We start from the raw sequence: 56295 nt of genomic DNA on the forward strand, positions 1-56295 counted from the left end.
CGCACGCCCAAGGCCTCGTGGACGAGCTCGGCGGCCTGGAGGACGCCCTGACGCTGGCCAGGAAGCGGGCCGGGCTGAGCGAGGACGCGCCGGTGCGGATGTACCCGCGGCTCAACCCGCTGGAGCGGCTGCGCGGCCCGGAGTCCAGCGAGGACAAGTCGGCCGCCCTCGCCAGGATCCGGCTCGACGCCTGGGGGCCCCTGGCCCGCCTGTCGGCCGAGCTGGGCCTGCCCGCCGCGGGCCCGCTGATCCTGCCGGAGTGGTACACGATCCGCTGACCGGCCGCTGACCGGCCGCCGACCGGCCGCCGACCGGCCCCCGACCGGCCACGCCGGACTGCGGGCCGTTCGGCCTGCGCGCCGGAGAGGGACCGGACCGCCTCCAGCGCGATGTCCTCGGCGGCGGTGCCCACGACGGCGTCACCGTTCGGCGGGTGGCAGTGGAAGTAGTAGAGCACGCTGGAGCGCAACGCGTCCGGCTGGTCGATCTCGACGCGGACCGCGTTGCCCGGTCTCCCAGTCCCACTCGAAGGTCTCCAGGACGGTGGTGTACACCTCGCCGTGGTCGGCCGGCGCCGCACCGCGCCCCAGCCACGGGTGTTGATCAAGGAGACGTAACGGGGCGGTAGCGGCCCCGCAGGCGGACCAGCGGCTGGAGGGCGGCCTCGACGTAGGCCACGTCCAGCACGGCCGCGATGAAAAGAGTGTGGTCGCCGGCCGGGACCACCGTCGTGGTCTCGGCCTCCAGCGCGGCCACCCCGCCCGCGATCACCAGCGCCTCCGTGTGCGTCCCCCGGTGGTGCGGGAGCCCGGCGAGCAGGAGGCGGGCGCTGGGCCGGCCCGGGGTGGCGAAGCGGCTGGCGACGGCCGCCTGCCCCGCCGACAGCAGGGAGGCGGCCCAGCGGTCCCGCCGGAGCAGGACCTCCGCGAGGTAGCCGCCGGAGGCCAGGCTGACCAGCACGAGCGGCGGCTCCAGGGAGACGGACATCAGCGTGGACACGGTGGTGCCGAGGTCGTCACGCCCGTCCCGCACGGTCACCACCGCGACCCCGCCGGCGAGCTGCGCCATCGCCTCCGTGAACTCGCCCAAGGCTCAGGCCAGGCCGTTGGAGGTCAGCCAGTCCTTGGCCACCGTGGCGGGCTCGTCCTTGTTGACGGAGATCTTCTGCATCATCTGCAGCAGCGAGTCCGTCGACAGCTTGGCCGAGACCGTGTTGAGGGTGGTCCTGATCGTGTCGGTCGCGCCCGCCTTGAACAGCAGCGGGGTGACGTTCTGGGCCGGGAAGACGTTCTTGGTGTCCTGGAGCGGCACGAGGTTGTTGGCGGTCATCTTGGGGTCGGTGGTGAAGACGTTGCCGACCTGGATGGAGCCGTCCTTGAGCGCGTCGGCCGTGGTGGGGCCGGTCGGCTTCCACTCCTTGAACTCGATGCCGTAGACCTCCTTGAAGCGGGCCTCCCAGCGCTTCTTGAACTCCGGCGGCCCGCCCACGGTGAAGGTCTTGGAGACCTTGGCGAGGTCCTCCATCGTGTTCAGCGACTGCTTGGACTGGGTGTCCTTGGTGATGGAGAGGCTGTCCTTGTCCTCGGCCGGGGAGGAGTCGAGCACTTCCAGCTCGGCGGGCAGCTTCTCCTTCAGCGCCGCGTTGACCTCGTCGGTCGTGGCGGCGGTGGCCTTGAGGTCGATGAAGGCGAGCAGGTTGCCGTTGTACTCGGGCACGATGGTCAGCCCGCCGCTCTTGACCTGGTCGTAGACCGCCTCGCGGCTGCCGATGCGCGGCTTCTCCTCCACCTGGACGCCCTTGGCCTCCAGCGCCTGCGCGTAGATCGAGGCGAGCAGCGCGCTCTCGTCGAAGTCGAACGAGCCGATGACGGCCTTGCCCGCGGCGGCGCCTCCGCCCGAGGCCGAGCCGCTGGGCGCCGCGCTCGTGGTGTCGAGGGGGTTGCCCCCGCCGCCGGACCCGCCGCCGCCACAGGCGGACAGGGCGAGCACCGCCGAGATCAGCGTCCCCGCGATGCCGTACGTGCGTCTCATCTTGCTTTTCCCTTCTAAAACGGGAGGTAATACAGGAGACTATCGGACTTTCAGCCGCTGGCTCACCCCGGGCGAGACCGCCACCCTCTGGGCGAGCGTGAACAGGATCTGCACGACGAGCGCGAACAGCACAATCAGTACAGAACCCCCGACCACGCTGGCGTAATCCTTGGTCGCGAAACCGTCGATGATGTAGCGCCCGAGCCCGCCCAGCCCGGTGTAGGCCGCCACCGTCGTCGTCGCCACCACCTGGATCGCCGACAGCCGGCACCCGAGCAGGATCAGCGGCAGCGCGACCGGCACCAGCACCCGCCCGAGCACCTGGCCGCCGCGCAGCCCCATCCCGTACGCCGCGTCCCGCAGCTCGGGATCGACCCCCTTGATCCCCTCGAACGTGTTCACCAGGATCGGCGGCACCGACAACAACACCAGCGGGATGATCACCGGCCAGATCGAGGCCGTGCCCAGCAGCAGCACGAACATCACCAGCAGGCCCAGCGTCGGCAGCGCCCTGGCCAGGTTCGCCGAGACGACCACCAGCACCTCGCCCCGCCCGGTGTGCCCGATGAGCAGCCCGAGCGGCACCGCGATCAGCACGGCCAGCACCAGCGCCAGCGCGGAGAACTCCAGGTGCTCCAGCAGCCGCGCCGGGATGCTCCCCGGGCCCGACCAGTTCCCGGCCGTCCCGAAGAACTCCCCCAGCCAGGAGAAGAAGCTCGTCAGCCAGCTCACGTCGCCTGCCCCTTCCGCGCCCGGACCCACGGGGTCAGCAGCCGCTGCGCCAGCACGATCAGCGCGTCGGCGATCAGCGCCAGCACCACGATCAGCACGATGCCGACGATCACCGGCGGCATGAACGGGTTCTGGTAGGCCCGCGTGAACAGCCCGCCGAGCCCGCCCTGCCCGATCAGCGCGCCCACGCTGACCAGGCTGATGCTGGACACGGCGACCACCCGCAGCCCGGCCAGCACCACCGGGACCGCGATCGGCAGCTCCACCAGCAGCAGCCGGCGCAGCGGCGTGAACCCCATCGCCACCGCCGACTGCCGCACGTGGTCGGGCACCGAGCGCAGCCCGTCCACCACGGCCGGGATGAGCACGGCCATGCCGTAGAAGGTGAGCGGGATGATCACCGTGGTCTGCGACAGCCCGGTCACCGAGATCAGCAGCATGAAGACCGGCAGCGACGGCAGCGCGTAGACCACGTTCATCAGGCCCGCCGTGGGCTGGTAGAGCCAGCGCCAGCGCGCGCAGGCGAGGCCCAGCGGCAGCGCCAGCACCAGCGAGAGCACGATCGGCACCAGGGACATCGTGAGGTGGTCGGTCAGCAGGTTCCTGATGCTGTCGGCCCGGCCGGTGTCCCAGTTGCGGCCGATCCACTCCCAGATCGAGGGAGGGCCGTCAGACATCGGCCGCCTCCGCGAGCGCCTGGTCCAGGCTCTCCCTGGTGGCCACGCCGACGACCTTGCCGCCCTCGTCCACGGCCACCGCACAGCCGGAGGGCGACAGCAGCGCCGCGTCCAGGGCCGCGCGCAGCGAGTCGCGGCCGAAGACGAAGGCGCCGAAGCGCTCCAGCTCGCCGGGGCGCGCCCCGGACGCCCAGCCGACCGGCCGGCCCGCGCCGTCCACGACCAGGACCCAGGGCTCGGAGGTGCCGCGCTCGGCCCCCTCCTCGACGGTCAGGTCCGTACGCAGCCGCAGCCCGTCCGTGGGGACGAACTGCAGCCGCCGGATGCCCCGGTCGTGCCCCAGGAACTCGCGCACGAAGTCGTCGGCCGGCTCCGACAGCAGCGTCCTCGGGTCGGCGAGCTGCGCCAGCTTCCCGCCCACGCGCAGCACCGCCACCCGGTCGCCGAGCTTGATGGCCTCGTCGATGTCGTGGGTGACGAAGACGATGGTCTTCTGCAGCTCCGCCTGCAGCCGCAGCAGCTCCTCCTGGAGGCTCGTCCGCACGATCGGGTCGACCGCGCTGAACGGCTCGTCCATGAGCAGCACGGGCGGGTCGGCGGCGAGCGCCCGCGCCACTCCGACGCGCTGCTGCTGCCCGCCGGAGAGCTGGAACGGGTAGCGCCCGGCCAGCGCCGGGTCCAGCCCGACGCGCTCCAGCAGCTCCATGGCCCGCGCGCGGGCCTTCTTCTTGTCCCAGCCGAGCAGGTACGGGACGGTCGCGATGTTGTCCACGATCTTGCGGTGCGGGAACAGGCCGGCCTGCTGGATGACGTAGCCGATGCCGCGCCGCAGCGTCGGCGGGTCGATGCCCTGGACCGGCTTCCCGTCGAGGAGGATCCGGCCCTCGCTGGCCTCGATCATGCGGTTGATCATCCGCAGGGACGTCGTCTTGCCGCACCCGGAGGGGCCGACCAGGACGGTGATCTCCCCCGTGGGCGCCTCCAGGCTGAGGGAGTCAACCGCCACCGTGCCGTCCGGATAGCGTTTGGTGACAGCGTCGAATGTGATCACGCGTGACCTCTCGCTCGTGGCAGGGCCGCGGCCCCCGTGCCACGACCGCCGCATGATCTCTGGTGGACCAACAGACTACGGCGGTCGTCACGGGCATGTCGTGCCGGGCTGAGGTTAAACGCTTCACTGACCAGGCTTATTTACTTAAATGTGGATCTGGTAGTGCGCCGAACCGGTCTGTGTTGGCATGATTGCCTCCACAATCTCCTGACGCGCACCCCCATCACCCTCAGCGTCCGCACCCAGCAAGAGGATCCGGCCCCGTGTCCCAGCCGCTCACCGATCAGCGCCCACGCGCCGAACTGATCGCAGAGCTCTACGACCGCCATGCCGCCGGGCTGTTCGCGTACTGCGCCGACCAGCTCGGCGACCTCGGCTCCGCCTCCGACGTCCTGCTGACGGTGCTCAACGCCGTCCCGGCCACGGAGCCGCCCCGCGCCGCTCTCTACGCGCTCGCCCGCCGCGAGCTCCACCGGCGTGACGTCGTCTACGCCCCGCCCGCCGTGGACCCCCTCATCGACCCGGCCACCGCGCTCGTCGAGCGCACCCTGCGCGAGCTGCGCCCCCACCAGCGCGAGGTGCTGGTGCTGTGCGCGGTGTGCGGGCTCAGCAAGGCCGAGCTGGCGTGGGTGCTCGGCGTCGCCCCCGACACCGCCGAGGAGCTGGCCGTCAGCGCAGGGCACGGCTTCCGCCACGCCCTCGGCGCCGCACTGGCCTCGACCGGCGGCCGCGTGCCCAAGCCGGTCGCCGACGTCTACGGCGCGCTCACCGTGGCGCCGCTGCCGGACGTCCTCGGCCGCCTGCCCTGGCCGCAGCCGCCCGGCGCGCTGCGCATCCACTTCGCCGGCTCCCGGCCGGCCGCGCCCGCCCCGCTGTTCGTCAAGCCGCGCTGGCCCAGCCCGCCGGTGTGGCCGCAGCCGCTGGCCGAGGCCGACCCGGCGAGCAGCACGGTGATCTTTCCCGCCGAGCTGCTGACGCCGCCGACGCCGTCCCGGGTGGCCGAGCACGACGCCACGACGGCCCCGATGCCCAAGGTACGCGGGCCGCTGGGCCCCCCGCAGAACCGCCCGCTGGGCCCCCCGCCGGGCCTCGGCCGGCCGCTCAGGGACCCGCTCGCGGCGTTCGACGCCCGCAGGGGGTCCGCCGCGCCGGCCGGCGCCGAGCGGCCGTTCTTCATGGCCGCGCCGCCGGAGGACGGGCCGCAGCCGTTCGCGACCGGCGACGTGCTGCTGCCCCGGGACTCGGCGGAGCCGTACGCGACGGGCGACGTGCTGCTGCCCGGCGACCCCGCGCCCTTCCCGCCCGCGCCGGAGCCGTCCCGCGGCGGGCTGCGCCGGCCCCGGCCGGAGCGCCGCTCGCAGCCCTCGCCCGCCGAGGACGTGCTGGTGCACAAGGGCCCGGCCCGCCCGCTCCCGCAGCAGGACGGCCTGCCCCGGGAGACCGCCCCGCTGTTCCAGCCGCGCGCCAAGCCGCGCGCCAAGCCCCCCGCCGAGCCCCCCGCCGGGGCCGGCGGCAAGCAGGGCAAGCAGGGCAAGCCCGCCGGCGAGCCGGTCTACCGGATGCCGCTCTGGGAGGAGCCGGGCGGCGACGCCCGGCCGGCGGAGTCGCCGCTGGCCCCGCGCCCGGTCCGCGCCCGGCCCGCGCCGAAGCGCCGCCCCGAGCTGAAGCCCCGCCCGGACAAGACCCGCCGCCGCAAGGAACGCCACTACGACTGGGTGTGGGAGCTCATCGGCTTCCTGGTCTGCGTGGCGATCGCGATGATCGTGTTCTTCTCCCTGCCCAACATCTTCAACGGTTAGAGGCCCGGCAACGCGGCGAGGCGGTCCTCGTCGGCGAGGATGTCGATGGCGACCACCTTGCCGCCCGCCACGGTGAAGGCCATGACCGACAGCGGCCGCCCCTCGGGCGCGGTGAGCACCCCGGCCACGCCGTTGACCAGCACCGGCCGCACGTACGCGGCGAACCGCCGGAACGTGAACGCGCGCCCGGCGACCTCCAGCGCCCCGCGCACCTCCAGCCAGGTCCGCGGCCGGCCGCCGTTGTCGGCCCGCAGCACGACGTCCGGGTCCAGGACGGCGACCAGCGCCTCGAAGTCGCCCGCCCGCGAGGCGGCCATGAAGGCGTCCACGACCTCGCGCTGCCGGCCGAGGTCGGGGTCCGGCGTGACGGCGGCCCCCTGCACCCGGCGGCGGGCCCGGCTGGCGAGCTGCCGGGTCGCGGCCGGGGTGCGGTCCACGATCGGGGCGATCTCGTCGAAGGGCACCGCGAACATGTCGTGCAGCACGAACGCCAGCCGCTCGGCCGGGTCCAGCGTCTGGAGCACGACCAGCAGCGCGAGCCCGACCGAGTCGGACAGCACCGCCTCGCTCTCCGGGTCCACCCGCTCGGGCGAGGTCACCACGGGGTCGGGCATGGCCGGCTCCAGCGGCTCCTCGCCCCGGGTGCGGCGGGAGCGCAGCATGTTGAGGCAGACCCGGCCGACGACCGTGGTGAGCCAGCCGCCCAGGTTGACCACGTCGGCCGTGTCGGAGCGCTCCAGCCGCAGCCACGCCTCCTGCACCGCGTCGTCCGCCTCGGCGAGCGAGCCCAGCATCCGGTACGCCACCGCGCGCAGATGATCCCGATGCGCCTCGAAGACGGCGGTCAGATCTTTTTCTTCGTTCATCGGTCACATTCTCCTTCGCTGCCGGTTCATAGCGGTGATCGGCCCCATCAACCGGAAACGTGGAGAACATCATGGAAGCACGCATGGGCAACCCCGCCTTCGTCGTCCCCGGCGCGATGCAGGCGTTGCAGGCGCTCGGCAGGAGCGTCCACGACGCGGGCCTGCCGGCCGGGCTGCTCGACCTCGTCTACACGCGGGCCAGCCAGATCAACGGCTGCGGCGTGTGCCTGGAGATGCACGCGCGCGACATGAAGAAGAACGGCGAGAGCGACGAGCGCGTCTGGACGCTGGCCGGCTGGCGGGACGCGCCCTACTTCACCGACGAGGAGCGGGCGGCGCTGGCGCTCACCGAGGCCGTGACCCGGCAGGCCGACCACCCGGACGCCGTCACCGACGAGATCTGGAGCGACGCCGCCGACCACTTCGACGAGAAGCAGCTCGGCGCGCTCGTCCTGGCGATCGCCTCGATCAACGTCTGGAACCGCCTGAACGCCACCACCCGCCAGGTCGCGGGCGCCTGGAAGCCCTGACCCCTAACCGGCCGACAGGATCAGCCCGCTGGTCGGCACGCCGGTGCCCGCCGTGACCAGGACGTTCGCGACACCGCCGAGCTGGTTGGCGGCGGTGCCGCGGATCTGGCGGACCGCCTCGGCGATGCCGTTCATGCCGTGGATGTACGCCTCCCCGAGCTGCCCGCCGTGCGGGTTGACCGGGAGGCGGCCGTCCAGCTCGATCCCGCCGTCCGCGACCAGGCCGGGGGCCTCGCCGCGGCCGCAGAAGCCCAGCTCCTCAAGCTGGGCCAGGACGAACGGGGTGAAGTGGTCGTACAGGATGGCGGTCCTGATGTCGGCCGGCGACAGGCCGGACATCTCCCAGAGCCGCCGCCCGACGACCCCCATCTCCGGCAGGCCGCTCATGTCGTCGCGGTAGTAGCTGGTCATCATCAGCTGGCCGGCCGCCGAGCCCTGCGCGGCGGCCGTGATGACGGCGGGCGACCTGCGGAGGTCGCGGGCGCGCTCGGCCGAGGTCACCACCAGGGCCACCGCGCCGTCGCTCTCCTGGCAGCAGTCGAGCAGGTGCAGCGGCTCGACGATCCAGCGCGAGGACTGGTGCTCCTCCAGCGTGATCGGCCGGCCGTGGAACCAGGCGGCCGGGTTGGTCGCGGCGTGCCGGCGCATCGCCACCGCGACCCGGCCGAAGTCCTCGGAGGTGGCGCCGAAGGTGTGCATGTAACGGCGGGCGAACATGGCGACCCAGGCCGCCGGGGTCATCAGCCCGAACGGCACGTGCCAGCTCATCTCCAGCCCCTGCGAGGTCGGCTGGCCGCCGAGCCCGGCGTTCGGCTGGCCGAAGCGGCGGCCCGAGCGTTCGTTGAAGGCCCGGTAGCAGACGACCGTGCGGGCCGTGCCGGTGGCCACGGCCATGGCCGCGTGCGCGACCGTGCCGCAGGCCGCGCCGCCGCCGTACTCGACGCGGGAGAAGAACGTCAGGTCGCCGATGCCGGTCTCGCGGGCGACCGCGATCTCCTGGTTGGCGTCCTGGGTGAAGGTGACCAGGCCGTCCACGTCGGCCGGTGACAGGCCGGCGTCGTCCAGCGCCGCCAGCACGGCCTCGGCGGCGAGGCGCAGCTCCGAACGTCCGGACTCCTTGCTGAACTCGGTGGCGCCGATGCCCACCACGGCCGCGCGTCCGCTCAACACGGGTTCTCCCCCTCGGGCAGGCTCAGGACGACGGTGCCGACCGCGTGGTCACCCAGGCTGACCGCGCCGCGCACCTCGACGGTCAGCTCGCCGCCGGACCGCGACACGACGCTGCCGCGCAAGCTCAGCCGGTCCCCCGCGTACGCGGGCACGCCCAGCTTGACGTTGATCCGCCGGACCACGGCCGCCGGGCCCGCCCAGTCGGTGACGTACCGCTCGACCAGGCCCATCGTGGTCAGGATGTTGAGGAAGATGTCCGCCGAGCCCTGGGCGCGGGCCAGCGCCGGGTCGTGGTGGACGGGCGTGAAGTCCATGGTGGCGAGCGCCGTGGAGACGACCATGGTGGGCGTCAGCTCGATCGACAGCTCGGGCAGCGCCTCGCTCATGACTCCTCCGGCGTCCACATCGGCAGGACGAGGTCGTCGTCCATCGGCCGGTACGTCACCCGCAGCGGCATGCCGACCCGCACCTCCTCGATCGGGCAGTCCACGACGTTGCCCACCACCCGCACGCCCTCCGGCAGCTCCACCACGGCCACCACGAACGGCGTCTGGCGCCCGGGCACCGGCGGCCGGTGGTGCACGACGTAGCTGTAGAGGGTGCCGAGGCCGCTCGCGAGCACGTACGAGCGGTTGGCCGAGCGGCACTGCGGGCACAGCGGGCCGGGCGGGTGGCGGAGCAGGCCGCAGTCGGCGCAGCTCTGGACGCGCAGCTCGCCCTGCCGGGCGCCTTCCCAGAAGAACGCGGTGTCCTGGTTGACCGCTGGGCGGAGCGGATACGGCTGCCGGGGCTCCTGCTTGGCACGCGGGCGAAATTTCAGGACACGGAACAGCATCTCGGTCACCGGTTCGTCGTCCTCGGCGTACCAGGTGATGTACCAGGTGGCGAAGAAGCCGACGCCGAGGGCGGTCCTCTTGGGACCGGCCAGGCCGCCGAGGCGGGTGGCGGGGGTCAGGCGCTCGCCCACCCGGGCGTAGCGGTGGTAGGTCTGCTCGCAGTTGGTCGCCACGACGCCGGTGTAGCCGGCGGCGTTGAGCGCGTTCATCAGGTCGTCCACCGGGGAGCGGTCCTTGGCCGTGGCGCGGAGGCCGGGCATGGTCCAGACCTGGGCCATCGCCGGCGGGGCCAGGCCCCGCTCCAGGTAGACGGGGTTCTCGTCGCCCATGGCGGCCAGCCAGTGGCGGATCATGGGGACGTTCACCGGATCGGCGGCGGGCGTGCCGCGCAGCTCGCCCAGCGCCGCCTGCTTGGCCGCCAGCTCGTGCAGCTCCTCGTCCGTGAGCGCGCTCATCGGGGCGGCCTCGGCAGGTTCAGGCCGAGCATGGCGATCAGCTCCCGCTGCACCTCGTTGACGCCGCCGCCGAAGGTCAGCACCACCGCGCCCTTGGCGCCGAGGTCGGTGCGCTCGATCAGCTCCGCCGTCTCCGGGTCGGCGGGGTCGCCGTACCTGGCCAGCACCTCGCCGACGATCCGGCCGGCCTCCTGCATGCGCTCCGAGCCGTAGATCTTGGTGGCCGAGGCGTCGGGCGCGCCCAGCCAGCCGAGGTCCATGTTGGCCGCGACCTGCCAGTTCAGCAGCTCGTTCGTGCGCAGGGCCACCCGGACGCGGGCGAGGGCGCGGCGCACGTCCGGCTCGCCGGTCAGGCCGGCCCGGCGGGCCCAGGCGAGGAAGCGGTCGTGGATCTGGCCGAGGTTGCCGGCCGGGCCGAGGGTGACGCGCTCGTGGTTGAGCTGGTTGACGATCAGGTCCCAGCCCTTGTCCACCTCGCCGACCACCCGGTCCACCGGCACGCGGACGTCGGAGTAGTAGGTGGAGTTGGTGTGGTGGCGGCCGTCCATGGTGACGATCGGCGTCCAGGAGAAACCCGGGTCGTCCGTGGAGACGATCATCATGGTGATGCCCTTGTGCTTCTTCGCCTCGGGGTTCGTCCGGGCGGCGAGCCAGATGTACTGGGCGTAGTGTGCGCCGCTGGTGAAGATCTTCTGGCCGTTGACGACGTAGTGGTCGCCGTCCAGCACCGCCGTGGTGCGCAGGGACGCGAGGTCGGTGCCGGCCTCGGGCTCGCTGTAGCCGATCGCGAAGTGGCACTCGCCGGCCAGGATGCGCGGCAGGAAGAAGTCCTTCTGCTCCTGGGTGCCGTACTGCATGAGCGTCGGGCCGACGGTCTGCACCGTGATGATCGGGTACGGCACGCCCGCGCGGGCGATCTCGTTGGCGAAGATCTGCTGCTCCAGAGGGCCGTAGCCGGCGCCGCCGTACTCCTTGGGCCAGCCGAGGCCGAGCTTGCCGTCGCGGCCGAGGCGGCGGCAGTGCTCCATGTACGCGTCGCCGAACGGGTCCTCGGCGATCTTCGCGCGGTCCTCGGCCGACAGGCAGCCCTGGAAGTAGGCGCGCAGCTCGTCGCGGAGCCTGCGCTGCTCCGGTGTCAGGTCGATGAGCATCAGACGAGGGCTCCGATCAGGTCGAGCTGGGCGTCGGCGCCGCCGAGCAGGTGGGACAGGTGCTTGGCCTGGGCGAAGTAGCGGTGCAGCGGGTAGGTGACGTCGAGGCCGAGCCCGCCGTGCAGGTGCTGGCAGATGTGCAGGGCCTTGACCGCCTCGGCCGCGTGGTAGGCGGCGAGCGCCAGGTCCTCCTCGGCGGGCAGGCCCGCGCCGAGCCGCCAGAGCGCCGACCACATGGCCACGTCGAGCGCCCGGCCGGCGATGTAGACGTCGGCGATCTGCACGGTGACGGCCTGGAACTCGGCCAGCGCCCGGCCGAACTGCCGCCTGGTCCTGATGTGCGCCGTGGTCAGCTCCAGCGCCCCGGCCAGCACGCCGCTCGCCTGGGCGGCGATCGCGCCGGTGTAGAGCCGGCGCAGGCCGTCGGCGGCCTCGGGGCCGGCCACCCGCTCGGCCGGGGTCGCGTCGAACGTGAGCGTGGCGGCGGGCTCGCCGGTCGAGGTGTACTCGGGGGTGGCGGCGGGCGCGGTCACCAGGAACAGGCCCTCGTCGGCGGTCACCAGCGCCGCCGGGCCCGGGTGCACGACGGTGGCCTTGCGGCCGGTCAGCGTCCAGCCGCCGCCGTCCTCGCGAGCGGGCGTGGCGACCGTCGCGACCGTGGCGGGCGGGGCGGCGAGGGCGCGGCCCGGCTCGCGCACCGCGAGCGCGACGCCGTCCGCGTGCCGGCGCTGCTGGCCGGGACTGCCGTAGCGGGCCAGGGCGAGCGTGCCGGCCAACGCCGGCAGCGCGGGCACCGCGGCCGCCTTGGCGCCCACCTCGCGCAGCACCACGGCCATCTCCACCGGCCCGAGCCCGGCGCCGCCCGCCTCCTCGGGCACGCAGAGGCTCAGCAGGCCGGCCTGCCGCAGGCCCGCCTCGCCCCCGTCCTTGGCGAGAACCTCGGCGGCCAGCTTCCTTACGTCCTGCTGGGTTTCGTCCAGGTTGAAGTCCACGTGTCGTCCCTACGTCTCCAAGAGGTGCTGCCTGCCGTGCCGTACGAACTCCTCCTCGATGCCCTTCACGTCCGCCTCGGTCAGGGGGCGCAGCCCGGCCGGGGTGCGCCACCAGACCGGGTCCCGGGTGCGCCAGCCCTCGCGGGCCAGGACCCGCTTGAGCACCTTGTGCGAGGGCGTCTGCGGCAGCCCCTCCGACAGGCGGACGTAGCGGGGCAGGGACTTGGCGCCGAGGTCGCGGCGGGCGGCCAGGAAGGCGGCGAACGCGTCCGGGTCGAAGCCGCCCTCCAGCACCAGCGCCGCCATCACCTGGTCGCCGGCGGCGGCGTCGGGCACCGGGTAGACCGCCGCCTCCACCACGCCGGGGAACTCGCGAAGGGCCGCCTCGACGGGCGCGGCGGACAGGTTCTCGCCGTCCACGCGCAGCCGCTCAGTGCCGCGCCCGGCGAAGAACACGTGTCCCTCCGCGTCCCGCCAGGCGAGGTCGCCGGACCAGAACGCGCCGTCGCGCACCCGCTCGGCGTCGGCCTCCGGGTCGTTGTAGTAGCCCTCGAACAGGCCGAGCCCGGCGGTGTTGACCAGCTCGCCGACGGCCTCGTCCGGGTTGAGGAGCCGGCCGTCCTCGACCCGGCCGGGCGGGCAGGGCTCGCCGGTGAAGGGGTTGAGCACGGCCACGCCCTCGGGCAGGCGGCCGAGGCTGCCCGGGGGGCCCGACGGGTCGGGGCTGATCGACACGGCGGTCTCGGTCGAGCCGAAGGCGTCGATGACGTGGCAGCCGAACCGCTCGCCGAACCGCCGGGTGGCGACCGCGCTGCCCTCGTTGCCGAAGGCGATCCTGAGCGGGTTGTCGGCGTCGTCCGGGCGTTCGGGGGTGGCCAGGACGTAGGAGAGCGCCTTGCCGACGTAGTGCAGGTATGTGCAGCCGTACCGGCGGACGTCGGGCAGCAGGCCCGAGGCCGAGAAGCGGCGGCGCAGCACCAGGGCGGCCCCCGACGCGACGGCCGGGGCGTAGGCGGCCATGAGCGCGCCGGAGTGGAAGAGCGGCATCGCGCAGTAGACGACGTCCTGCGGGGTGAGCATCGCGGCCAGGCTCGTGCCGGGGACGGCCAGCTTGCGCTGGGTGACGCGGACCGCTCGGGGACGGCCGGAGGTGCCGGAGGTGAAGATCAGCATCAGCAGGTCGCCGGGCCCGGGCTCCCCCGTCTCCGGCGGCTCGGCGGGGGCGGCGGCGATCGCGGACAGCGGCAGGGCCGGGACGTCCAGGGCGCGGGCCAGGTCCGCGTACGGCTCGTCAAACAGCACGAGGCCGGCGTCGGTGGCGCGGGCGTCGCGGCTCAGCTCGGCGGCCGGCCGGGTGGGGTTCAGCGCGACCACCACGTGCCCGGCCAGCGCCGCTCCCCCGACCAGGACGAGCATCCCGGGGACGTTGTCGCTCAGCACCCCGACGTGCGACCCCGTGCCACGCCGGGTCAGCCACGTCCCCGCCGAGCGGCAGGCGGCGACGTGCTCGCGCCACGACCAGGCCGCGTCCTCGAACAGCAGCCCAGGTCGATCGTCCGCGGCCCGTGCGGTCAGCAGGGCCGCGAGGGTGTTCGCGGTCATGCCGCCTCCACACCAAGCGCTCGGTCAGCCGATCGCAAACTAGAACAGATTCTAGTTCTTGTCCAGTGGCTAATCATGCCGACAAGTCGAGATATATGCGTGTAACGCCGTAGACATGGGCCAATAAGGGGTTGTTAGTGACCCGCGAGTAACAAGCCTTGGTATCAGGAAATCAGATAACGTGTTCTCATGCGCATCCCGTCCGCGACGATCGCCGCCTCCTCCGACGGTGAGGGGAGCGTCCGCACGCGCAGCCAGACCCAGCGCCGCAAGCGCATCGTCCAGGCCGCCGCCGCCCTCGCCTCGCGCGGCGGCGTCGAGGCCATGCAGATGCGCACCGTGGCCGAGCGGGCCGGCGTGGCCCTCGGCACGCTCTACCGCTACTTCCCGTCCAAGATGGACCTCGTGGTGGCGGTGGTCGGCGAGGAGATCGACCTGCTGGAGAGCAGCATCGAGCGCCGCCCGCCGGGCGCGGCCACGCCCGCGAGCCGGGCGGTCGACGTGCTGATGCGGGCCACGCGGGGGCTCATGCGCGAGCCCGAGCTGGCCGACGCGCTCATCCGCTCGCTCATCCTGGCCGAGGTGCAGACGCCGTTCGGTGACCGGATGACCGGGCTGCTGCTGCGCGTCGCGGGCGACGGGCTGAGCTTCGAGCAGGCCAGCGAGGAGCAGCGCGACCTGGCCGGGTCGCTGGCCAGCGTGTGGGTGCAGGAGCTGCTGGAGATGTTGCGGGGGCGGCGCACGTACGACCAGATCCAGCGCCGCATCGAGACCGCCGCCTCCCGCCTCCTCGCCGACGTCTGACCCGCCCCCCCGGGGGGGCGTCCGCGCGAAAATCTTGGAAATCGGCCGGGACGGAGCCGGAAAGGCGGCCAGTCTGTCGGTGGCGGCGTCTATACAAGGGGTATGAGCGACAAGCCGACCAATGAGGACTTCCTCCAGCAGGCGGATCCCATGCGGCGCGAGCTGCTGGCGCACTGCTACCGCATGACGGGCTCGGTGCACGACGCCGAAGACCTGGTGCAGGAGACGTACCTGAAGGCCTGGCGGGCCTACGACGGCTTCGAGGGGCGTTCCTCGCTGCGCACCTGGATGTACCGCATCGCCACCACCACCTGCCTGACCGCGCTGGAGAGCCGTGGCCGCCGGCCGCTGCCGTCCGGGCTGGGCGCGCCCAGTTCCGAGGCGACCGCCCCGCTGGCCCAGGACGGCGAGGTGCCGTGGCTGGAGCCGGTGCCCGACGCGCTCGCGGGCGCGTCCGCCGACGACCCGGCCGCGATCGTCACCGCCCGCGAGACCATCCGGCTCGCGCTGGTCGCCGCGTTGCAGCACCTGCCGCCGCGCCAGCGCGCGGTGCTCATCCTGCGTGACGTGCTGAGGTGGAAGGCCGCGGAGGTGGCCGAGGCGGTCGGGCTGTCCACGGCCGCCGTCAACAGCATCCTGCAGCGGGCGCGGGCCCAGCTCAACGAGGTGTCGCCGAGCCTCGACGACCCGGTCGAGCCGCTGACGGGCGAGCAGCAGGCGCTTCTCGACCGTTATGTCGCCGCGTTCGAGAACTACGACGTCGACGACCTGGTGCACCTGTTCACCGAGGACGCGATCTGGGAGATGCCGCCCTTCACCGGCTGGTACCAAGGCCCGCACACGATCGCCGAGCTCACCAGGACACAGTGCCCCGCCGAGCGCGCCGGCGACCTCAAGCTGGTGCCGGTCGCGGCCAACGGGCAGCCGGCGTTCGCCGTCTACTACCGCGAGGACGGCGTCTACCGGCAGTTCGCGATCATGGTGCTCACGCTCTCGGGCGACGCCGTCCGGCACGTGGGCATGTTCTTCGAGGAAGGGCTGTTCGAGACGTTCGGGATGCCCGCCGCTCTGGAGGCCGAGACTACCGCAGCAAAGTAGAACGCGTTACAGTCGCGCCAGAGCAACGTTCTGGAGGCGACTGTGGGCACACCTGTGATCGTCGAAGCCGTCCGCACCCCCATCGGCAAGCGGGCCGGCTGGCTCGCCGGGCTCAAGCCGCAACAGGTTCTCGCCACCGCGCTCAACGGGCTGGTGGAGCGGTCGGGGCTCGATCCGGCGGCCGTCGAGCAGGTGTTCGCCGGCTGCGTCACGCAGGCGGGCGAGCAGGGCGGGCACGTCGGCCGGGGCTCGTGGCTCTACTCCGGGCTGCCGTACCAGGCGGGCGTCACCACCGTCGACGCGCAGTGCGGCTCGTCGCAGCAGGCCGTGCACCTGGCCGCGGCCCTGATCGGCGCGGGCGTGATCGAGGTCGGCATCGGCTGCGGCGTCGAGATGATGAGCCGCGCGCCGCTCGGCAGCAACGTGCTGCCCGCGAACCCGCGTCCCGACGACTGGACCATCGACCTGCCCGACCAGTTCACCGCCGCCGAACGCATCGCGCAGCGGCGGGGGCTCACCCGCGAGCGGCTCGACTGGTTCGGCGCGCGCTCCCAGCACCTGGCCGCCAAGGCGTGGGCCGACGGCCGCTTCGAGCGGGAGATCGTCCCGGTCGGCGACGTCCGCAGGGACCAGGGGCTGCGCGAGACCACCCTCGACGGGCTCGCCCGGCTCAAGCCGGTGATGGAGGGCGCGCTGCACACCGCCGGCACCTCGTCCCAGATCTCCGACGGGGCCGCCGCGGTGCTCGTCATGAGCGAGGAGGCGGCGCGGCGGCACGGGCTGCGGCCCCGGGCCCGCATCCGGGCGCAGGCGCTGGTCGGCGCCGAGCCCTACTACCACCTGGACGGCCCCGTGGACGCGACCGCCAAGGTCCTGGCCGCCGCGGGCATGACGATGGGCGACATCGACCGGTTCGAGGTGAACGAGGCATTCGCCTCCGTCGTGCTGTCCTGGGCGAGCGTGCACGAACCCGATCTGGACCGGGTCAACGTCAACGGCGGCGCGATCGCGCTCGGCCACCCGGTGGGCGCGACCGGCGCGCGGCTCATCACCACGGCGCTGCACGAGCTGGAACGCGCCGACGCGACGACCGCGCTGGTGACGATGTGCGCGGGCGGCGCGCTCGCCACCGCCACGATCCTGGAACGCATCGCCTGAGCGGGTATCGGGTTTCCGCCCATGGCACTCTGTGAGGAATCGGGGGCAGATGAAGAGCAGACGCAGGCCGTACGCGGAGCAACGGCCGCAGGATCTCGGCGGCGGGGTGTGGAGCGTGCCGGTGCCCATACCGGGCAATCCGCTCGGCTACACGCTCGTGTACGCCGTCGAGTCGCCGGGCGGGCCGGTCCTGGTCGACGCCGGGTGGAACCATCCGGAGGCGTGGCAGGCGCTCAGCGGCGGCCTGGCGGCGCTCGGGTTCGACGTGGCCGCCGTGCGCGGGGTGGTCGTCACCCACTTCCACCCCGACCACGCCGGGCTCGCCGGGCAGGTCAAGGAGGCGTCCGGAGCCTGGATCGCGATGCACGAGGCGGACGCGGCGCTGGTCCGGCTCATGCGCGAGTACGCCGGCAGCGAGCACGCGAGCTTCCAGTCCGACATGTTGCGGCGGGCCGGGGCCGACCCCGCCGAGGCACGGGCGGCCGGCGGCGCACGACCGTCGCCGCCCGCCCAGCCCGACCGCGAGCTGCGCGACGGCGACCTGGTGGACCTGCCGGGCCGCAAGCTGCGCGCCGTCCACACGCCCGGCCACACCCCCGGGCACATCTGCCTGCATCTGGAGGACGCCGACCGGCTGTTCACCGGTGACCACGTCCTGCCCGACATCACCCCGCACATCGGGATTTATCCGTACGACCGGGACGACGTCGATCCGCTGGGCGACTTCCTGGAGTCGCTGGAGCGGGTCGGGGAGATGGGAACGCTCGACGCGCTGCCCGCCCATGAATGGATATTTCCGGATGTGGCCGCGCGAGCCGCCGCGATCCGCCACCATCACGAGGAGAAGCTCGACCGGCTGCTCGCCCTCCTGGCTCAGCGGCCCGAGCCGCTGACCATCTGGGAGGTCGCCGCGATGATGACGTGGAACAAGCCGTGGGAGGCCCTGCCGCCCATGCTGCGGGGCATGGCGGCCGGGGAGGCGGCGGCCCATCTGCGCACGCTGGAGGCCCGCGGCCGGGTGCGCCGCCTGTCAGGGGTCGATCCCGTCCGCTTCCAGGCTCTAGACTCCTAGACATCCGATGTCTAGGGAGAGAAGCGTGGCGGTCACCGACGCGGCCATCGACAAGATCAAGCAAATGATCGTCTCGGGCGAGCTCGCCCCCGGCGACCGGCTGCCGAAGGAGGCCGACCTGGCCGAGCGGCTCGGCCTCTCGCGCAACTCGCTGCGCGAGGCCGTGCGCGCGCTGTCCCTCATCAACGTGCTCGACGTGCGTCAGGGCGACGGCACCTACGTCACCAGCCTGGAGCCGCGGCTGCTCCTCGACACCATGTCGTTCGTGCTCGACCTGCACCGCGACGACACCGTCCTGCAGTTCTTCGAGGTCCGGCGCATCCTGGAGCCGGCCGCCACCGCGATGGCGACCGAGCTGATGAAGGACGAGGACATCGAGGAGCTGCGCGTCATCCTGGAGTCGCTGCCGGAACGGCCGACGATCGAGGAGCTGGTGGCCAACGACCTGCGCTTCCACCAGCGCATCGCGCAGGGCTCCGGCAACGCCGTGCTGTGCTCGTTCATCGAGAGCCTGTCCGGCCCGACCACCCGGGCCCGGGTGTGGCGAGGGCTCACCCAGGAGGGGGCGATGCAGAAGACGCGCGAGCAGCACACGGCGATCTACGAGGCGATCGCGGCGCGCCAGGCGGACGTGGCCCGGTCGTGGGCGACGGTGCACGTGGCGGGCGTCGAGTCCTGGCTGCGCAAGGCCCTCGAACTGGACTGACCCGCGCACCCTACGAGGACACGTCGGAGGACTCCCCCGCCCCCCCACTATCCCCCCACGAAAGAAGCCGCAGGTGAGCAGCGGAAGAGGCCGGGACCCGGCGACGACCGATGGTGAACACCGATAGCAACGGGTAGAAGTCGCTGCGTGCCGGACAAACTCGAACGATATCGGAGCAAGCGCGACGCCACCCGCACCCCCGAGCCCATCCCCGCCGAGCCCCCGCCCACCGGAGCCGGCAACGCCTTCGTCATCCAGGAGCACCACGCCCGCTCCCTCCACTGGGACCTGCGCCTGGAACGCGACGGCGTCCTCGTCTCCTGGGCCGTCCCCAAGGGCCTGCCCGCCGACCCCCGCACCAACCACCTCGCCGTGCACACCGAGGACCACCCCATGGAGTACCTCACCTTCCACGGCGAGATCCCCCAGGGCGAGTACGGCGGCGGCACCATGACCGTCTGGGACACCGGCACGTACGAGACCGAGAAGTGGTCCGACCGCGAGGTCAAGGTGGTCCTGCGCGGGGCTCGCGCCGCCGGCCGCTTCGTGCTGTTCCGGACGCGGGGCAAGAACTGGATGATCCACCGCATGGACGAGGCGGTCCGCGACCCGTTCCCCGCGCTCGACCCGATGCTCCCCACCGAACGTGCCCGCCCGCCCAAGGACCCCGCCGCGTACGCCTTCGAGTTCGCCTGGGGCGGCCGCCGCCTCCTCGTCCCCATCGACGGCGGCCGTACGGACGCCGCCCGCGAGCACCCGTGGCTGCGCGCGCTCGCCGAGTCGTTCGGCAGCCGCAGCGCCGTCCTGGACGGCGAGGTCGCCACCCTGGGCGGCGCCGAGATCCTGATCTTCTACGACCTCCTGTACGACGACGGCCACGCCCTGCTCGACCGCCCCTACTCGGCCCGCCGCGTCGCCCTGGAGTCCCTGGACCTGTCGGGCACCCGCTGGCAGCTCGCCCCCTCCTGGCCCGGCGAGGCCGCCCCGGTCCGCCAGGCCGCCCGCGAACAAGGACTCCCCGGCGTGCTCGCCAAACGCCTCGACTCCCCGTACGAGCCGGGCCCGTCCAAGTCCTGGCTCTTCATCCCCTCCTGACGCGACAAGAGCCGGCAAGCAGCGACCACCGCGTCACGCACCCAGCGACCAACGTGTCATACCAATGGCGACGAACATGTCACACGCCGAGCGGCCACTGCGTCATCCTCCCTCCTATGGCCGGCACCTCATCGCGGCGATCCCGTCCAAGGCACGTTGAGCGCTCCGTGCGCGAGGCGCTGGGTGACACCCGCGTCGTCCTGCTCAACGGCCCCCGGCAGGCGGGCAAGAGGGCCCTGGTGCGGAAGCTGGCGAAGGAACGGGCGGCAGAATGGCGTGATCTGGACTCCACGGTCGCCCGGCAGGCCGCGCTCGCCGACCCGGACGGGTTCGTGGACTTCCCCTGCCTCATGGTGATCAACGAGATCCAGCGGGTTCCCGAGCTGCTGCTGGCCATCAAGGCCCAGGTGGACCAGGACCCGCGACCGGGCCGGTACGTGCTCACCGGCTCCTCCCGCCTGCTCGCTCTCCGTGATCTGCCCGACACCCTGCCCGGCAGGATGGAGACCATCGAGCTGTGGCCGTTCTCGCAAGGGGAGATCGACGGGACAGCCGACGGCTTCGTCGACGCCGTCTTCTCCGAAGGGGCCGAGCTGCGCCACACGTCGCAGGTCAGCCGTCCCGACTACGCCGCACGGCTGGTCCGCGGCGGCTTCCCTGAGGCGGTCGCCCGCGCCGACGTGCGACGCAGAGCGCGTTTCTTCGACTCCTACTTGGGCGACCTGATCGCCCGCGACGTTCAGCAGCTCACGGAGATCGAGCGCCGGCCGGAGTTGCAGGCTCTCATCCGGCTGCTCGCCGCCCGGTCCGGCCAGTTGCTCGTCGGCAACGCTCTCAGCAGCGAGCTCGGCGCCTCGGCGAGCACGGTCCATCGGTACATCGCCCTGCTCGAAGAGGTCTTCCTGATCAAGAGGATTCCGGCCTGGTCGAGAAACCTCAGCAGCAGGGCCGTCGGCACCCCCAAGGTCGCTTTCGTGGACTCCGGGCTGGCGGCGAACGTGCTCGGCGTCGACGCCCGCGGCCTCGTCCGTCCGAACGGCGCATTCGGCCCCTTGCTGGAGGGCTTCGTGCTCATGGAGATCGCCCGGCAGCTCACCTGGGCCGACGAGCGGGTACAGCTCTACCACTACCGGACGAAGGATCACATCGAGGTGGACGCGGTGCTGGAGAACCGTTCGGGGCAGGTCGTCGGGATCGAGGTCAAGGCGGCCTCCACCGTGCGGGCGGAGGACTTCCGGGGGCTGCGGCACCTCGCGCACCGGCTCGGGGACGACTTCGTCGCCGGTCTGGTGCTCTACACCGGTACGCAGACGCTGCCGTTCGGCGATCGGATGCGGGCCATGCCCGTGGGGGCGCTGTGGGAGGTCGGGTAGGGGATACTCGTGCGGTGATCATTAGAGAGGTCTCGCCGTACGACGACCCGCTCGGGGGCGAGTTGCTGGCGTTGCAGCGGGCCGCGTACGCCGTCGAGGCGGAGCTGATCGGTGACGACCGCATCCCGCCGCTGCACGAGAGCCTGGACGAGCTGCGGGCGCAGAGGCTGCGCTGGATGGCGGCGACGTCGGACGATGCCGGGAGCGGGCGGGTCGCCGGGGCCGTGGCTTGGGAGGAGGGCGACGGCGAGGTCGACATCAACCGGCTCGTCGTGCACCCGTCGGCGGCGCGACGCGGCATCGGGCGGGCGCTCGTCCAGGAGGTGCTGGCACGGGCCGGGGGGCGGCGGGTCGTGGTGGCGACGGGGCGGGACAACGTCCCGGCGCGCAGGCTGTACGAAGGGCTCGGCTTCACGCTGCTCGGCGAGAGCGAGGTCATCCCCGAGCTGTGGATCGTCAACTACGCCTACCACCCGCACTGACCGTGCAAGCGGGAGCGGGACGGCGATGGCGGCGGTTCCTCGGCACGCGAGCCGCCCGGGCGACGTGACGCGCGCCGCCCGACGTGACGTGAACCGCTTCGACCTGACGCGAGCCGCCCGACGTGACGTGAACCGCTTCGACGTGACGCGAGCCGCCCGACGCGACGCGAGCCGCCCAGGCGACGTGCGCACGCCGCCCGGCCCGGCCCCGGCGGCTTTCCTTGCCTTCGCTACTTCTCCCCCGTCGTCACCAACCCCTCCGCCTCCAGTTCCTCCCACAACGCCTCCGGAACCGGCCGCGACCACAGGCCGGCGTTCGCCCTGACCTCCTCGGCGGTCCGGGCCCCCAGCACGATCGTGGCGATCGCCGGGTGGCGCAGCGGGAAGGCCATGGCGGCCTGGGGCAGGGTGACGTCGTGCCGTTCGCAGACCTCGGCGATGCGGGCGGCGCGTTCCAGCAGCGGCGCGGGCGCGGGCTGGTAGTCGTAGGTGCCCGCGGGCTTGGGCGTGGCCAGGATGCCGCTGTTGAAGACCCCGGCCGCCAGCACCTTGACGCCGCGTCCGGCGCACGCCTCCAGCAGGGGCAGGCCGGACTGGTCGAGGAGGGTGTAGCGGCCGGCCAGCATGACGACGTCGATGTCGGTCTCCTGGACGAAGCGCAGCGGCACCTGCCACTGGTTCATGCCGAGCCCGACCGCCTGCACCACGCCTTCGGCGCGCAGTTCGGCCAGCGCCGGGTACGCCTCGCCGAGCGCCTGCTCCACGTGCTCGTCGGGGTCGTGGATGAGCGCGACGTGCACGGCCGGCAGGCCCAGCCGCTCCAGGGACTCCTCCAGCGAGCGGCGCACGCCGTCGCGGGAGAAGTCCCACCTGCGTTCCAGCTCGGCCGGTACGTCGAAGACGTCCGCGTCGCGACCGGCGCGGGACGGCGCGGGCACCAGCAGCCGCCCGACCTTGGTGGACAGGACGTACCCGGAGCGCCCGGCGAGGGCCGCGCCGAGGCGGCGCTCCGACAGGCCGAGCCCGTAGTGCGGCGCGGTGTCGTAGAGCCGCACCCCGCTGTCCCAGGCGGCGTCCACGGTGGCGCGGGCCTCGTCGTCGGTGACCTCCTCGAAGAGGTTGCCGATGGGCGCGCCGCCGAACCCGTACCGCGGCAGCTCGATCATGCCGTGCCTCCCATCAGTCCTGGGCCTTTCCGCCCGCGATGCGGCTGATCATCAGCGCTACCAGGATGATGGCGCCGTAGATGACCGGCTGCCAGAAGCCGGAGACGCCGATGAGGGTGAGGATGTTCTGCACGAGGCCGATCACCAGCACGCCGGTGAGCGCGCCGAGGATCGTGCCCTTGCCGCCGTCCATGCTGACCCCGCCGATGACGGCCGCGGCGAAGACCATGAAGATCCAGCCCACGCCCATGCCGTTGCCGATCGCGCCGAGGCGCCCGGTCTCCAGGACGCCGGCCAGCGCCGCGAGCACGCCGCCGAGGATGAACACGCCGTACAGCACCCGGTCGACGCGGATGCCGGCGGCGCGGGCGGCGTCGACGTTGCCGCCGATGGCGTACAGGGACCGGCCGAGCCGCAGGTAGGCGAGGCCGAAGATGCCGGCCGCGAACAGCACCCCGGCGATCCAGATGGCCGCGGGCAGGCCGAGCCACAGGGCGCTGCCCAGGTAGAGGATCGAGTCGGGGAGCTGGAACAGCGTCTTGCCCTCGGTCGGCCCCTGCAGGAAGCCGTGCACGATGATCAGCATGGCCAGCGTCACGATGAACGCCGAAAGCTGGAACCTGATGATCAGGAACCCGTTGAAGGCCCCGATGGCGGCCCCGATCAGCAGCGCGAGCGGGATCACCAGCGCGCCGGGCAGCCCGAGGCCGAACCCGCCCGCCGAGGCCGGGATCACCAGCATCACCGCGATCGCGGGCGCGGTGCCGACCGTGGACTCCAGCGACAGGTCGAACTTCCCGGCGATCAGGATCATGGCCTCGGCCAGCACGAGGAGCGAGATGGCCGCCTGCTGCTGGAGCACGTTCGTGAGGTTGCCCGGCGTCAGGAAGGTCGGGTCCAGGAACGCGCCCACGACGAGCAGGAGCACGATCACCGGCACGAGCGTCAGGTCGCGGAACCTGGCCAGCCGGATCCGCGGGGCGGGTGCGGTCAAAGTGGTCACTCTTCCATGCCTTCCATCACGGCCACGAGCTCGTGGTCCGTCCAGCCACGCGGCACGTCCTTGACGATCGCGCCGTGGAACATCACCAGCACCCGGTCGCAGATCCGCAGGTCGTCGAGCTCGTCGGAGACCACGACGGCGCCCGCGCCCCGCTCGACGGCGTCCTCGACGGCCCCGAGCAGGGCCTGCTTGGCCTTGACGTCGACGCCGGCGGTCGGGTTGATGACGACCAGCACCGTCGGGTCGTCGACGAGGGCCCGCGCGAAGACGACCTTCTGCGCGTTGCCGCCGGACAGGTCGCCGACGGGCTGCTCGGGCCCTTCGGTCTTGATGTCCAGGGCGGTGATCATCTCTTCGGCCTTCTCGCGGCGGCGCGCCGGGGACACGACGCCGTAGCGGCCCAGCTTGCGGGCGATGGGGAAGGTGGCGTTCTCCCCCACCGACAACAACGGGACGAATCCCTCATGGTGCCGGTCCTCGGGCACGAACCCGAGCCCCGCCCGCATCGCGGCGGGCACGTCGCCCGGCTTGACCTTGGTGCCGTTGACGACGACCGTGCCGGTGTCGGCCTTGCGCAGCCCGACCAGGGTCTCGGCCAGGCCGACCTTGCCGCTGCTCGCCGAGCCGGCCAGGCCGACCACCTCGCCGGAGCGGACGCTGAGGTCCACGTCGCGGTAGCGGCCGGCCAGGGTGAGGCCCTCGCCGGACAGCACGACGCGCTCGGCGGGCGTGCGCTCCCGCGCCTGGTACGACGCCGTGGCCTCGCCGGTCATGGCGTGCACCAGCTCGTCGTGCGGCAGCCCGGCGACGGGCCGGGTCATGATGTGCCGGGCGTCACGGAAGACCGTGACGCTCTGGCAGATCTCGTACACCTCGTCCAGATGGTGGGAGATGTACATCATCGTGACGCCCTGCTCGCGCAGCGAGCGCATGCGGGCGAACAGCCGCTCGATGGCCGGGCCGTCCAGCCGGGCGGTGGGCTCGTCGAGGATGATGAAGCGCGCGCCGAACGACAGCGCCCGCGCGATCTCGACGAGCTGGCGCTGCTCGACGCTGAGGTCGCCGGCGAGCGCCTGCGCGTCGACGTCGACCTCGTAGGTGTCGAGCAGGTCGCGGGCGCGGCCGCGCAGCGTGCGCCAGCTGATGATCCCGCGTCCTTCGCGCTGCCGGTTGAGGAAGAGGTTCTCGGCGACCGTCAGCGCCGGGATGATCGTGGACTTCTGGTAGACGCAGGCCACGCGCTGCCGCCAGGCGTCGCGGTCGGCGAGGGCGGGCGCGGGCTGTCCCGAGAACAGCACCTCGCCCTCGTCCGGCCGCTGCAACCCGGTCAGGATCGACACCAGGGTGGACTTCCCGGCGCCGTTCCTGCCGACGAGCGCGTGGGTCTCGCCTTCGGCGATGGCGATCTCCGCACCGTTCAGGGCGACCGTCGGGCCGAAGCGTTTGACGATCTTTCGGGCTTCGACATGGATGTTCATTACTTGACCTGGTTGCCCCAGAGATTCTTGTCGTCCACGTTGTCCTTCGTCACGAGCGGCGCGGGGAGCTGGTCCTCCAGGCCGTTCGGGAGCTGGATGATGTTGCTGTCGTGGTCCGTCGGGCCCGGCTTGAACGTCTTGCCCTCCAGCGCGGCCTTGGCGTAGAAGAGCGCGTACTTGGCGTAGAGGTCGGCCGGCTGCGAGACCGTGGCGTCGATCTCGCCCTTGCGGATGGCCTCGTACTCCTGCGGGATGCCGTCGTTGGAGATCACGAAGATGTGCTTGGGGTCGTCCGGCGGCAGGAGCAGGCCCTTCTGCTTGAGCACCTGCAGCGTCGGCGCCAGGTGGACGCCGCCCGCGTGCAGGTAGATGCCCTTGATATCCGGGTTCTGCTCCAGGCGGGTCTGCAGCATGGACGCGGCCTTGCTGCCCTCCCACTCCGTCGGCTCACTGAAGACGGTGATGCCGGGGAACTTGGTCTTCATGCACTCCAAAAACGCCTCCGACCGGTCACGGCCGTTGATCGAGCTGAGCGCGCCCTGGAGCTGCACCACCTTGCCCTTGCCGCCCAGCTTCTCGCCGAGGAACTCGCACGCCTTCGTCCCGTACGCGCGGTTGTCGGCGCGTACGACCATGTAGACCTTGCCCTTGTCCGGCCGGGTGTCGACGGTGACGACGGGAATCTTCTTGTTCTCCAGCTGCTGGAGCGTGTTCGCCACCGCGCCGGTGTCCTGCGGGGCCATGACGATGGCCTTGGCACCCTGGCCGACCAGCGCCTGCACGTTGTTGACCAGCTTGGACACGTCGTTCTGCGAGTTCGTGGCGGGCATGAGGTCCACCTTGAGCTCGCCGGCCATCTGCGGCACGTACTTGATGTAGGAGTTCCAGAAGTCGGAGTCGGCCCGGGGGTGGTCGATGCCGACCTTCCCGCCGCCGCCTCCGCCTGCCGTCGTGGTTCCAGAGCCGCACGCCGTGACGACCGCCAAGAGGGCGGCGCCCGCGATCACCCGTCCGAACTTCATGGGGGGTACCTTCCTTAGTTGACTGGCCGTACTAGTTGACCGGCCGCAGCCGGAGCCCCTGCATGCCGCCGTCCACCGCGAGCGCGGTGCCGGTGGTCGCGCCGGCCTCCGGGCCGGCGAGGTAGGCGATCGCCGCGGCGACCTCCTCCGCCGTGACCAGGCGGCCCATGGGCTGCCTGGCGTTGAGCGCCGCCCGCTCCGCCTCCGGGTCCGGGGCGGCGTCGAGCAGCCGGCCGACCCACGGGGTGTCGGCGGTGCCCGGGTTGACGCAGTTGACCCGAATGCCCTCGCGGATGTGGTCGGCCGCCATCGCCAGCGTCAGCGACAGGACCGCGCCCTTCGTCGCGCTGTAGAGCGCGCGCTGGGGCAGCCCGGCGGTGGCCGCGATCGAGCAGGTGTTGACGATCGCGGCATGCTCCGACCTGCGCAGGTACGGAAGAGCGGCCCGGGCCACTCGTACCATGCCGAACACGTTGACGTCGAACACCCGCTGCCATTCGGAGTCCGGGTTGTCCTCGACCGTCCCTTGCGCTCCGATGCCGGCGTTGTTGACGAGCACATCGATGCCGCCCAGCCGCTCGGCGGCCTCGGCCACCGCGGCCCGCACGCTCGCGTCGTCCGTGACGTCCGCCTTGACGCCGATGAACGGCGCACCGGGCGGGTTGAGGTCGAGGCAGGCCACCGTCATGCCGCGCTCGGCGAGCAGGGTGGCCGCCGCCAGGCCGATGCCGGAGCCGCCGCCGGTCACGACGGCCCTCAGGCCTGCGCTTGTCGGGGTCACGCGTCCCTCCAGACCGATCCGTTGGGGAAGAGGTGGGCGGCGATCGACTCCGCGTGCATCTGCGCGCTGAAGCCGGGGGCGGACGGCGCGAGGTAGCGGCCGTCGCGGATCACCACCGGGTCGACGAAGTGCTCGTGCAGGTGGTCGACGTACTCGATGACGCGGCCGTCCATCGTGCCGCTGACCGCCACGTAGTCGAACATCGACAGGTGCTGCACCAGCTCGCACAGGCCGACGCCGCCGGCGTGCGGGCACACCGGGACGCCGAACTTGGCGGCCAGCAGCAGGATCGCCACGTTCTCGTTGACCCCGCCGACGCGGGCGGCGTCGATCTGCAGGTACGAGATGGCCCCGGCCTGCAGGAGCTGCTTGAAGACGATGCGGTTCTGGACGTGCTCGCCGGTCGCCACCGGGATCGGCGCGATGCCGCGGGCGATGGCGGCGTGGCCCAGCACGTCGTCCGGGCTGGTGGGCTCCTCCACCCAGTGGGGGCCGAACTCGCGGAGCGCGTTGATCCATTCGATGCCTGAGCCGACGTCCCAGCGCTGGTTGGCGTCGATCGCGATCGGGAAGTCGGGGCCGCACACCTCGCGGGCGATCCTGAAGCGGCGGCGGTCGTCCTCGAGGTCGGCGCCGACCTTGAGCTTGATCTGGCCGAAGCCCTGCTCGATGGCCTCCTTGCAGAGCCGCCGCAGCTTCTCGTCGCCGTAGCCGAGCCAGCCGGGGGACGTGGTGTACGCCGGGTAGCCGGTCCGCGCGATCTCGGCCATGCGCTCCTGCTTGCCGCCTTCGGCCTTGCGCAGGATCTGCAGGGCCTCGTCGGGGGTCAGGGCGTCGCTGAGGTAACGGAAGTCGACGAGGGCGACGATCTCCTCGGGGGACATCTCGGACAGCAGCCGCCATACCGGCTTGCCCGCCCGCTTCGCCTTGAGGTCCCACAGGGCGTTGACCACGGCGGAGATCGCCATGTGCATGACGCCCTTCTCCGGCCCCAGCCAGCGGAGCTGCGAGTCGCCGACCATCTCCTTGTACAGGGCGCCGAGGTCCTCGACGTCCTTGCCGAGCACGTACGGCTCCAGCGTGGCGATGGCGGCCGTCTGGACGTCGTTGCCGCGCCCGATCGTGAACGCGAACCCGTGGCCCTCGTGACCGTCGTCGGTCTTGAGCACCACGTAGGCGGCGGAGTAGTCGGGGTCGGGGTTCATCGCGTCGGAGCCGTCGAGCTCGCGGGAGGTCGGGAACCGGACGTCGTGCGTCTCCATCGCCACGATCCGATACGCCCGCCCGGCCGCCCGCCCGGCCGCCGCGCCCTGCTGGGTCACCTGCCCGGCCGCCGTGCCCTGCTGGGCCGTTTCCGCCGCCGTGATGTCCTGCTGTGCCGCCTGCCGAGAGGTCGGCTCGCTGCTGCCCGTCATGCCTGGCCCACCGTCTGCCGCTGCCGCCCGAGGCCCTCGATCTCCAGCTCGACCACGTCCCCGGCCCTCAGGTACGGCTGCCCCGGCATGCCCATCGCCACGCCGGCCGGGGTGCCGGTGTTGATGACGTCGCCCGGCTCCAGCACCATGAACTGGCTGAGGTAGCGCACGATCTCGGCCACATCGAAGATCATGTCCTTGGTGCCGCCGTCCTGGCGCAGCTCGCCGTTGACCCACAGGCGCAGCGACAGGTTCTGCGGGTCGCCCACCTCGTCCGCGGTCACCAGCCAGGGGCCGAGCGGGTTGAAGGTCTCGCACGACTTGCCCTTGTCCCACTGGCCGCCGCGTTCGAGCTGGAACTCGCGCTCGGAGACGTCGTTGGCGACCGCGTAGCCGGCGATCACCTCCAGCGCCTCCTGCCGGCTCTCCAGGTAGCGGGCCCGCCGGCCGATGACGATGGCGAGTTCGACCTCGTAGTCGGTCTTGACGCTGTTCCGGGGGATGAGCACCTCGTCGTACGGGCCGACCATGGTGTCGGCGGCCTTCATGAAGACGACGGGCTCGGCCGGCACCTCGGCGCCCGACTCGGCGGCATGGTCGCGGTAGTTCAGGCCGATGCAGACGATCTTTCCGGGCCGGGCGACCGGGGCGCCCACGCGCAGCCCCTCGCCGGTCACGACCGGGAGGTCACCGCGGTCGAGCGCGGCACGGACGCGCGCCACTCCCCCTGAGGCGAGGAAAGCACCGTCGATGTCGGGCTCCCCGATGTCGCGCAGGTTACCGGCGTCATCCAAGACCACGGGCCGTTCCTGTCCGACGGGTCCTACTCGCAGCAGCTTCACACCGCATCCTTCACATATACATCGGATGTCTCGTCTCCCGATGCTGGTGCGCTCCCCGGGGATGTGTCAAGGGTGAGGACACCGAAACATCCGATCCGTGACCTGGACATACCTCCTGAATACCTTCCAAAGTGTCGTGAACCGGCTTCACCGCCCCGATGACCTGGGTCACCGGGCGGAAATTCCGCTGCAACAGAGACATCGGACGTCGAAGCGCCGATCACGCCTCCTCCTTGACGGTCGTACAGGGACGTAATAGAACACGTTTCAGTACGCTCTAACCAAGCGCTTGATCAAGAGGGTGAGCCAGGTGCACATCGACCTCGTCGACAGGGACCGCTACGCGACCGCTGGACCACCACACGAGCAGTTCGCCTGGCTGCGCGCGAACTCCCCCGTGCACTGGCACGACGGCGACCCCGGCTTCTGGGCCGTCACGCGCTACGACGACGTCGTCCACATCTCGCGCCACTCCGACCTCTTCTCCTCCTCCCGCAAGCTCGCGCTCTTCGACGAGCTGGAGGAGGAGCAGATCGCCCTCCAGCGGCTCATGATGCTCAACCAGGACCCGCCGGAGCACACCCGGCGCCGCTCCCTGGTCAACCGGGGCTTCACCCCGCGCACCATCAACGCCCTCGAACAGCACATCCGCGACATCTGCGACGACCTCCTCGACAAGTGCACGGGCGAGATCGACTTCGTCACCGAGGTCGCCGCGCCCCTGCCCCTCTACGTCATCTGCGAGCTGCTCGGCGCGCCCGTCTCCGACCGCGACAAGCTCTTCACCTGGTCCAACCGCATGATCGGCGCCCAGGACCCCGACTACGCCGCCAGCCCCGAGGAGGGCTCGGGCGCCGCCATGGAGGTCTACGCCTACGCCAACCAGCTCGCGGCCCAGCGCAAGGCCAATCCCAAGAACGACATCGTCACCAAGCTCCTGCAGCCGGACGAGAACGGCGAGACGCTGGACGAGAACGAGTTCGACCTGTTCGTGCTCCTGCTGGTGGTCGCCGGCAACGAGACCACCCGCAACGCGGCCTCCGGCGGCATGCTCGCCCTCTTCGACCACCCCGACCAGTGGGACCGCCTCGTCGCCGACCCCACGCTCGCCAAGACCGCCGCCGACGAGATCGTCCGCTGGGTCTCGCCCGTCAACCTCTTCCGCCGCACCTCCACCCAGGACCAGGAGCTGGGCGGCCGGCCCATCAAGGCTGAGGACAAGGTCGTGGTCTTCTACGCCTCCGCCAACCGGGACGCCTCCGTCTTCCCGGACGCCGACGTCTTCGACATCGGCCGTAACCCGAACCCGCACATCGGCTTCGGCGGGGGCGGGGCCCACTTCTGCCTGGGCAACCACCTGGCCAAGCTCGAACTGCGGATCCTGTTCGAGCAACTCGCCCGCCGCCGCCCCCGCCTCACCCAGTCGGGCCCGGCGAGCCGCCTCCGCTCCAACTTCATCAACGGCATCAAGGAGCTACCTGTCACGATCAGCTGACAAGCGCACGGCGGGCCGGGGGAGGTGCCGGCTTGAGTGCGTAGGGCTTTCTGGCGGTGCGGGTGGTGGATGGGCTGGAGCGCCCCTGCCTGCCACCCGGAGCTGTGGCACAGCCGTTGGAGGAGCGACGGGGCGTCCCCCGTTTCGAGGGGTGGGGTGTCCCCGTTCGAAGGGGACCCGTCGTTCCAAGGGGACCCGCCGTTCGAAGGGGACCCGCCGTTCGAAGGGGACCCGCCGTTCCAAGGGGACCCGCCGTTCGAAGGGGACCCGCCGTTCCAAGGGGACCCGCCGTTCCAAGGGGACCCGCCGTTCCAAGGGGACCCGCCGTTCCAAGGGGACCCGCCGTTCCAAGGGGACCCGCCGTTCCAAGGGGACCCGCCGTTCCAAGGGGACCCGCCGTTCCAAGGGGACCCGCCGTTCCAAGGGGACCCGCCGTTCCAAGGGGACCCGCCGTTCGAAGGGGACCCGCCGTTCGAAGGGGACCCGCCGTTCGAAGGGGACCCGCCGTTCGAAGGGGACCCGCCGTTCGAAGGGGACCCGCCGTTCGAAGGGAGCTCTCCTTCGACTGCGGCCTCCTTCGAATGCGGCCCTCGTTTGGAAGGGGGCTCTCGTCCGACGCACGGGTGCCCCTTTCTGCGGCTGCCGGGCACCGGACGTTGGACGTGTCGGGTTCGGCCTTCCTGTGGTCGATGGTGAGGCGGGCGGGCCTTCGGCATGCGGGGTTACCAGGTTGACCAGTCGGCGCCGGGGTCGGAACGTCGGCGGCGGGCGCGTTGGCTCCAGGCTCGGCCGCGCCCCGAGGAGTTGCTTGTGCGTTCGCGGCGGCGGGCGGCACGAATGCTGCGCAGGATGCGGGTCGTGGTCTCCGGGGCCGGTCGCCAGCCGCTTTCGATCAGGGCGTTCGCGACGTGACGGAGGAGGTCGGCGATCTGCCCGGGGATCACGTCGCGGCGGACGGCGATGACACGCCAGCCCCGGCGGCGGAGCTCTTCGCGGCGGTCGGTGTCGCGTTGCCGGTCGGAGGGTGAGGTGTGGTGTTCCTGGCCGTCGTACTCGACGGCGACCTTGAACTCCTCCCAGCCCAGGTCGAGGTAGGCATGACGGTCGCCGTCGAGGGCGACTGCGATCTGGGTGGCGGGCCTGGGAAGGCCGCCCTCGATGAGGATCACCCGGAGCCAGCTCTCCCTCGGGGAGGCGGCGCCCGGGTCGGCCAGGCTCAGGATGTCGCGGAGGTGCCAGGTGTTGTGGGGGCGGTGCCACAACGCCTCCAGGTCGACTCCCTTGCGGGCGAACTGGTCGAGGATCGCCACGCCTTCCATGCGGGGCAGCCAGCGGGCGCAGTCGAGGGCCGTGCGCTCCCTGGTGGTGAGGCGGACGCCCTGGTGCTCGGTGACGTCTTCGGCCAGCAGCGGGGCGAGGTATGTGACGCAGCCTGGGATGGCGAGGTGGCTGGGTGCGATCAGTTCGACCGGCCAGGCGTCGCCGGCGGGGTCGGGGAGGACGTTGAGGCCCCAGACATGCGCGGCGGTCTGGCGGCAGGCGACGGCTTGCGGGGAGGCTCGCGTCACACGCCGGGCCCGGTGAATGAGGGACGTGTGCTGAGGCGGGGTCGGAACACGGGCTGAGGGGTTCGGATGGGGCAGAGCCGTGGGCCAGAGCGGAGGGGATGCGGTGGGAGGCAGCGGCGGGGGTGATGGGGCTTGCGGCTCAGGTGATGCGGCGGGAGGTAGGGACTCGGGCGGTCGCGCCGGAGGTGTCGGCTCAGGCGATGCGGCGGAGGGCGGCTGTGGCGGCGGGGCGGGAGGCAGAGGGGCAGGAGGAGTGAAGGGGAAGGGCGGGGGTGGTGATGGAGGAGGGATGAGCGGTCCGGGCTCGGGCGGAGTGAGGGGCGAGCGCTGGACGCGAGGGCGGCGGGAGTCTGCGGAGTGAGGGGCGGGGTGGGTCATGGAGGTAAGGATTGTCGGGCGTGGCGGAGGGTGAGGGGCCGAACGGGGTTCTGTGGATAACGGGGATCGGCTGGTGGCGGGGTGGGGCAAGGGGGTGGGTCGCGGGTCGCGGACGAAGGCGCCGGCGGGAGGTCAGGGGTGGAGGGGGAGGCCCTTCAGGGTCTTGTCGAAGGCGTTGCGCGGGCCGTGGACGGCCACCCCGACCAGCAGCAGTCCCCCGCTCTCCACTCCCCGCACCACCGCCCGGTTGTCCGCGTCGTGCCCCGTCTTGAACATCTCCTCGGTGTAGACGGCCACGTCCAGCCCCCGCCCGACCGCCTTCTCCCGGACCCCGCGCAGGTCCTCCAGCCCGCCCGCGTACACCAGCACCGGCTGCCGGAACATCGGCAGGTACGTCACGCCCGACCCGTCCTCGTACGGCTCCCCGACGGTCTCAGGCCGCCCGCCGGCCACGGCGCTCGCCAGGAACGCCGTCACGTTGAGCCGCTGCCAGACGGCGAGGTCGTCGCGCACCACAATGCCGATCTTGGTATCGAAACGCATGCCCCAAGCGTCCCGGAGCCGGCCCCCGCCGGTCTTGTACGCTCGTGCGCCACCGGAAGGAGCTACGCGGCCGGCTCGAGGACGGGCCGCCAGCCGGAGGACATCCGGTGGTAGCGCCGCAGCTCAGCGACCCCGGCCAGGATGCCGCCCCAGGCGGCGTACGGCGGCCGCTCGGCGGCGAAGCCGCTCTGCACCATCGTCAGCCGGGTCCTGCCGCCCGAGCCCTCCAGCTCCCAGGTGCCGATCCCGCCGTCGCCCCAGTTCAGGGAGAACCTGCGCGCGGGCTCCAGCTCCAGGATCTTGGCCGGGCTGGGGTCGTTCGCCAGGCCGCCCATCGCGAACCGGCCGCCCACGTACGGCTCGATCTCGATCGGGAAGCCGAACCACTTCGTCACCGTCTCGCTGTCGATCAGCGAGGCGAACACCTCCGCCGGCGGGGCCTCCACCACGGTCTCGGCGCGCAGCTCGGGGCCGGTCGCGCTGTAGTCGGGCTTCGGCGTCAGCTCGCGTCCCTCCAGGTACTCGGCCAGGTTGGCGAGGGCGAGGCACCAGTACGTCTGCAGCACGCCCCGGATGCTCTTGCCGGTGATGACGTCCTGGAAGTCGAAGTGCGTCTGGGACAGCGTGACGGACGTGACGTCCGGGCCGTCCTCCTCCAGGCGGAGCTCGGTCGTGGTCTCCTCGCCGTCGAGCAGCCAGGCGAAGCGCAGCGCGTCCTCGTCGGCGTGCAGGAGGCGCTGGTGCGGCGCGTCGCCCTCGGGCGTGGTCGGCCCCCAGAAGGCGAACCGGCCGGCGGCGAGGTCGGCCTCGGCGTGCTCGGCCAGCCAGACGCGCAGGGCGGCGGGGTCGGTCAGCGCCTCGCGGACCTGGGCGATGGGGGCGGGGATGCGGGCGCGCAGGGTCATGGGCTCAGGCGTCTGCGGGGCGGTCATCGTCGTCTCCTCGTCGGTCGTCGGTCTTGGGGTAGCAGGCCACGGCGAGCTTGAAGGCGTCGCCCTCGGCGCCGCCGTAGCGGGTGAACAGGCCCTGGAGCAGGGTCTGCAGCTCGGTGAGGAACTGCTGGCGCTGCTCGGGGCGTACGTGGATCTCTCCGGACAGGCCGATGGACGGCAGCTCGGGCGCGGCCCGGTCGAGCGCCGCGATGTCGGCCTGGACCTCCTCCATGAGGTCCAGCAGGTAGCCGAGGCTCAGCTCGTCGCGGGCGCGCCGCAGGCCGCCGATGCGGCCGACCAGCCGGGGGGACAGCCAGTACGACCGCGCGCCGGCCTGGTAGATCCCCTCCGAGATGCCGCGGACCTTGCGCTCGGCCACCTGGTCCACCAGGCCCGCCTCCACCAGTCGTTTGACGTGGTAGTAGACGCGCTGGGGAGTCTGACCGAGGCGTTCGGCGACTTCCGAGCAGGTGCGGGGCTCGGCGAGCTGCCGCAGCACCTCGACGCGTTGCGGCTTGAGCAGTGCCTCGGCCTGCTCGATGGCTTCCAGGTACAGGACGTCTCTCATCGCAAAAATGATTCTTTACGTAAAAACCGTCTTTGTCAATGGAGAGGCGAGAATGGAGGGGTGGCGGAGGACTGGTCACGGTACTGGCGGGCGGGCGAGCGCCCGATCGAGGCGATGCACGCGCACTTCGAGCGGCACGTCTACCACCGCCACAGCCACGACACCTACTCCTTCGGCGTGACGGAGAGCGGCGCGCAGGCGTTCACCTGCCGCGGGGGCGCGCACACGAGCGCGGCCGGCATGGTCATGGCCTTCAACCCGGACGACCCCCACGACGGCCACGCCGCCGACGCCCTCGGCTTCACCTACCGGATCGTGCACCTCGGCCCGGACCTGGTCGCCGAGGCACTGGCGGACGCGACCGGCCGCCGCGCGCCCCTCCCCCTGTTCGCCGCCCCGGTCGTGGCCGACACGGACCTCGCGGGCGCGCTGCGGGCCTTCCACCGGGCCCTCCTGGCCGACGCGGGGACGACGACGTCGTTGCGCAGGGACGAGCTGCTGGCGGCGACCGTCGCCAGGATCGCGCGGGCGGCCGCCACCCGGCCCCCGCCCGCCCCGCCGGCGCGACCCCGCAGGTCGGCGGCCGTCGCGGCGCGCGCCCGGCGGCTCCTGCACGACCGCCTGCTCGACGATCCGACGGCCGAGGACCTGGCCAGGGCGGCGGGCGGCAGCCGGTTCGCGGTCTACCGGGCGTTCCGGGCGGAGTACGGCCTGTCCCCCAGCGACTACCAGCGCCAGCTCAGGCTGCGCCACGCCCGTACGCTGATCGCGCGGGGCGTGCCGATCGGGGAGGCGGCGGTGGCGGCCGGGTTCGCCGACCAGAGCCACCTGACCCGCTGGTTCACCCGCTGCTACGGCCTGACGCCCGGCGCCTGGCGGGAGGCGGCCGCCCTATAGGGAGGACCGGCAGGCGGCGAAGGGGACGGTCAGGGCCAGGAGCCTTCCTGGTCGGGGTCGCCGCCGTCGGTGAGCAGCTTGAGGTCCGCCTCGACCATCATGGCCACCAGCTCGTCGAACGACACCGTCGGCTCCCAGCCGAGCTGCGTGCGCGCCTTCTTCGGCTCCGCGCACAGCAGGTCCACCTCGGCCGGCCGGTGCAGCGTCTGGTCGGTGACGACGTACCGCTCCCAGTCGAGCCCGGCCGCGGTGAAGGCGGCCTCGGCCAGCTCGCGCACCGACTTCATCCGCCCGGTGCCGATCACGTAGTCCTCGGGGGTGGCGGCCTGGAGCATGAGGTGCATGGCCCGGACGTAGTCGCCGGCGTACCCCCAGTCGCGCCGGGCCTCCAGGTTGCCGAGGCGCAGCTCGGTGGCGAGCCCGAGCTTGATCCTGGCCACCCCGAGCGAGACCTTCCTGGTGACGAACTCGGCGCCGCGCCGGGGCGACTCGTGGTTGAACAGGATGCCGGAGACGGCGAACATGCCGTACGACTCGCGGTAGTTCTGGGTGAGGAAGTGGCCGTAGGCCTTGGCCACGCCGTACGGAGAGCGCGGGTGGAAGGCGGTGCGCTCGTTCTGGGGGGTCTCGGTGACCTGGCCGAACATCTCGGAGGACGAAGCCTGATAAAAGCGGATCTGTCCGCCGGCCCCCGAGGAGCCCCGCGACACGCCCGAGCACACCCGGATCGCCTCCAGCATGCGCAGCACCCCCATCCCGGTCACCTCGGCCGTGAGCTCGGCCTGCTCCCAGGACATCGGCACGAACGAGATCGCGCCCAGGTTGTACACCTCGTCGGGCTGCACCCGCTCCACGGCCGAGATCAGCGACCCCTGGTCGAGCAGGTCGCCCCGCACCACCTGGACGTCCGACAGCAGCCGCCGCACCCGCGACACGCGCGGGTTCGCCTGGCCCCGCGCCAGCCCCCAGACCTCGTACCCCTGCTCCAGCAGGTGCTCCGCCAGATAGGAACCGTCCTGGCCGGTGATGCCGGTGATCAGAGCGCGCCTGGCCAAGGGGTCCTCCAACTTCGCGTACCGCAATCCCTTTGGGACGAAAGGTACAGCTATGCGTGCGGAAAGAGCAGCAGCCACCCTAGAACGTGTTCCACAGAACCACGTTCGGTTACAGTAACGTCGCAGTTCGCACGGCGTACAAGGACGAATGTGAGCAATTCTCGGTGACCTACCGAATGGTAGCCTTCTCGGGCTAAGGTCATCATTCATGATCTCAGGTGCCTACCGGCGGAGAAAGGGGTGTCCGTGCGGGAGCGAACGCTGCGGATCGCGCTGCTGTCCTACCGCAGCAAGCCCACATGCGGTGGCCAGGGTGTCTACCTCCGCCACCTGAGCCGCGAGCTGGTCGCGCTCGGGCACCACGTCGAGGTGTTCTCCGGCCAGCCCTATCCCGAGCTGGACGAGGGCGTCATCCTGCGCAAGGTGCCGAGCCTCGACCTCTACCGGGACGAGGACCCGTTCCGCACGCCCAAGCTGCACGAGTACCGCGACTGGATCGACTGGCTGGAAGTCGGCACCATGTGGACCGCCGGGTTCCCCGAGCCGCTGACGTTCACCCTGCGCGCCCACCGCGAGCTGAAGAAGCGGGTCGGCGACTTCGACGTCGTCCAGGACAACCAGACCCTCGGCTACGGCCTGCTCGGCATCCAGAAGCTGTTCCCCGTGGTCGGCACCATCCACCACCCCATCAGCGTCGACCGCCGCATCGAGCTGGAGGCCGCCCAGGGCGCCAAGAAGCTCACCATGCGCCGCTGGTACGGGTTCGTGAAGATGCAGGCCCGCGTCGCGCCGCGGCTGAGCCCGATCCTGACCGTCAGCGAGTCCTCGCTGGCCGACATCCACCGCGACTTCAACGTCCCGCAGGCCAACCTGCGGCTGATCCCGCTCGGCGTCGACACCCGCTACTTCCACCCGCGCCCGGACAAGCCGCGCCGCAAGGGCTCGATCGTGGCCGTCGCCAGCGCCGACTCGCCGATGAAGGGCGTCGCCACGCTGCTGCGCGCGGTCGCCAAGCTCTCCACCGAGCGCGACGTCAACCTCACCGTCGTCAGCAAGCCCACCCCGGGCGGGCCCACCGAGCAGCTCGTCCAGGAGCTGTCGCTGCAGGAGCGGGTGCGCTTCGTGCACGGCATCTCCGACGACGAGCTGGGCGAGCTGATCGCCACCTCGGAGATCTCGGTCGTGCCGTCGTTGTACGAGGGGTTCTCGCTGCCCGCCGTCGAGCACATGGCGTGCGGCACGCCGCTGGTCGCCAGCCGCACCGGCGCGCTGCCCGAGGTCGTCGGCGACGCGGCCGTCCAGGTGCCGCCGGGCGACGCCGAGGAGCTGGCCGCCGCGCTGCGCCGCCTGCACGACTCCCCCGAGGAGCGCGAGCGCGTGGGCAAGGCCGGCTACGACCGCGTCATGGAGCGCTACACCTGGCACGTCGTGGCCAAGCGCACGGTCGAGGCCTACCACGAGGCCATCGCCGCCCACAGGCCCCGCCCGTGACCGCGGCCCCGACACCGAACACGAGGAGAGACCCCCTGTGCTGACCGTGGACTTCGCCCGGCTGCCCGTCGGCCCCGGCGTGCGCGTGCTCGACCTGGGCTGCGGCGGCGGCAGACACGCCTTCGAGGTGCTGCGCCGCGGGGCGGACGTGATCGCCTTCGACATGGACCAGGCGGAGCTGGACAACGTGGCGAACATGTTCGCGGCGATGGACAAGGCGGGCGAGGTGCCCGCGGGCGCGAGCGGCCAGACCGTCCAGGGCACGGCGCTCGGCATGCCGTTCGAGGACGAGAGCTTCGACCGGGTCATCGCCGCCGAGGTGCTGGAGCACATCCCGGACGACATGGCGGCCATGGCGGAGATCTTCCGCGTGCTCAAGCCGGGCGGCACCGCCGCGGTCACCGTGCCGAGCTTCCTGCCCGAGCGCATCTGCTGGGCCCTCGACGAGGCGTACCACACCGCGCCGGGCGGCCACGTGCGCATCTACACCCTCGCCGAGCTGTCGGCCAAGCTCAAGGCGACGGGCTTCGAGATCGGCCCGCACCACCACGCGCACGGGCTGCACTCCCCCTACTGGTGGATCAAGTGCGCGGTCGGCGTGAACAACGACGACCACCCGCTCGCCAAGGCCTACCACGAGCTGCTGGTCTGGGACATCATGAAGCGCCCGGCCGCCACCCGCATCGCCGAGGCCCTGCTCAACCCGGTGATCGGCAAGAGCGTCGTCCTCTACGTCCGAAAGCCATGATCTCCCGAGCGGAGGTCGTGCGGACGGCCGGGAGCATCGCGGCGATCCAGCAGGAGGACGGCGGCGTCCCGTGGCCCGAGGGGCACGTGGACGTGTGGAACCACGTCGAGTGCCTGATGGCGATGTCCGTGGCGGGCCTCGCCGAGCCGGTGCGCCGCGGCTACGCCTACCTCGGCCGGCACCAGCGGCCCGACGGGTCGTGGCCGATGAAGCTGGTGGACGGCGTCCCGGTGGAGCTGGGCGGCGAGACCAACCACGCCGCCTACGTCGCGGCCGGCCTCTGGCACCACCACCTCGTCACCGGCGAGCGGGCCTTCACCGAGCGGCACTGGCCGATGGCCAAGGCCGCGCTCGACTACGTGGCCGGGCTGCAGACCGAGCGGGGCGAGATCGTCTGGGAGCGCGACGCGCGGGGACGGCCCTCGTCGTACGCGCTGCTGACCGGCTGCTCCTCGATCCACCAGGGGCTGCGTTGCGGGGTGCTGCTCGGCGAGCTGCTGGGCGACCCGCAGCCGCACTGGGAGCTGGCGGCCGACCGGCTGGCGCACGTGCTGGCCGCGCACCCGGAGGCGTTCGCGGACAAGAGCCGGTTCTCGATGGACTGGTACTACCCGGTGCTGGGCGGGGCGGTGCGCGGGCGGCAGGCGTTCGAGCTGCTGGAGCGGGAGTGGGCGACGTTCGTGGTGCCGGGGCTCGGCATCAGGTGCGTCTCCGACCAGCCGTGGGTGACCGGGGCCGAGACGTGCGAGCTGGTGCTGGCCCTGGACGCCCTGGGCGACCGCGAGCGGGCCGCGCGGCTCTTCGCCGACATGCAGCACCTGCGGCACGAGGACGGCTCGTACTGGACGGGCTGGCAGTTCGCGAACCGCAAGCACTTCCCGTACGAGCGCTCCGGCTACACGGCCGCGGCGGTGGTCCTGGCGGCGGACGCGCTGCTGGGGCTCTCCCCCGGCGCCGGGCTGTTCCGCGACATCGACCGCACGGCGACCTTCGACCCGGACGTGTGCGGCTGCGCGGCCGGCATCGGCGTCCCGCCGCAGGCCGCCGAACGGGAGACGCCCTAGGCAACCGCTTTTGCCGCTTCTTTGCGCCGGACATCCGGTGCGCCGCCGGTGAACGCCGCATTGGGGTTACTAGCTTCGTGAGTGGCCGTACGAGGCGTCTTCGGGGGAAGCGTGGGCGACACGGGCACAACATCGTTCTTGGACCAGGCCGGGATCGAGCCGACACTGAGGCCGGCTAAGAGGTTGCGGCGGTTCCTGACCAAGGATCCGCTGGAGTCCGATCTCAGCAGGCGGAGGTTCCGGCTCAGGCCTGGGCCGGCTCGGACGGTCTTCTCGGAAGCCGAAAAGTCGTATGTTTTCGGCTTTAACGCGGTGATGTCGGAGGAAGTGGAGAAGGTCGAGGAGATCCCGGCGGACCGGCGGTCCTTCGCCTACGAGGGGGCGGCCGCCGCCAGCACGATTCTCGACCTGCTCACGCTCTCCAGGGGCCGGCGCCTTCACGAGCTACTCGCCGGCCCCGCCCGCCATCACCGCCACGCCGCCTATCTGGGGGCCGGGCGCGGGTACGCGCTGCTGCGGCTGCGGCCGGTGCGCGGCGCCCGCCAGACCCACCCGCTGCTGCGCTGGCTCGCGGTGGACGGCTTCGGCTTCCAGCAGGGGCTGGTCAGGACCGACCGGATGGTGGGCGAGCGGACCATGCCCGACCTGCTGACCCGGGCCCACTGCGCGGTCTTCGACCAGGGGCTCGGCCGGCTGCTGTGGTACCACGACGGGGCCGCGCCCGACGACGTGGCGGCCAGGATCGGCGGCTTCGCCGCGGGGCGGCGGGCCGACCTGTGGAGCGGCGTGGGGTTCGCGGCGGCGTACACGGGCGGGGCCGAGCCGGACGAGCTGTGGTGGCTGACCGAGCACGCCGCGGCCGACGGTTTCCGCGCCCACCTGGCGCAGGGATGCGTCTTCGCCGTGGCCGCCCGGCTGCGCTCCGGCCCGCTGCCCGAGCACACCGAGCAGGCCGTGTCGGTGCTGGCCGGCGCCGACGCCGAGGAGGTGGCGTCCTGGACCGACCAGACGCTCATCGAGCTCGGGCACGAGGCCCGCACGCACGACGACTTCCGCGGCTGGCAGTCGCGGATCCGTCAGTCCTGGGCCCGCAGCCGCCGCCGCGCGAACGCCTGAGCGCGAGACCGGTCAGAGGCCGGGCGCGACGCGCTCCAGCACGCGCAGCGAGCCCTCGGCCGAGACCTCCTCGAACGCCTCGGACTCCAGGGCCCGCAGGTAGACCCGGTACGGCGCCTGCCCGCCGTCGGCCGGGTCGGGGTAGACGTCGTGGAAGACCAGCGCCCCGCCCGGCATGACGTGCGGCGCCCAGCCCTCGTAGTCGCGGGTGACCGGCTCCTCGGAGTGGCCGCCGTCGATGAACACCATGCCGAGCGGCGCGTTCCAGAGCGCGGCCACCCGCTCGGAGCGGCCGACGATCGCGATCACCTCCTCCTCCAGGCCCGCCGCGGCGATCGTGGCGCGGAAGGTCGGCAGGGAGTCCATCTTGCCGAAGCGCGGGTCCACCAGCGTGGGGTCGTGATGGGCCCAGCCGGGCTGGATCTCCTCCGAGCCGCGGTGGTGGTCGACGGTGACGACCACCGTGCCGGACTGCCGGGCCGCGGCGCCGAGGTAGATCGCGGACTTGCCGCAGTAGGTGCCGATCTCGCAGATGGGGCCGAGCTTGCCGTACCGGCAGGCCGTCTCGTACAGGGCCAGGCCCTCGGGGACGGGCATGAACCCCTTGGCGTGCTTGGCTGCGTAGAGCAGCTCGGACGGCATCGTCATGGAAGGCCACCCTAGCCGAACCGAATAACATTCCAGGGAACCCTTGCAGCCCTCTTCTGGAACCTGTTCTACTTGGCACGTGAACCAGCGCGCCCGCATCGCGATGTCCGACGACGACGTGGCCGCCTTCCTGGAGGCCTCCCGCAAGCTGCAGCTCGCGACGATCAACCCGGACGGCACGCCGCACCTGGTGACGATGTTCTACGGCCTGGACGCGGGACGCATCGCGTTCTGGACCTACGCCAAGGCGCAGAAGGCCCGCAACCTGGCCCGCGACCCCCGCGTGAGCTGCCTCGTCGAGACCGGCGACGACTACGGCGAGCTCCGCGGCGTCCTGCTGTACGGCAAGGCCGAGCAGGTCACCGACCGGGACCGGATCATGGCCATCGGCCTCACGGTCGCCCGCCGCATGACCCCCGGCGTGCCGGACGAGCTCCTGCTCCCGTACGTCGAGCAGACCGGGCGCAAGCGGATCGCGTACGTCGTCGAGCGCACCAAAGTGGTCTCATGGGACCACAGGAGGCTGTCATGAGAGTCAAGGTGGACGAGCTGGTCTGCGAGGCCAACGCCGTGTGCATGGGGCTCGCGCCGGAGGTCTTCGAGGTCGACGACGACGACCAGCTCCACATCCTGCTTCCCGAACCACCCCCCGAGCTGCACGACCGCGTCCGCCACGCGGTCCGGTCGTGCCCGAAAGCCGCCCTCTCCATCGAGGAGTAGGTCCACCGCCGAGGAGGAACGCCACATGCGCGCCGCAATCCTGACCGCAGTAGGCAACGACAAGCTGGAGATCCGCGACGACGTCACGCTCGCGCCCATGGGCCCGGGCGAGGTGCGGGTGCGGATCAAGGCGACCGGCGTGTGCCACTCGGACCTGTCGGCCATGTCCGGGGTGCTGCCCATGCCGGTGCCGCTCGTCCCCGGCCACGAGGGCGCGGGCGAAGTGGTGGAGGTCGGCGAGCACGTCGAGTCCGTCGCGCCCGGCGACCACGTGGTCATCAACTGGTCGCCCGCCTGCCACGCCTGTGACCTGTGCCTGGGCGGCCAGCCGTACCTGTGCACCAAGTACCTGATGGAGTCGTTCAGCAACGGCCGGTTCCGGCTGGGCGGCGACACGACGGCGTTCGGGATGGCGGGCTGCGGCACCTGGGCGGAGGAGATCATCGTGCCCGCGGCGGGGGCGATCAAGATCGACCCGGAGGTGTCTTGGGAGGCGGCGGCCCTCATCGGCTGCGGCATCACCACGGGCGTCGGCGCCGCGCTCAACACCGCCAAGGTGCGTCCCGGCTCCACGGTCGCGGTGATCGGCTGCGGCGGCGTCGGCCTGTCGGTCATCCAGGGCGCCCGCGTCTCCGGCGCCCGGACGATCCTCGCGGTCGACCCGCTCGCCTCCAAGCACGAGCTGGCCAGGAAGGTGGGCGCCACGCACGCGGTGACGCCCGAGCAGATCCCCGACGCGGTCAACGAGCTGACCGGCGGCGCCGGCTTCGACTACGGCTTCGAGGTGGTGGGCAAGGCGGCCACCATCCAGAGCGCCTGGCAGATCACCCGGCGCGGCGGCGAGGTCGTCGTGGTCGGCGCGGGCGCCATGGACGACATGTGGACGATCTCGGCGTTCAGCCTGCTGTTCGAGGGCAAGAACCTGCGCTCCAGCCTGTACGGGGAGTCCGACGTGCGGCACGACTTCCCCTACTTCGCCAAGCTGTACCAGGCCGGCAAGCTGGACCTCGACTCGATGATCAGCTCCCGCATCCGGCTCGCCGACCTCAACGACGCCGTGGCGGCCCTGCGCGGCGGCGAGGTGCTGCGTCAGATCGTGCTGATGGACTGACGACCGTATCCCCATGCCTCGGCGAGGCGTCCGGCATGGACCCTTTCGTGCTGCTACAGGTGGTGACAACCTCAGCACAGAAAGGAAGGTGCGATGCGCCGCTTCGCACTCATGCTGGCCGCCGCCGCCGGGGCCACGGCCCTGCTGTCGGCTCCGGCCCTCGCCGCGCCCGCGCAGGCCAGAGCCGCCGGCTACCACGACCCGCACGACGCCGTGCCCTGGGACGTCGTCGCCTGGGGCCTCGCCCAGTACTGGGACCACTGGAAGTGGGGCCACTTCGACCACGACCTGGACAAGGGCTTCGACCACGACTGGGAGCACACCAGGAACGGCGACGCGTACGAGGACCTGGAGGACCTGCTGCACGGCGGGTGAGCGGCACCGCCGGCCGCCGGGGCGGCGACGCGCCCCGGCGGCCGGACGGGCGGGTCACTCCGTGGAGAAGGCCGCGTCGAAGGCCGTGGCGGGCGGGGTGATGGAGTTGAGCTTGCGGATGTAGCCCAGCGCCTCCCGCGCCCCGTCCAGCCGGTCCATGCCGGCGTCCTCCCACTCGATGGAGATCGGGCCGTCGTAGCCGATCGCGTTGAGCGCCCGGAAGCAGTCCTCCCACGGCACGTCGCCGCGCCCGGTCGAGACGAAGTCCCAGCCGCGCCGCATGTCGGCCCAGGCCAGGTGGGACGACAGCCGGCCGCGCCGGCCGTCGCCGACCCGCATCCGGGTGTCCTTGCAGTCGACGTGGTAGATGCGGTCCTTGAAGTCGAGGATGAAGTTCACCGGGTCGAGGTCCTGCCACACCATGTGCGACGGGTCCCAGTTGAGCCCGAACGCCGGCCGGTTGCCGACCGCCTCCAGCGCCCGGACCGTGGTGTAGTAGTCGTAGGCGATCTCGCTCGGGTGCACCTCGTGCGCGAACCGCACGCCGACCTCGTCGAAGACGTCCAGGATGGGGTTCCACCGGTCGGCGAAGTCCTGGTAGCCGGCGTCGATCACCGAGGCGGGCACGGGCGGGAACATCGCGACCGTGTGCCAGATGGACGAGCCGGTGAAGCCCACGACGGTGTCGACGCCGAGCGCCGCGGCGGCCCGCGCGGTGTCCTTCATCTCCTCGGCCGCCGCCCGGCGCACCGACTCGGGGTCGCCGCTGCCCCAGATGCGGGCCGGCAGGATGCCCTTGTGCCGGTCGTCGATCGGGTGGTCGCAGACGGCCTGGCCGACCAGGTGGTTGGAGATCGTCCAGACCTTCAGGCCGTGCTTGTCGAGCTGGGCGCGCTTCTGCTCCACGTACGACGGGTCGGCGACGGCCTGCGCGACGTCGAAGTGGTCGCCCGAGCAGGCGATCTCCAGCCCGTCGTAGCCCCACTCGGCCGCCAGCCGGCACACCTCCTCGAACGGCAGGTCCGCCCACTGCCCCGTGAACAGGGTGACTGGTCGCGTCATCGAATCAATCCTCCACGTTCGTGTACCGGCCGCCGTCGGCCGCGCTGCGCTCGACCGCCTCCAGCACCCGCTGCACCCGCAGCCCGTCGGCGAACGACGGCACGGGGTCGGCGCCGGTCGCGACGGCCTCCAGGAAGTCCTTGATCTCGTGGGTGAAGGTGTGCTCGTAGCCGAGGCCGTGGCCGGGCGGCCACCACGCGCCGGCGTAGGGGTGGTCGGGCTCGGTCACCAGGATGCGCTCGAAGCCGCCGCCGCCCTGGCAGAGCCACAGCTCGTTCATCGCCTCGAAGTCGAAGGCGAGGCTGCCGAGCTGGCCGTTGATCTCGATGCGCATGGCGTTCTTGCGGCCGGTGGCGAACCGGGTGGCCTCGAACGAGGCGAGCGCCCCGCCCGACATGCGCCCGATGAACAGCGCGGCGTCGTCGACCGTGACCTCGCCCGTGGACTCGGCGCGCGCGGCGCCGAGCCCGGCCGACTCGCCCGCCAGCGGCCGCTGCTTGATGAAGGTCTCGGTGAGCCCGGAGACGCCGACGACGTGCTGGCCGGTGATGAACTCGGCGGCGTCGACGATGTGCGAGCCGATGTCGCCGAGCGCGCCGGCGCCCGCCTTGTCCTTCTGCAGCCGCCACACCAGCGGGAACTCAGGATCGACGATCCAGTCCTGCAGGTACTGCGCCCGCACGTGCCGGATCTCGCCGAGCCGGCCCTCCTCGACGTACCGGCGGGCCAGCGCGATCGCGGGCACCCGCCGGTAGTTGAAGGCCACCATGCTCTTGACCCCGGGCGGCGCGGCCGCCGCGGCCCGCACCATCGCCTCGGCCTCGGCGACGGTGTTGGCCAGCGGCTTCTCGCAGATGACGTGCTTGCCGGCGGCGAGCGCGGCCACGGCGATCTCGGCGTGGGAGTCGCCCGGCGTGCAGATGTCGACGATCTGCACGTCGTCACGCCGGACCAGCTCGCGCCAGTCGGTCTCGACGGCGTCCCAGCCGAGCTGGGCGGCGGCCGCCTCGGTGCGCTCCTTCGACCGGCCGGACAGCACCGCCATGCGCGGTGCCAGCGGCAGGTCGAAGAAGGCTCCCACGCTCCGCCAGGCCTGGGAGTGGACACGGCCCATGAAGGCGTATCCGACCATGCCCACGCCGATGGTGGTCTTGTCTGACATGCAACCCCCGATCAGGATTCGAAGCCGAGTGCCAGGTACTTGTCGACGTTATCCTTCGTGATGGTCTCAGAGGCGAGGGTGATCGACTGCGGCACCTGGTTCTCCACAAGGTCGCTCATGCCCTTGCCCTGAGCGATCAGGCGCGCCAGCTTGATCGCCGAGGACGCCATGGTGGGGCTGTAGGTGACGGTCGCCTTCAGCACCGACGTGCCCGACTGGATCTCCTTCATCGCGTTCAGCGAGCCCGCGCCGCCGACCATGATGAACTCGTCGCGGCTCGCCTCCTTGATCGCGGCGAGCACGCCCACGCCCTGGTCGTCGTCGTGGTTCCACATGGCGTCGATCTTCTTGTGGGCCTGCAGCAGCGAGGTGGCCACCTGGTTGCCGGTCTCGACGGTGAACTTGGCGTCCTGCTTGGCCGTCACGCTGAACCCGTACGTCTTCAGCGCGTCGGCGAAGCCCTTGCTGCGGTCCTGGGTGAGCGGCAGCGTGGCGATGCCCTGGATCTCGACGATCACCGGGTCGCTGACGCCCTTGTCCTTGAGCTGCTTGCCGATGAAGTGGCCGGCCGCGACGCCCATGCCGTAGTTGTCGCCGCCGATCCAGGTGCGGTAGGCCAGCTTGTCGGGGAAGACGCGGTCCAGGTTGATCACCGGGATGCCCGCCGCGGTGGCCTGCGACGCGACCTGGTTGAGCTGCTGGCCGTCGTTGGGCAGGATGACCAGCGCGTTCACCTTCTGCGCGATCAGCGACTCCACCGCCGAGATCTGCTGGTTGATGTCGTTGGTCGGCTCGACCGGCTTGAAGTCGACGTCGGAGTACTGCTTGGCGGCGGCCTCGGCGTTCTTGGCGATGGCGGCGATCCAGCCGTGGTCGGCCGCCGGCGCGGAGAAGCCGATCGTCACCTTGGTGCCGGGCTGGTCGTTGCCGCTCGCGGCGGGGGCGGGGGCCGCGGCCTGGCTGCTGGGCGCGGCCGCGGGCTCGTTGCTGGTGCATCCGGCGGCCAGCGCGATCGCGGGCACCCGCCGGTAGTTGAAGGCCACCATGCTCTTGACCCCGGGCGGCGCGGCCGCCGCGGCCCGCACCATCGCCTCGGCCTCGGCGACGGTGTTGGCCAGCGGCTTCTCGCAGATGACGTGCTTGCCGGCGGCGAGCGCGGCCACGGCGATCTCGGCGTGGGAGTCGCCCGGCGTGCAGATGTCGACGATCTGCACGTCGTCACGCCGGACCAGCTCGCGCCAGTCGGTCTCGACGGCGTCCCAGCCGAGCTGGGCGGCGGCCGCCTCGGTGCGCTCCTTCGACCGGCCGGACAGCACCGCCATGCGCGGTGCCAGCGGCAGGTCGAAGAAGGCTCCCACGCTCCGCCAGGCCTGGGAGTGGACACGGCCCATGAAGGCGTATCCGACCATGCCCACGCCGATGGTGGTCTTGTCTGACATGCAACCCCCGATCAGGATTCGAAGCCGAGTGCCAGGTACTTGTCGACGTTATCCTTCGTGATGGTCTCAGAGGCGAGGGTGATCGACTGCGGCACCTGGTTCTCCACAAGGTCGCTCATGCCCTTGCCCTGAGCGATCAGGCGCGCCAGCTTGATCGCCGAGGACGCCATGGTGGGGCTGTAGGTGACGGTCGCCTTCAGCACCGACGTGCCCGACTGGATCTCCTTCATCGCGTTCAGCGAGCCCGCGCCGCCGACCATGATGAACTCGTCGCGGCTCGCCTCCTTGATCGCGGCGAGCACGCCCACGCCCTGGTCGTCGTCGTGGTTCCACATGGCGTCGATCTTCTTGTGGGCCTGCAGCAGCGAGGTGGCCACCTGGTTGCCGGTCTCGACGGTGAACTTGGCGTCCTGCTTGGCCGTCACGCTGAACCCGTACGTCTTCAGCGCGTCGGCGAAGCCCTTGCTGCGGTCCTGGGTGAGCGGCAGCGTGGCGATGCCCTGGATCTCGACGATCACCGGGTCGCTGACGCCCTTGTCCTTGAGCTGCTTGCCGATGAAGTGGCCGGCCGCGACGCCCATGCCGTAGTTGTCGCCGCCGATCCAGGTGCGGTAGGCCAGCTTGTCGGGGAAGACGCGGTCCAGGTTGATCACCGGGATGCCCGCCGCGGTGGCCTGCGACGCGACCTGGTTGAGCTGCTGGCCGTCGTTGGGCAGGATGACCAGCGCGTTCACCTTCTGCGCGATCAGCGACTCCACCGCCGAGATCTGCTGGTTGATGTCGTTGGTCGGCTCGACCGGCTTGAAGTCGACGTCGGAGTACTGCTTGGCGGCGGCCTCGGCGTTCTTGGCGATGGCGGCGATCCAGCCGTGGTCGGCCGCCGGCGCGGAGAAGCCGATCGTCACCTTGGTGCCGGGCTGGTCGTTGCCGCTCGCGGCGGGGGCGGGGGCCGCGGCCTGGCTGCTGGGCGCGGCCGCGGGCTCGTTGCTGGTGCATCCGGCGGCCAGCAGCGCTGCCCCGCCGAGACCGCCGACGAGGAATCCCCTGCGCGCGACGTTCTCACTCATGGTGCTCTCTCCTTCAGGTTCCGCCGCTGGAGAAGGACGGCGACGACGATGATCAGGCCCTTCGCGATCAGCTGGTCGCTGGTGTCGAGGCCGTTGAGGATGAACAGGTTGGTGATGAGGGTGAAGATCAGCAGGCCCAGGATCGAGCCCACGATCGTGCCCCGGCCCCCGGTGAGCAGCGTGCCGCCGATGATGACGGCGGCGATGGCGTCCAGCTCGTACAGGTCGCCGTGCGTGGACGAACCGGTCGTGGTCCGCGCCATGATGAGGATGGCGGCGACGCCGCAGCACAGCCCGGACAGCGCGTAGAGCAGCATCGTGTGGCGGCGCACGTCGATGCCGGCCAGGCGGGCCGCCTCGGGGTTGCCGCCCACCGCGTACGTCCGCCGCCCGAACGTCGTGCGGTTGAGCACCACCCACCCGAGCACAACGACCAGGGCGAAGATGTAGACCAGCAGCGGGATCCCGAGCACGCGGGTGGTCGACAGGTCCACCAGGGCCGCGTTGTCCGGCTGGATGAGCTGCGTCCTGCGGTCGGACATGCGCTGCGCCAGGCCGCGCGCGGCCACGAGCATGGCGAGCGTGGCGATGAACGGCACCAGCCGCCCGTAGGCGATCAGCAGCCCGTTGACCAGCCCGGCCCCGGTGCCGACGAGGATCGCGCACAGGGCCATGACCCACGGCCCGAACGACTGCGTGGCCAGCGTCGTCGCCCACACCGAGGCCAGCGCCATGACCGCGCCCACCGACAGGTCGATGCCGCCGCCGATGATGACGAACGTCGCGCCGACCGTGATCACGCCGATCGTGGCCGCCAGCGACAGGATGCTGACCAGGTTGGAGGCGGTCGGGAAGTTCTCCGGCCTGGTCACCAGGCCGACCACCACCAGGATCGCCAGCGCCGCCAGCAGGCCGAGGTGGCGCATCTCGCCGAGACGGCGCGCCGGCGCGAGCGCCGCCGCCCCCGTGACCCGATGGTCCGTCGTGGGCTCGCTCATCAGGCCGCCCTCCCATTCATGATCATGTCCAGTACGCGGTGCTCGTCGAGCCCGGCGGCCTCGCCCTCGTGGATGACCGACCCCTCGCGCAGCACCAGCACCCGGTCGGCCAGGCCCAGCACCTCGGGCACCTCGCTGGAGACCAGCAGCACGCCGATGCCGCGCTCGGCCAGGTCGTGGATGACGGCGTACAGCTCGGCGCGGGCGCCCACGTCCACGCCGCGGGTGGGCTCGTCGAGCAGGAGCAGCCTGCGCCCGCCGAGCAGCCAGCGGGCCAGCACCGCCTTCTGCTGGTTGCCGCCCGACAGGGTGCGGATCGGGCGTTCCGGGTCGGGCGGGCGGATGTCCAGCAGCTCCGTCAGCCGCTGGGCCTCGGCCCGCTCGCGCCGGCGGTCCAGCCAGCCGAAACGGGCGAAACCCGGCAGGCTGCCGAGCGTGATGTTGGCGGTGACGCTCTGGTCGAGCAGCAGGGCCTGGGCCTTGCGCTCCTCGGGGGCGAGGCCCATGCCGCGCCGCACGGTGCCGACCACGCCGCGGCGCACCGGCTGCCCGTCGAGCAGCACCCGGCCGGTGGCGCGGCGGGCGCCGTAGACGGCCTCCAGGATCTCCGAGCGGCCCGAGCCGACGAGCCCGGCCAGCCCGACGATCTCCCCCGCCCGGACCGAGAACGACACGCCGGAGAAGACGCCCGGCGCGCTGAGGTCCTCCACGCGCAGCACCTCCTCGCCGGGCTCGCGCCCGCCGCGCGGCGGGAAGACGTACTCGACGTTGCGGCCGGTCATGAGCGAGACGATCTGGCTGGTGGGCGTGTCGCGGGCGGGCAGGCCGACGGCGACCGTGCGGCCGTCCTTCAGCACGGTGACCCGGTCGCCGATCTCGCGGATCTCCTCCAGGCGGTGGGAGATGTAGACCACCGCGACGCCCTGGGCGGTCAGCTCGCGGATGATCCTGAAGAGGTTGGCGACCTCGTCGTGGGCGAGGGCGGCGCTGGGCTCGTCCATGATGATGAGGCGGGCGTCGTGGGAGAGCGCCCGCGCCATCGACACGACCTGCTTGGCCGCCGGCGAGAGCCTGCCGACCTCGGCCGACGGGCGGATCTCGGGGTGGCCGAGGCGTTCCAGCACGTCGCGGGCGGCCCGGTTGGCGGCCGCGCGGTTGACGAAGCCGAAGCGGGCGTGCTCGTGGCCGAGGAAGACGTTCTCGGCCACGCTGAGCCCGTCCACCAGGTCGAGCTCCTGGTAGATGGTGGCGAAGCCGAGCCTGATGGCGTCGATGGGGCTGCTCGGGCGCACCTGCTCGCCGTTGAAGACGATGGTGCCCTCGTCCGGCTGGTGCGCGCCGGCCAGCACCTTGATCAGGGTCGACTTGCCCGCGCCGTTCTGGCCGAGCAGGCAGTGCACCTCGCCGGCCCGGACGTCGAGGTCGACGCCGTCCAGCGCGCGCACTCCGGGGAACTGCTTGACGATGCCCTTCATGACCAGCATCGAGTGGTCCTTAAGCGTTGACGATGCGGTTGATGTTGTCGGGTGACAGGTAGTGCTCGATGGCGAGCAGGCCCGCGCCGAGCACGGCGGCGTTGATGCCGGTGTGGCTGGGCGTGATGGACAGGTGGTGGGTGGCCAGCGGCAGCGAGCGGCGGTAGACCGTCTCCCTGATGCCGGCCAGCAGATGCTCGTGCACCCGCGACAGCGCGCCGCCGATGACGATGACCTGCGGGTTGAAGAAGTTGACCAGGCCGGCCAGCACCTCCCCGATGTGCCGGCCCGCCTCCCTGACCAGGCGCAGCGCCTGGGTGTCGCCCGCCTGCACGAGCGCCACCACGTCGGCGCCGGTCTCGGCCGGCAGGCCCATCTCGGCGAGGCGGCGGGCCAGCGCGGCGCCGCCCGCCACGGCCTCCAGGCAGGCGCTGTTGCCGCAGCGGCAGCCGGCGTCGTCGTGCCCGCTGACCCGGATGTGGCCGATGTCGCCGGCCGAGCCCTGGGCGCCGCGGTGCAGCTTGCCGTCGGCCACGATGCCGCAGCCGATTCCGGTGCCGACCTTGACGAACAGCAGGTGGTCGGTGCCCTGGTAGGAGTGGCGGTGCTCGCCCAGCGCCATCACGTTGACGTCGTTGTCGACGAGCACGCTGACGCCGCCGAAGTACTCGGGGATCGGGTAGTCGTTCCAGCCCGGCATGATCGGCGGGTTGTTCGGCCGCCCGGTGGCGAACTCCACCGGCCCCGGCACCCCGATGCCGACCGCGCGGAGCATGGACCGCGCCCGCCCGGCCTCCCCGAGCAGCCGGTCGAGCCGCTGGTCCACGTGCCCGAGCACGTTCTCCGGGCCCTCGCCGATGAGCAGGGGGTCCTCGCACTCGGCGAGCACCTTGCCGGAGATGTCCATGAGCGCGACGCGGCAGTGCGTGGCCCCCAGGTCCACGCCGGCGAAGGCGTGGTCCTCGGTGTGCAGCCGGAGCTGGCGCGGCGGCCGGCCGCCGGTGGACTCGCCGCTCTCGCTCTCCTCGACCAGGCCGCGCTCGATGAGCGCGTCCACGCGCTGGGAGATCGTGGACCTGGCCAGGCCGGTGAGCCTGGCGAGATCGGAGCGGGTGGTCGCCGAGCCGGCGCTGATGAGCGTCAGCACGTCGCCGGCGGAGCCCGGCTGGGGGGTCATGCCGCCGACAATAAGATCACCGATGCAGCAAATCAAGAGTGAGAATCGCCCAAACTTGGCCGACTTCCGCCGAAGATCGAACAAAGCACGCTTTATCGGCATAAAAGAGGAAGCCGGCCCTCCGGGGAGGACCGGCTTCCGGGTACGCGGCGAGCCGCTAGAGCATGGCCTTCATCGAGTCGCCCGCCGACAGCACGTACGGCTGCTCGGCCATGATCGACTCCCAGTTCTCGGCGATGGCCTCGGGCGTGATGTCGTCGGTCTTCCAGCCCGGCCCCTCGGCCACGAACACCCGCGCCACGCGGCCCGCGCCGACCGTGAACACCTCGCCGCTGACCTCGCACGAGTCGTGCACCAGGTACGCCACCAGCGCGCTCACCCGCTCCGGCGTGAACTTGGCCTCGAACTCGGCCGGCAGCAGCGCCTCGGTCATGCGGGTCCAGGCGACCGGCGCGATGGCGTTGGCCCTGATGCCGTTGCGCGCGCCCTCGATGCCGAGCGTCTTGGTGAGCCCGACCAGGCCCATCTTGGCCGTGGAGTAGTTGGCCTGGCCGAAGTTGCCGAACAGGCCGGCCGGGCTGGAGGTGTTGACCACGCGCCCGTAGCCGGCCGCCTTCATGATCGGGTAGGCGGCGAGGCTGACCAGGAACGAGCCGCGCACGTGCACGGCCATGACCGCGTCGAACTCCTCGACCGTCATCTTGCCGAACGACTTGTCCCGCAGGATGCCCGCGTTGTTGATGACGATGTCGACCTTGCCGAAGGCGTCCACGGCCGCGTCCACGACGGCGCGGGCGCCCTCGGGCGTGGCGACGTTCCCGGCGTTGGCGATGGCCTGGCCGCCGTTGCCGTTGATGAGGTCGGCCACCTCCGCGGCCGGGCCCGCGGAGGCCCCCGTGCCGTCGAGCGCGCCCCCGAGGTCGTTCACCACGACCTTGGCGCCCCGCTCGGCCAGCAGGAGCGCGTGCGACCTGCCGAGGCCGTGCCCGGCCCCTGTGACGATCGCGACCCGGTCATCGAACCGAAGCATGGAACCTCCATTGCAGGAGAACAACATTCTAGTACGAGTACCATAACCCGCCAGGAGGCCAGTGTTACTGATCGTCGCGGATAGTGATCGAACGGTGCGGATTCTGCTAAGTGTGGTCCATGCCCTTCCGCGTGATCCAGTGGGCGACCGGGGCCATGGGCCGCTTCGCGTTGCACAGCGTGCTCACCAGGCCCGGCCTGGAGCTCGCGGGAGTCCTCGTGCGCGACCCGGCCAAGACCGGCCGCGACGCCGGCGAGCTGGTCGGCCTGCCCCACGCCGGCGTGGCCTGCACCTCCGACCCGGCCGCCGTGCTCGCCATGGACGCCGACGTCGTGCTGCACATGCCGCTGCCCGCCGCCTACTTCGGCCCCAACCGCGCCGCCGACGTGGAGAACATCTGCGCCCTGCTGGCCTCCGGCAAGAACGTCATCACCACGGCCGGCCTGGTCTACCCCAGGAGCTACGGCCGCGGCGTGGTGGAGCGCCTGGAGGCGGCCTGCGCCGCGGGCGGCGCCACGCTGCACGGCACCGGGATCAACCCCGGGTTCATGAGCGACTTCCTGCCGCTGGCGCTCAGCGGGCTCTGCGACCGCGTCGACCACGTCTACGTGCGGGAGTGCTCCGACCTGCGCGGGCACCCCTCGCGCAAGGTGGTGCGCGACCTGATGGGCTTCACCCGCACGGCCGAGGAGTACGCCGCGCGGGTGCGGCCGTACCGGGCCTTCCAGCGCTCGCTGTTCGGCGAGAGCCTGCAGATGGTGGCCGACGCGCTCGGCGTGCGCCTGGACGACGTGGACGAGCGCGACGAGTTCGAGCTGGCCACCACCGAGTTCGAGATCGCGGCGGGCACCGTGCGCAAGGGCACGGTGTGCGGGTCGCGGTGGGTGTTCTCGGGGGTGGCGCGCGGGCGGCCGTTCATGACCGTCGAGGTGGTCTTCAAGGCCGACGCCGCGCAGGTCCCCCGCTGGGCCGAGCCCGGGTTCAGCGTGCACATCCAGGGCGTGCCGCGGCTGACGCTCGCGGTGCAGGAGGTCTCGCACGGGCTCGCGCCGGCCGCGGTGCACGCGGTCAACGCGATCCCGGCCGTGTGCGCCGCGCCGCCGGGCATCCGCACGCTGCTCGACCTGCCGCTCATCGTGCCGCGCGGCGCGGTGCGGCTGTCCTGACCGCTGAGCGTCAGCCGGCGTGCCAGAGGTCCGGCTCGCCCGGCTCGCGGCGTAAGCGGCCCTTGTCGGCCAGCCACACCAGGTGCGCCAGCGTCTCGTTGTTGGCCGAGCGCCGCATGTGCGGCGCGATCGACTCCCAGGGCCGCGACCAGGTGAGCCGGGTGGCGGTGTCCCAGCAGGTCACGCCGTCGCGGGCGGCCACCACGCGCTCGATCTCGGCCAGCCGCTCCTCGTGGTGCGCCATCACCCGGTCCACCCGCTCGCCGAGCTCCAGGAAGCGGTACTCGTGGGCGGGCAGCACCTCCTCGACCTCCAGCTTGCGCACGGCGGCCAGCGCGTCGAGGTAGTCGGCGAGCGGGTTCGGGGGCGACTGCGGGTGCACGGCCACGATCGGGGTGATCCTGGCCAGCACGTGGTCGCCGGAGAACAGCAGCCGCCGCTCGGGCGAGACGAAGCACAGGTGGCCGGGCGAGTGGCCCGGGGTCCAGAGCGCGCGGAGGTCCCAGCCGGGCAGGCCGAGGTCGTCGCCGTCCTCGACGAGCCGGTCGGGGCGGGCCATGGACACCATGTGCCGGATCATCATCGACGCGCCGGCCAGCTCGTCCAGGGTGAGCTGGGGGACGCCGCAGCGGGCCAGCAGCGCGCGCTCGCGCCGCACCAGGCCGTCGATGGCGTCGTCGTCGTAGCGCTCGCGCAGCAGCGCGGCGTCGGCCGGGTGCAGCGCGATCCACGCGCCGGACGCCTCACGGACGCGGCCGGCCAGGCCGTAGTGGTCGGGGTGGAGGTGGGTGACGAGCACGGCCCTGACGTCGGTGATCTCGTAGCCGGCGACGCGCAGGCCCGCGCACAGCCCCTCGAACGCCTCGTCGGTGTTCCAGCCCGCGTCCACGATCGCCACGCCGTCGGGCAGCTCCAGGGCGTAGACCAGCACGTACCGCAGGGGGTTGATCGGGATCGGCACGGGGATGGACCACAGACCGGGACGGACCCGTTCGACCTCGGGCATCGCCCCGCCCACCCACGCCTCCCGCTGCGCCTCGCTGGCAGGGGTCACCACGAATTTCGCCATGGCCTAGATTGTGCCCGAGCGAGGTTCCGGATCCGAATCATGTTCTACTAGGACCATGAAGCTGAGCCGCGAGATCTCAGACGATGGCCGCTTCGTCCGGCAGCCCAACCGGTTCACCGACCGCCTCGGCCCGCCCGAACCCGGCCGCTACCGCCTCTACGCCTCCTACGCCTGCCCATGGGCGCAGCGGGTGCTGATCGTCAGGCGGCTGTTGGGCCTGGAGAGCCTGCTGGACGTCACGATCGTCGACCCCATCAGGGACGAGAGAGGCTGGCGCGTCCCCGGCGGGGACCCCGAGTACCTGTCGGAGCTGTACCACGCCACCGACCCCGGCTACACCGGCCGCTACACCGTCCCGTGCATATGGGACACCCAGGACAAACGTATCGTCACCAACGACTTCCCGCAGATCACCCTGGATCTGGAGATGTCGTGGGGCACCTCGCCGAACCTCTATCCCGAGCGGCTGCGCCCCGACATCGACATCATGAACGACCGCCTCTACCACGGGCTCAACAACGCCGTCTACGAGGCGGGCTTCGCCAAGGGCCAGC

At 71.8% G+C, this 56295-nt stretch carries 57 protein-coding genes (2 of these 57 running past the window's edge); 23 read left to right on the forward strand and 34 right to left on the reverse strand.

Annotated features, from left to right (window positions below; translation table 11 throughout):
• On the forward strand, window positions 1-278 hold the 3' portion of the coding sequence (gene sppA, locus MF672_RS03410; RefSeq protein WP_242381666.1) for a signal peptide peptidase SppA. Its footprint begins 1420 nt before the window's first position; only the last 278 of its 1698 coding nucleotides appear in the window; its start codon lies beyond the left edge, outside the window; it ends in the stop codon at window positions 276-278.
• 325 nt (window positions 279-603) lie between these two features.
• Here sppA and MF672_RS03415 read toward each other — a convergent pair whose 3' ends face one another.
• The 5 genes from MF672_RS03415 to MF672_RS03435 are packed head-to-tail and all read right to left on the reverse strand — an operon-like array spanning window position 604 to window position 4491.
• Entirely contained in the window at window positions 604-1089 is a 486-nt protein-coding gene (locus tag MF672_RS03415; protein WP_242381667.1) for a flavin reductase family protein, read from the reverse strand.
• A gap of 3 nt (window positions 1090-1092) precedes the next feature.
• A complete protein-coding gene (locus MF672_RS03420; protein WP_242381668.1) occupies window positions 1093-2031 on the reverse strand; it encodes an ABC transporter substrate-binding protein in 939 nt (312 codons plus the stop codon).
• A 39-nt stretch (window positions 2032-2070) separates the two neighbouring features.
• Window positions 2071-2763, reverse strand: coding sequence for an ABC transporter permease (locus tag MF672_RS03425; RefSeq protein WP_242381669.1), 693 nt, complete (start codon window positions 2761-2763; stop codon window positions 2071-2073).
• Window positions 2760-3440, reverse strand: a complete 681-nt coding sequence (locus MF672_RS03430; RefSeq protein ID WP_242381670.1) for an ABC transporter permease — start codon at window positions 3438-3440, stop codon at window positions 2760-2762. Before MF672_RS03430 ends, MF672_RS03425 begins: the two co-directional genes overlap by 4 nt.
• On the reverse strand, window positions 3433-4491 hold the full coding sequence (locus tag MF672_RS03435) for an ABC transporter ATP-binding protein (protein ID WP_242381671.1): 1059 nt from the start codon (window positions 4489-4491) through the stop codon (window positions 3433-3435). The genes MF672_RS03430 and MF672_RS03435 overlap by 8 nt, the downstream gene beginning before the upstream one ends.
• 263 nt (window positions 4492-4754) lie before the next feature.
• On the opposite strand from MF672_RS03435, the gene MF672_RS03440 reads away from it, so the two are divergent.
• Window positions 4755-6290 carry an RNA polymerase sigma factor gene (locus tag MF672_RS03440; protein WP_242381672.1) on the forward strand — a complete coding sequence of 512 codons (1536 nt, stop codon included), beginning with the start codon at window positions 4755-4757 and terminating at the stop codon, window positions 6288-6290.
• Here MF672_RS03440 and MF672_RS03445 read toward each other — a convergent pair.
• Window positions 6287-7156: a sigma-70 family RNA polymerase sigma factor gene (locus tag MF672_RS03445; RefSeq protein WP_242381673.1), complete on the reverse strand. Its 870-nt coding sequence runs from the start codon at window positions 7154-7156 to the stop codon at window positions 6287-6289. The two genes, MF672_RS03440 and MF672_RS03445, sit on opposite strands and share 4 nt — an antisense overlap.
• 71 nt (window positions 7157-7227) lie before the next feature.
• On the opposite strand from MF672_RS03445, the gene MF672_RS03450 reads away from it, so the two are divergent.
• Window positions 7228-7686: a carboxymuconolactone decarboxylase family protein gene (locus MF672_RS03450; RefSeq protein ID WP_242381674.1), complete on the forward strand. Its 459-nt coding sequence runs from the start codon at window positions 7228-7230 to the stop codon at window positions 7684-7686.
• A 3-nt stretch (window positions 7687-7689) separates the two neighbouring features.
• Here the strand turns inward: MF672_RS03450 and MF672_RS03455 are convergent, their stop codons facing one another.
• The 6 genes from MF672_RS03455 to MF672_RS03480 are packed head-to-tail and all read right to left on the reverse strand — an operon-like array spanning window position 7690 to window position 13892.
• Window positions 7690-8853: a lipid-transfer protein gene (locus MF672_RS03455; RefSeq protein WP_242381679.1), complete on the reverse strand. Its 1164-nt coding sequence runs from the start codon at window positions 8851-8853 to the stop codon at window positions 7690-7692.
• On the reverse strand, window positions 8850-9242 hold the full coding sequence (locus tag MF672_RS03460; RefSeq protein ID WP_242381675.1) for a MaoC family dehydratase: 393 nt from the start codon (window positions 9240-9242) through the stop codon (window positions 8850-8852). Before MF672_RS03460 ends, MF672_RS03455 begins: the two co-directional genes overlap by 4 nt.
• Complete coding sequence (locus MF672_RS03465) at window positions 9239-10147, reverse strand: bifunctional MaoC family dehydratase N-terminal/OB-fold nucleic acid binding domain-containing protein (RefSeq protein WP_242381676.1); 909 nt, start codon at window positions 10145-10147, stop codon at window positions 9239-9241. Before MF672_RS03465 ends, MF672_RS03460 begins: the two co-directional genes overlap by 4 nt.
• Complete coding sequence (locus tag MF672_RS03470; protein WP_242381677.1) at window positions 10144-11298, reverse strand: acyl-CoA dehydrogenase family protein; 1155 nt, start codon at window positions 11296-11298, stop codon at window positions 10144-10146. Before MF672_RS03470 ends, MF672_RS03465 begins: the two co-directional genes overlap by 4 nt.
• The gene (locus tag MF672_RS03475) at window positions 11298-12290 is read right to left on the reverse strand and encodes an acyl-CoA dehydrogenase family protein (RefSeq protein WP_247815152.1); all 993 of its coding nucleotides are present in this window, start codon (window positions 12288-12290) and stop codon (window positions 11298-11300) included. The genes MF672_RS03470 and MF672_RS03475 overlap by 1 nt, the downstream gene beginning before the upstream one ends.
• Before the next feature lie 9 nt (window positions 12291-12299).
• Entirely contained in the window at window positions 12300-13892 is a 1593-nt protein-coding gene (locus tag MF672_RS03480; protein ID WP_242378508.1) for an AMP-binding protein, read from the reverse strand.
• A gap of 189 nt (window positions 13893-14081) precedes the next feature.
• On the opposite strand from MF672_RS03480, the gene MF672_RS03485 reads away from it, so the two are divergent.
• The 8 genes from MF672_RS03485 (at window position 14082) to MF672_RS03520 (ending at window position 21680) form a co-directional block, all read left to right on the forward strand.
• The gene (locus MF672_RS03485; RefSeq protein ID WP_242378507.1) at window positions 14082-14696 is read left to right on the forward strand and encodes a TetR family transcriptional regulator; all 615 of its coding nucleotides are present in this window, start codon (window positions 14082-14084) and stop codon (window positions 14694-14696) included.
• Between the two features lie 102 nt (window positions 14697-14798).
• Window positions 14799-15794 (forward strand): sigma-70 family RNA polymerase sigma factor, encoded by a 996-nt coding sequence (locus tag MF672_RS03490; RefSeq protein WP_242378506.1) that lies wholly within the window; start codon window positions 14799-14801, stop codon window positions 15792-15794.
• A 42-nt stretch (window positions 15795-15836) separates the two neighbouring features.
• Complete coding sequence (locus MF672_RS03495) at window positions 15837-16952, forward strand: steroid 3-ketoacyl-CoA thiolase (protein WP_242378504.1); 1116 nt, start codon at window positions 15837-15839, stop codon at window positions 16950-16952.
• 49 nt (window positions 16953-17001) lie between these two features.
• The gene (locus MF672_RS03500) at window positions 17002-18024 is read left to right on the forward strand and encodes an MBL fold metallo-hydrolase (RefSeq protein ID WP_242378494.1); all 1023 of its coding nucleotides are present in this window, start codon (window positions 17002-17004) and stop codon (window positions 18022-18024) included.
• Between the two features lie 25 nt (window positions 18025-18049).
• Window positions 18050-18730: a FadR/GntR family transcriptional regulator gene (locus tag MF672_RS03505; protein WP_242378493.1), complete on the forward strand. Its 681-nt coding sequence runs from the start codon at window positions 18050-18052 to the stop codon at window positions 18728-18730.
• Between the two features lie 147 nt (window positions 18731-18877).
• Window positions 18878-19825, forward strand: a complete 948-nt coding sequence (locus MF672_RS03510) for a DNA polymerase ligase N-terminal domain-containing protein (protein ID WP_242378492.1) — start codon at window positions 18878-18880, stop codon at window positions 19823-19825.
• Between the two features lie 167 nt (window positions 19826-19992).
• Window positions 19993-21198: an ATP-binding protein gene (locus MF672_RS03515; protein WP_242378491.1), complete on the forward strand. Its 1206-nt coding sequence runs from the start codon at window positions 19993-19995 to the stop codon at window positions 21196-21198.
• A gap of 14 nt (window positions 21199-21212) precedes the next feature.
• Entirely contained in the window at window positions 21213-21680 is a 468-nt protein-coding gene (locus MF672_RS03520) for a GNAT family N-acetyltransferase (protein ID WP_242378490.1), read from the forward strand.
• A gap of 230 nt (window positions 21681-21910) precedes the next feature.
• On the opposite strand, the gene MF672_RS03525 is transcribed toward MF672_RS03520, so the two are convergent.
• The 7 genes from MF672_RS03525 to MF672_RS03555 are packed head-to-tail and all read right to left on the reverse strand — an operon-like array spanning window position 21911 to window position 29345.
• Window positions 21911-22846 carry an aldo/keto reductase gene (locus MF672_RS03525; protein WP_242378489.1) on the reverse strand — a complete coding sequence of 312 codons (936 nt, stop codon included), beginning with the start codon at window positions 22844-22846 and terminating at the stop codon, window positions 21911-21913.
• A gap of 13 nt (window positions 22847-22859) precedes the next feature.
• Window positions 22860-23840, reverse strand: coding sequence for an ABC transporter permease (locus MF672_RS03530; RefSeq protein WP_247815153.1), 981 nt, complete (start codon window positions 23838-23840; stop codon window positions 22860-22862).
• Window positions 23841-23845: 5 nt separating this feature from the next.
• Window positions 23846-25327, reverse strand: coding sequence for a sugar ABC transporter ATP-binding protein (locus MF672_RS03535; RefSeq protein WP_242378487.1), 1482 nt, complete (start codon window positions 25325-25327; stop codon window positions 23846-23848).
• Window positions 25327-26349 carry a sugar ABC transporter substrate-binding protein gene (locus tag MF672_RS03540; protein WP_242378485.1) on the reverse strand — a complete coding sequence of 341 codons (1023 nt, stop codon included), beginning with the start codon at window positions 26347-26349 and terminating at the stop codon, window positions 25327-25329. The genes MF672_RS03535 and MF672_RS03540 overlap by 1 nt, the downstream gene beginning before the upstream one ends.
• A gap of 31 nt (window positions 26350-26380) precedes the next feature.
• Window positions 26381-27130, reverse strand: a complete 750-nt coding sequence (locus MF672_RS03545) for an SDR family NAD(P)-dependent oxidoreductase (RefSeq protein ID WP_242378483.1) — start codon at window positions 27128-27130, stop codon at window positions 26381-26383.
• Window positions 27127-28545, reverse strand: a complete 1419-nt coding sequence (locus MF672_RS03550) for an L-fuconate dehydratase (protein ID WP_242378480.1) — start codon at window positions 28543-28545, stop codon at window positions 27127-27129. The genes MF672_RS03545 and MF672_RS03550 overlap by 4 nt, the downstream gene beginning before the upstream one ends.
• The gene (locus MF672_RS03555) at window positions 28542-29345 is read right to left on the reverse strand and encodes a fumarylacetoacetate hydrolase family protein (protein WP_407654698.1); all 804 of its coding nucleotides are present in this window, start codon (window positions 29343-29345) and stop codon (window positions 28542-28544) included. Before MF672_RS03555 ends, MF672_RS03550 begins: the two co-directional genes overlap by 4 nt.
• 343 nt (window positions 29346-29688) lie before the next feature.
• On the opposite strand from MF672_RS03555, the gene MF672_RS03560 reads away from it, so the two are divergent.
• Window positions 29689-30882 (forward strand): cytochrome P450, encoded by a 1194-nt coding sequence (locus tag MF672_RS03560; RefSeq protein WP_247815154.1) that lies wholly within the window; start codon window positions 29689-29691, stop codon window positions 30880-30882.
• A gap of 722 nt (window positions 30883-31604) precedes the next feature.
• Here MF672_RS03560 and MF672_RS03565 read toward each other — a convergent pair.
• The 4 genes from MF672_RS03565 to MF672_RS03580 form a co-directional block, all read right to left on the reverse strand.
• Complete coding sequence (locus tag MF672_RS03565; protein ID WP_242378511.1) at window positions 31605-32450, reverse strand: DUF559 domain-containing protein; 846 nt, start codon at window positions 32448-32450, stop codon at window positions 31605-31607.
• 510 nt (window positions 32451-32960) lie between these two features.
• Window positions 32961-33371: a DUF2000 domain-containing protein gene (locus MF672_RS03570; protein WP_242378473.1), complete on the reverse strand. Its 411-nt coding sequence runs from the start codon at window positions 33369-33371 to the stop codon at window positions 32961-32963.
• Window positions 33372-33433: 62 nt separating this feature from the next.
• Entirely contained in the window at window positions 33434-34303 is an 870-nt protein-coding gene (locus MF672_RS03575) for an SRPBCC family protein (RefSeq protein WP_242378472.1), read from the reverse strand.
• The gene (locus MF672_RS03580) at window positions 34281-34871 is read right to left on the reverse strand and encodes a winged helix-turn-helix domain-containing protein (protein WP_242378471.1); all 591 of its coding nucleotides are present in this window, start codon (window positions 34869-34871) and stop codon (window positions 34281-34283) included. The genes MF672_RS03575 and MF672_RS03580 overlap by 23 nt, the downstream gene beginning before the upstream one ends.
• A 60-nt stretch (window positions 34872-34931) precedes the next feature.
• On the opposite strand from MF672_RS03580, the gene MF672_RS03585 reads away from it, so the two are divergent.
• Complete coding sequence (locus tag MF672_RS03585; protein ID WP_242378469.1) at window positions 34932-35768, forward strand: AraC family transcriptional regulator; 837 nt, start codon at window positions 34932-34934, stop codon at window positions 35766-35768.
• Window positions 35769-35797: 29 nt separating this feature from the next.
• On the opposite strand, the gene MF672_RS03590 is transcribed toward MF672_RS03585, so the two are convergent.
• Window positions 35798-36823 (reverse strand): GDP-mannose 4,6-dehydratase, encoded by a 1026-nt coding sequence (locus MF672_RS03590; RefSeq protein WP_242378468.1) that lies wholly within the window; start codon window positions 36821-36823, stop codon window positions 35798-35800.
• 240 nt (window positions 36824-37063) lie between these two features.
• Between MF672_RS03590 and MF672_RS03595 the strand changes: the two genes are divergently transcribed.
• The 4 genes from MF672_RS03595 to MF672_RS03610 all read left to right on the forward strand — a co-directional run bounded on the left by MF672_RS03595 (window position 37064) and on the right by MF672_RS03610 (window position 41242).
• Window positions 37064-38314, forward strand: coding sequence for a glycosyltransferase family 4 protein (locus MF672_RS03595; protein WP_242378467.1), 1251 nt, complete (start codon window positions 37064-37066; stop codon window positions 38312-38314).
• 37 nt (window positions 38315-38351) lie between these two features.
• Window positions 38352-39062, forward strand: a complete 711-nt coding sequence (locus MF672_RS03600) for a class I SAM-dependent methyltransferase (protein ID WP_242378466.1) — start codon at window positions 38352-38354, stop codon at window positions 39060-39062.
• Complete coding sequence (locus tag MF672_RS03605; RefSeq protein ID WP_242378465.1) at window positions 39059-40126, forward strand: glycoside hydrolase family 15 protein; 1068 nt, start codon at window positions 39059-39061, stop codon at window positions 40124-40126. The genes MF672_RS03600 and MF672_RS03605 overlap by 4 nt, the downstream gene beginning before the upstream one ends.
• A 111-nt stretch (window positions 40127-40237) precedes the next feature.
• Complete coding sequence (locus tag MF672_RS03610) at window positions 40238-41242, forward strand: DUF1702 family protein (protein ID WP_242378463.1); 1005 nt, start codon at window positions 40238-40240, stop codon at window positions 41240-41242.
• A 12-nt stretch (window positions 41243-41254) separates the two neighbouring features.
• Here MF672_RS03610 and MF672_RS03615 read toward each other — a convergent pair whose 3' ends face one another.
• Window positions 41255-41884, reverse strand: a complete 630-nt coding sequence (locus MF672_RS03615; RefSeq protein ID WP_242378510.1) for a class I SAM-dependent methyltransferase — start codon at window positions 41882-41884, stop codon at window positions 41255-41257.
• An 85-nt stretch (window positions 41885-41969) separates the two neighbouring features.
• Here MF672_RS03615 and MF672_RS03620 point away from each other — a divergent pair, with 85 nt between their 5' ends.
• From MF672_RS03620 to MF672_RS03635, 4 genes are all read left to right on the forward strand, one after another.
• Entirely contained in the window at window positions 41970-42422 is a 453-nt protein-coding gene (locus tag MF672_RS03620) for a pyridoxamine 5'-phosphate oxidase family protein (protein WP_242378461.1), read from the forward strand.
• On the forward strand, window positions 42419-42610 hold the full coding sequence (locus tag MF672_RS03625) for a ferredoxin (protein ID WP_242378459.1): 192 nt from the start codon (window positions 42419-42421) through the stop codon (window positions 42608-42610). The genes MF672_RS03620 and MF672_RS03625 overlap by 4 nt, the downstream gene beginning before the upstream one ends.
• A gap of 25 nt (window positions 42611-42635) precedes the next feature.
• The gene (locus MF672_RS03630; protein ID WP_242378456.1) at window positions 42636-43721 is read left to right on the forward strand and encodes a zinc-binding dehydrogenase; all 1086 of its coding nucleotides are present in this window, start codon (window positions 42636-42638) and stop codon (window positions 43719-43721) included.
• A 93-nt stretch (window positions 43722-43814) separates the two neighbouring features.
• Entirely contained in the window at window positions 43815-44096 is a 282-nt protein-coding gene (locus MF672_RS03635) for a hypothetical protein (RefSeq protein WP_242378453.1), read from the forward strand.
• 54 nt (window positions 44097-44150) lie between these two features.
• On the opposite strand, the gene MF672_RS03640 is transcribed toward MF672_RS03635, so the two are convergent.
• From MF672_RS03640 to MF672_RS03675, 8 genes are all read right to left on the reverse strand, one after another.
• On the reverse strand, window positions 44151-45158 hold the full coding sequence (locus tag MF672_RS03640; protein ID WP_242378451.1) for a sugar phosphate isomerase/epimerase family protein: 1008 nt from the start codon (window positions 45156-45158) through the stop codon (window positions 44151-44153).
• 4 nt (window positions 45159-45162) lie between these two features.
• Window positions 45163-46320, reverse strand: a complete 1158-nt coding sequence (locus tag MF672_RS03645) for a Gfo/Idh/MocA family protein (protein WP_242378448.1) — start codon at window positions 46318-46320, stop codon at window positions 45163-45165.
• 11 nt (window positions 46321-46331) lie between these two features.
• Window positions 46332-47759 (reverse strand): substrate-binding domain-containing protein, encoded by a 1428-nt coding sequence (locus tag MF672_RS03650; protein WP_247815155.1) that lies wholly within the window; start codon window positions 47757-47759, stop codon window positions 46332-46334.
• Window positions 47760-47770: 11 nt separating this feature from the next.
• A complete protein-coding gene (locus MF672_RS03655; RefSeq protein ID WP_242378446.1) occupies window positions 47771-48826 on the reverse strand; it encodes a substrate-binding domain-containing protein in 1056 nt (351 codons plus the stop codon).
• Window positions 48823-49824, reverse strand: a complete 1002-nt coding sequence (locus MF672_RS03660; RefSeq protein ID WP_242378444.1) for an ABC transporter permease — start codon at window positions 49822-49824, stop codon at window positions 48823-48825. The genes MF672_RS03655 and MF672_RS03660 overlap by 4 nt, the downstream gene beginning before the upstream one ends.
• Window positions 49824-51308, reverse strand: a complete 1485-nt coding sequence (locus tag MF672_RS03665; protein ID WP_242378442.1) for a sugar ABC transporter ATP-binding protein — start codon at window positions 51306-51308, stop codon at window positions 49824-49826. Before MF672_RS03665 ends, MF672_RS03660 begins: the two co-directional genes overlap by 1 nt.
• Window positions 51309-51318: 10 nt before the next feature.
• Window positions 51319-52476 (reverse strand): ROK family transcriptional regulator, encoded by a 1158-nt coding sequence (locus MF672_RS03670; protein WP_242378440.1) that lies wholly within the window; start codon window positions 52474-52476, stop codon window positions 51319-51321.
• 157 nt (window positions 52477-52633) lie between these two features.
• Window positions 52634-53506, reverse strand: coding sequence for an SDR family NAD(P)-dependent oxidoreductase (locus tag MF672_RS03675; RefSeq protein WP_242378437.1), 873 nt, complete (start codon window positions 53504-53506; stop codon window positions 52634-52636).
• Between the two features lie 119 nt (window positions 53507-53625).
• Between MF672_RS03675 and MF672_RS03680 the strand changes: the two genes are divergently transcribed.
• Window positions 53626-54672: an NAD(P)H-dependent amine dehydrogenase family protein gene (locus tag MF672_RS03680; RefSeq protein ID WP_242378435.1), complete on the forward strand. Its 1047-nt coding sequence runs from the start codon at window positions 53626-53628 to the stop codon at window positions 54670-54672.
• Between the two features lie 10 nt (window positions 54673-54682).
• Here MF672_RS03680 and MF672_RS03685 read toward each other — a convergent pair whose 3' ends face one another.
• Complete coding sequence (locus MF672_RS03685; RefSeq protein WP_242378433.1) at window positions 54683-55741, reverse strand: MBL fold metallo-hydrolase; 1059 nt, start codon at window positions 55739-55741, stop codon at window positions 54683-54685.
• Window positions 55742-55796: 55 nt separating this feature from the next.
• On the opposite strand from MF672_RS03685, the gene MF672_RS03690 reads away from it, so the two are divergent.
• Window positions 55797-56295, forward strand: the 5' portion of a protein-coding gene (locus tag MF672_RS03690; protein WP_242378430.1) for a glutathione S-transferase family protein. Its footprint extends 347 nt past the window's final position; 499 of the gene's 846 nt are visible here — the first part of the coding sequence; it begins with the start codon at window positions 55797-55799; its stop codon lies beyond the right edge, outside the window.

Source organism: Actinomadura luzonensis (assembly GCF_022664455.2).
Lineage (GTDB): Bacteria > Actinomycetota > Actinomycetes > Streptosporangiales > Streptosporangiaceae > Nonomuraea > Nonomuraea luzonensis.

Coding starts and splice junctions, on each gene's coding strand:
- MF672_RS03420 (WP_242381668.1), bottom strand. CDS start 2,031: ATGAGACGCACGTACGGCATCGCGGGGACGCTGATCTCGGCGGTGCTC.
- MF672_RS03430 (WP_242381670.1), bottom strand. CDS start 3,440: ATGTCTGACGGCCCTCCCTCGATCTGGGAGTGGATCGGCCGCAACTGG.
- MF672_RS03445 (WP_242381673.1), bottom strand. CDS start 7,156: ATGAACGAAGAAAAAGATCTGACCGCCGTCTTCGAGGCGCATCGGGAT.
- MF672_RS03450 (WP_242381674.1), top strand. CDS start 7,228: ATGGAAGCACGCATGGGCAACCCCGCCTTCGTCGTCCCCGGCGCGATG.
- MF672_RS03460 (WP_242381675.1), bottom strand. CDS start 9,242: ATGAGCGAGGCGCTGCCCGAGCTGTCGATCGAGCTGACGCCCACCATG.
- MF672_RS03465 (WP_242381676.1), bottom strand. CDS start 10,147: ATGAGCGCGCTCACGGACGAGGAGCTGCACGAGCTGGCGGCCAAGCAG.
- MF672_RS03470 (WP_242381677.1), bottom strand. CDS start 11,298: ATGCTCATCGACCTGACACCGGAGCAGCGCAGGCTCCGCGACGAGCTG.
- MF672_RS03480 (WP_242378508.1), bottom strand. CDS start 13,892: ATGACCGCGAACACCCTCGCGGCCCTGCTGACCGCACGGGCCGCGGAC.
- MF672_RS03485 (WP_242378507.1), top strand. CDS start 14,082: ATGCGCATCCCGTCCGCGACGATCGCCGCCTCCTCCGACGGTGAGGGG.
- MF672_RS03490 (WP_242378506.1), top strand. CDS start 14,799: ATGAGCGACAAGCCGACCAATGAGGACTTCCTCCAGCAGGCGGATCCC.
- MF672_RS03500 (WP_242378494.1), top strand. CDS start 17,002: ATGAAGAGCAGACGCAGGCCGTACGCGGAGCAACGGCCGCAGGATCTC.
- MF672_RS03525 (WP_242378489.1), bottom strand. CDS start 22,846: ATGATCGAGCTGCCGCGGTACGGGTTCGGCGGCGCGCCCATCGGCAAC.
- MF672_RS03535 (WP_242378487.1), bottom strand. CDS start 25,327: ATGAACATCCATGTCGAAGCCCGAAAGATCGTCAAACGCTTCGGCCCG.
- MF672_RS03540 (WP_242378485.1), bottom strand. CDS start 26,349: ATGAAGTTCGGACGGGTGATCGCGGGCGCCGCCCTCTTGGCGGTCGTC.
- MF672_RS03550 (WP_242378480.1), bottom strand. CDS start 28,545: ATGACGGGCAGCAGCGAGCCGACCTCTCGGCAGGCGGCACAGCAGGAC.
- MF672_RS03570 (WP_242378473.1), bottom strand. CDS start 33,371: ATGCGTTTCGATACCAAGATCGGCATTGTGGTGCGCGACGACCTCGCC.
- MF672_RS03575 (WP_242378472.1), bottom strand. CDS start 34,303: ATGACCGCCCCGCAGACGCCTGAGCCCATGACCCTGCGCGCCCGCATC.
- MF672_RS03580 (WP_242378471.1), bottom strand. CDS start 34,871: ATGAGAGACGTCCTGTACCTGGAAGCCATCGAGCAGGCCGAGGCACTG.
- MF672_RS03605 (WP_242378465.1), top strand. CDS start 39,059: ATGATCTCCCGAGCGGAGGTCGTGCGGACGGCCGGGAGCATCGCGGCG.
- MF672_RS03615 (WP_242378510.1), bottom strand. CDS start 41,884: ATGCCGTCCGAGCTGCTCTACGCAGCCAAGCACGCCAAGGGGTTCATG.
- MF672_RS03625 (WP_242378459.1), top strand. CDS start 42,419: ATGAGAGTCAAGGTGGACGAGCTGGTCTGCGAGGCCAACGCCGTGTGC.
- MF672_RS03630 (WP_242378456.1), top strand. CDS start 42,636: ATGCGCGCCGCAATCCTGACCGCAGTAGGCAACGACAAGCTGGAGATC.
- MF672_RS03635 (WP_242378453.1), top strand. CDS start 43,815: ATGCGCCGCTTCGCACTCATGCTGGCCGCCGCCGCCGGGGCCACGGCC.
- MF672_RS03640 (WP_242378451.1), bottom strand. CDS start 45,158: ATGACGCGACCAGTCACCCTGTTCACGGGGCAGTGGGCGGACCTGCCG.
- MF672_RS03645 (WP_242378448.1), bottom strand. CDS start 46,320: ATGTCAGACAAGACCACCATCGGCGTGGGCATGGTCGGATACGCCTTC.
- MF672_RS03650 (WP_247815155.1), bottom strand. CDS start 47,759: ATGTCAGACAAGACCACCATCGGCGTGGGCATGGTCGGATACGCCTTC.
- MF672_RS03655 (WP_242378446.1), bottom strand. CDS start 48,826: ATGAGTGAGAACGTCGCGCGCAGGGGATTCCTCGTCGGCGGTCTCGGC.
- MF672_RS03660 (WP_242378444.1), bottom strand. CDS start 49,824: ATGAGCGAGCCCACGACGGACCATCGGGTCACGGGGGCGGCGGCGCTC.
- MF672_RS03665 (WP_242378442.1), bottom strand. CDS start 51,308: ATGCTGGTCATGAAGGGCATCGTCAAGCAGTTCCCCGGAGTGCGCGCG.
- MF672_RS03670 (WP_242378440.1), bottom strand. CDS start 52,476: ATGACCCCCCAGCCGGGCTCCGCCGGCGACGTGCTGACGCTCATCAGC.
- MF672_RS03675 (WP_242378437.1), bottom strand. CDS start 53,506: ATGCTTCGGTTCGATGACCGGGTCGCGATCGTCACAGGGGCCGGGCAC.
- MF672_RS03680 (WP_242378435.1), top strand. CDS start 53,626: ATGCCCTTCCGCGTGATCCAGTGGGCGACCGGGGCCATGGGCCGCTTC.
- MF672_RS03685 (WP_242378433.1), bottom strand. CDS start 55,741: ATGGCGAAATTCGTGGTGACCCCTGCCAGCGAGGCGCAGCGGGAGGCG.